At 60.8% G+C, this 49,408-nt stretch carries 42 protein-coding genes; 19 read left to right on the top strand and 23 right to left on the bottom strand.

What is annotated here, in order from left to right:
* A partial coding sequence (locus ACM6IT_RS16565) for an RHS repeat domain-containing protein (protein ID WP_414918363.1) occupies positions 1–3,616 on the top strand: 3,616 nt, incomplete at its 5' end.
* A gap of 125 nt (positions 3,617–3,741) precedes the next feature.
* Here the strand turns inward: ACM6IT_RS16565 and ACM6IT_RS16570 are convergent.
* From ACM6IT_RS16570 to ACM6IT_RS16600, 7 genes are all read right to left on the bottom strand, one after another.
* Positions 3,742–4,488, bottom strand: a complete 747-nt coding sequence (locus tag ACM6IT_RS16570) for a response regulator (protein ID WP_414918364.1) — start codon at positions 4,486–4,488, stop codon at positions 3,742–3,744.
* Between the two features lie 52 nt (positions 4,489–4,540).
* Entirely contained in the window at positions 4,541–4,825 is a 285-nt protein-coding gene (locus ACM6IT_RS16575; RefSeq protein WP_414918365.1) for a helix-turn-helix transcriptional regulator, read from the bottom strand.
* Positions 4,826–5,449: 624 nt separating this feature from the next.
* A complete protein-coding gene (locus ACM6IT_RS16580) occupies positions 5,450–6,064 on the bottom strand; it encodes a LysE family translocator (protein WP_414918366.1) in 615 nt (204 codons plus the stop codon).
* Between the two features lie 52 nt (positions 6,065–6,116).
* Complete coding sequence (locus ACM6IT_RS16585) at positions 6,117–6,956, bottom strand: AraC family ligand binding domain-containing protein (RefSeq protein ID WP_414914389.1); 840 nt, start codon at positions 6,954–6,956, stop codon at positions 6,117–6,119.
* Between the two features lie 76 nt (positions 6,957–7,032).
* Positions 7,033–7,674 carry a DUF1345 domain-containing protein gene (locus ACM6IT_RS16590; protein ID WP_223540921.1) on the bottom strand — a complete coding sequence of 214 codons (642 nt, stop codon included), beginning with the start codon at positions 7,672–7,674 and terminating at the stop codon, positions 7,033–7,035.
* A 183-nt stretch (positions 7,675–7,857) separates the two neighbouring features.
* Positions 7,858–10,956 carry a multidrug efflux RND transporter permease subunit gene (locus ACM6IT_RS16595; RefSeq protein WP_414918367.1) on the bottom strand — a complete coding sequence of 1,033 codons (3,099 nt, stop codon included), beginning with the start codon at positions 10,954–10,956 and terminating at the stop codon, positions 7,858–7,860.
* Positions 10,957–10,971: 15 nt separating this feature from the next.
* Positions 10,972–12,129, bottom strand: coding sequence for an efflux RND transporter periplasmic adaptor subunit (locus tag ACM6IT_RS16600; protein ID WP_414918368.1), 1,158 nt, complete (start codon positions 12,127–12,129; stop codon positions 10,972–10,974).
* Positions 12,130–12,422: 293 nt separating this feature from the next.
* Between ACM6IT_RS16600 and ACM6IT_RS16605 the strand changes: the two genes are divergently transcribed.
* Together ACM6IT_RS16605 and ACM6IT_RS16610 are read left to right on the top strand one after the other, a co-directional pair.
* Positions 12,423–13,124: a response regulator transcription factor gene (locus ACM6IT_RS16605; protein WP_007985461.1), complete on the top strand. Its 702-nt coding sequence runs from the start codon at positions 12,423–12,425 to the stop codon at positions 13,122–13,124.
* A gap of 4 nt (positions 13,125–13,128) precedes the next feature.
* Positions 13,129–14,430 (top strand): ATP-binding protein, encoded by a 1,302-nt coding sequence (locus ACM6IT_RS16610; protein WP_414914391.1) that lies wholly within the window; start codon positions 13,129–13,131, stop codon positions 14,428–14,430.
* 47 nt (positions 14,431–14,477) lie between these two features.
* Here the strand turns inward: ACM6IT_RS16610 and ACM6IT_RS16615 are convergent, their stop codons facing one another.
* The 6 genes from ACM6IT_RS16615 to ACM6IT_RS16640 all read right to left on the bottom strand — a co-directional run bounded on the left by ACM6IT_RS16615 (position 14,478) and on the right by ACM6IT_RS16640 (position 18,444).
* On the bottom strand, positions 14,478–15,239 hold the full coding sequence (locus ACM6IT_RS16615) for an anti-sigma factor family protein (protein WP_223540923.1): 762 nt from the start codon (positions 15,237–15,239) through the stop codon (positions 14,478–14,480).
* The gene (locus ACM6IT_RS16620; protein WP_409079063.1) at positions 15,239–15,721 is read right to left on the bottom strand and encodes an RNA polymerase sigma factor; all 483 of its coding nucleotides are present in this window, start codon (positions 15,719–15,721) and stop codon (positions 15,239–15,241) included. The genes ACM6IT_RS16615 and ACM6IT_RS16620 overlap by 1 nt, the downstream gene beginning before the upstream one ends.
* Before the next feature lie 66 nt (positions 15,722–15,787).
* Entirely contained in the window at positions 15,788–16,330 is a 543-nt protein-coding gene (locus tag ACM6IT_RS16625; RefSeq protein ID WP_414918369.1) for a tetratricopeptide repeat protein, read from the bottom strand.
* Between the two features lie 122 nt (positions 16,331–16,452).
* Positions 16,453–17,478, bottom strand: a complete 1,026-nt coding sequence (locus ACM6IT_RS16630; RefSeq protein WP_414914394.1) for an alpha/beta fold hydrolase — start codon at positions 17,476–17,478, stop codon at positions 16,453–16,455.
* Between the two features lie 85 nt (positions 17,479–17,563).
* Complete coding sequence (locus tag ACM6IT_RS16635) at positions 17,564–17,998, bottom strand: YqaA family protein (protein ID WP_056724556.1); 435 nt, start codon at positions 17,996–17,998, stop codon at positions 17,564–17,566.
* The gene (locus tag ACM6IT_RS16640) at positions 17,998–18,444 is read right to left on the bottom strand and encodes a DUF411 domain-containing protein (protein WP_056724558.1); all 447 of its coding nucleotides are present in this window, start codon (positions 18,442–18,444) and stop codon (positions 17,998–18,000) included. The genes ACM6IT_RS16635 and ACM6IT_RS16640 overlap by 1 nt, the downstream gene beginning before the upstream one ends.
* A gap of 383 nt (positions 18,445–18,827) precedes the next feature.
* On the opposite strand from ACM6IT_RS16640, the gene ACM6IT_RS16645 reads away from it, so the two are divergent.
* Entirely contained in the window at positions 18,828–19,358 is a 531-nt protein-coding gene (locus ACM6IT_RS16645) for a hypothetical protein (protein WP_223540927.1), read from the top strand.
* A gap of 47 nt (positions 19,359–19,405) precedes the next feature.
* On the opposite strand, the gene ACM6IT_RS16650 is transcribed toward ACM6IT_RS16645, so the two are convergent.
* Positions 19,406–20,401, bottom strand: a complete 996-nt coding sequence (locus ACM6IT_RS16650) for an aldo/keto reductase (protein ID WP_223540928.1) — start codon at positions 20,399–20,401, stop codon at positions 19,406–19,408.
* A 117-nt stretch (positions 20,402–20,518) separates the two neighbouring features.
* Here ACM6IT_RS16650 and ACM6IT_RS16655 point away from each other — a divergent pair, with 117 nt between their 5' ends.
* Complete coding sequence (locus tag ACM6IT_RS16655) at positions 20,519–21,445, top strand: LysR family transcriptional regulator (protein WP_056724560.1); 927 nt, start codon at positions 20,519–20,521, stop codon at positions 21,443–21,445.
* Positions 21,446–21,699: 254 nt separating this feature from the next.
* Positions 21,700–21,888 (top strand): hypothetical protein, encoded by a 189-nt coding sequence (locus ACM6IT_RS16660; protein ID WP_056724563.1) that lies wholly within the window; start codon positions 21,700–21,702, stop codon positions 21,886–21,888.
* Positions 21,889–21,896: 8 nt separating this feature from the next.
* Here ACM6IT_RS16660 and ACM6IT_RS16665 read toward each other — a convergent pair whose 3' ends face one another.
* Positions 21,897–22,268: a hypothetical protein gene (locus ACM6IT_RS16665; protein WP_056724565.1), complete on the bottom strand. Its 372-nt coding sequence runs from the start codon at positions 22,266–22,268 to the stop codon at positions 21,897–21,899.
* Between the two features lie 249 nt (positions 22,269–22,517).
* Here ACM6IT_RS16665 and ACM6IT_RS16670 point away from each other — a divergent pair, with 249 nt between their 5' ends.
* Entirely contained in the window at positions 22,518–24,848 is a 2,331-nt protein-coding gene (locus ACM6IT_RS16670; RefSeq protein WP_414918370.1) for an acylase, read from the top strand.
* A 58-nt stretch (positions 24,849–24,906) separates the two neighbouring features.
* Here ACM6IT_RS16670 and ACM6IT_RS16675 read toward each other — a convergent pair whose 3' ends face one another.
* Positions 24,907–25,908, bottom strand: coding sequence for a FecR family protein (locus ACM6IT_RS16675; protein ID WP_056724569.1), 1,002 nt, complete (start codon positions 25,906–25,908; stop codon positions 24,907–24,909).
* Positions 25,909–26,124: 216 nt separating this feature from the next.
* Entirely contained in the window at positions 26,125–30,957 is a 4,833-nt protein-coding gene (locus tag ACM6IT_RS16680) for a dermonecrotic toxin domain-containing protein (protein ID WP_414918371.1), read from the bottom strand.
* 234 nt (positions 30,958–31,191) lie between these two features.
* Between ACM6IT_RS16680 and ACM6IT_RS16685 the strand changes: the two genes are divergently transcribed.
* On the top strand, positions 31,192–32,232 hold the full coding sequence (locus tag ACM6IT_RS16685) for an Ldh family oxidoreductase (protein WP_414918372.1): 1,041 nt from the start codon (positions 31,192–31,194) through the stop codon (positions 32,230–32,232).
* 69 nt (positions 32,233–32,301) lie between these two features.
* Here ACM6IT_RS16685 and ACM6IT_RS16690 read toward each other — a convergent pair whose 3' ends face one another.
* Positions 32,302–32,619, bottom strand: coding sequence for a DUF883 family protein (locus ACM6IT_RS16690; protein WP_056724576.1), 318 nt, complete (start codon positions 32,617–32,619; stop codon positions 32,302–32,304).
* A gap of 164 nt (positions 32,620–32,783) precedes the next feature.
* On the opposite strand from ACM6IT_RS16690, the gene ACM6IT_RS16695 reads away from it, so the two are divergent.
* Positions 32,784–33,038 carry a hypothetical protein gene (locus ACM6IT_RS16695; protein WP_007970091.1) on the top strand — a complete coding sequence of 85 codons (255 nt, stop codon included), beginning with the start codon at positions 32,784–32,786 and terminating at the stop codon, positions 33,036–33,038.
* A 9-nt stretch (positions 33,039–33,047) separates the two neighbouring features.
* On the opposite strand, the gene ACM6IT_RS16700 is transcribed toward ACM6IT_RS16695, so the two are convergent.
* Positions 33,048–33,956, bottom strand: coding sequence for a LysR substrate-binding domain-containing protein (locus ACM6IT_RS16700; protein ID WP_414918373.1), 909 nt, complete (start codon positions 33,954–33,956; stop codon positions 33,048–33,050).
* 84 nt (positions 33,957–34,040) lie between these two features.
* Between ACM6IT_RS16700 and ACM6IT_RS16705 the strand changes: the two genes are divergently transcribed.
* From ACM6IT_RS16705 to ACM6IT_RS16730, 6 genes are all read left to right on the top strand, one after another.
* Positions 34,041–34,964, top strand: a complete 924-nt coding sequence (locus tag ACM6IT_RS16705) for a carbon-nitrogen hydrolase family protein (protein WP_414918374.1) — start codon at positions 34,041–34,043, stop codon at positions 34,962–34,964.
* A 137-nt stretch (positions 34,965–35,101) separates the two neighbouring features.
* Entirely contained in the window at positions 35,102–36,766 is a 1,665-nt protein-coding gene (locus tag ACM6IT_RS16710) for an AMP-binding protein (RefSeq protein ID WP_414918375.1), read from the top strand.
* A gap of 16 nt (positions 36,767–36,782) precedes the next feature.
* On the top strand, positions 36,783–37,544 hold the full coding sequence (locus ACM6IT_RS16715; protein ID WP_056724582.1) for an SDR family NAD(P)-dependent oxidoreductase: 762 nt from the start codon (positions 36,783–36,785) through the stop codon (positions 37,542–37,544).
* 12 nt (positions 37,545–37,556) lie between these two features.
* Complete coding sequence (locus ACM6IT_RS16720) at positions 37,557–38,750, top strand: acetyl-CoA C-acyltransferase (RefSeq protein WP_056724584.1); 1,194 nt, start codon at positions 37,557–37,559, stop codon at positions 38,748–38,750.
* 131 nt (positions 38,751–38,881) lie between these two features.
* Positions 38,882–40,009: an acyl-CoA dehydrogenase gene (locus ACM6IT_RS16725; protein WP_414918376.1), complete on the top strand. Its 1,128-nt coding sequence runs from the start codon at positions 38,882–38,884 to the stop codon at positions 40,007–40,009.
* Between the two features lie 14 nt (positions 40,010–40,023).
* A complete protein-coding gene (locus ACM6IT_RS16730; RefSeq protein ID WP_056724587.1) occupies positions 40,024–40,797 on the top strand; it encodes an enoyl-CoA hydratase in 774 nt (257 codons plus the stop codon).
* A 92-nt stretch (positions 40,798–40,889) separates the two neighbouring features.
* On the opposite strand, the gene ACM6IT_RS16735 is transcribed toward ACM6IT_RS16730, so the two are convergent.
* From ACM6IT_RS16735 to ACM6IT_RS16745, 3 genes are all read right to left on the bottom strand, one after another.
* Entirely contained in the window at positions 40,890–42,041 is a 1,152-nt protein-coding gene (locus ACM6IT_RS16735) for an acyl-CoA dehydrogenase family protein (protein WP_414914408.1), read from the bottom strand.
* A gap of 3 nt (positions 42,042–42,044) precedes the next feature.
* The gene (locus ACM6IT_RS16740) at positions 42,045–43,151 is read right to left on the bottom strand and encodes an enoyl-CoA hydratase/isomerase family protein (RefSeq protein WP_414914409.1); all 1,107 of its coding nucleotides are present in this window, start codon (positions 43,149–43,151) and stop codon (positions 42,045–42,047) included.
* A gap of 164 nt (positions 43,152–43,315) precedes the next feature.
* A complete protein-coding gene (locus tag ACM6IT_RS16745) occupies positions 43,316–44,209 on the bottom strand; it encodes a LysR family transcriptional regulator (protein ID WP_414914410.1) in 894 nt (297 codons plus the stop codon).
* Positions 44,210–44,310: 101 nt separating this feature from the next.
* On the opposite strand from ACM6IT_RS16745, the gene ACM6IT_RS16750 reads away from it, so the two are divergent.
* Together ACM6IT_RS16750 and speB are read left to right on the top strand one after the other, a co-directional pair.
* A complete protein-coding gene (locus tag ACM6IT_RS16750) occupies positions 44,311–45,402 on the top strand; it encodes a polyamine ABC transporter substrate-binding protein (protein WP_414918377.1) in 1,092 nt (363 codons plus the stop codon).
* Between the two features lie 20 nt (positions 45,403–45,422).
* Positions 45,423–46,382: an agmatinase gene (gene speB / locus ACM6IT_RS16755; protein WP_414918378.1), complete on the top strand. Its 960-nt coding sequence runs from the start codon at positions 45,423–45,425 to the stop codon at positions 46,380–46,382.
* 68 nt (positions 46,383–46,450) lie between these two features.
* Here speB and ACM6IT_RS16760 read toward each other — a convergent pair whose 3' ends face one another.
* A complete protein-coding gene (locus ACM6IT_RS16760; RefSeq protein ID WP_223540938.1) occupies positions 46,451–47,503 on the bottom strand; it encodes an aldo/keto reductase in 1,053 nt (350 codons plus the stop codon).
* A gap of 160 nt (positions 47,504–47,663) precedes the next feature.
* On the opposite strand from ACM6IT_RS16760, the gene zapE reads away from it, so the two are divergent.
* Both zapE and ACM6IT_RS16770 read left to right on the top strand, forming a co-directional pair.
* Entirely contained in the window at positions 47,664–48,782 is a 1,119-nt protein-coding gene (gene zapE, locus ACM6IT_RS16765) for a cell division protein ZapE (protein WP_056724604.1), read from the top strand.
* Positions 48,783–48,808: 26 nt separating this feature from the next.
* On the top strand, positions 48,809–49,390 hold the full coding sequence (locus ACM6IT_RS16770) for a DinB family protein (RefSeq protein ID WP_056724606.1): 582 nt from the start codon (positions 48,809–48,811) through the stop codon (positions 49,388–49,390).
* Positions 49,391–49,408 lie beyond the last annotated feature (18 nt).

Raw genomic sequence — 49,408 nt, forward strand, 5'->3', positions numbered from 1 at the left:
AAAACGGATCAAGACCGAGTACTACGCTCAGGACATCCCGTTCGAGCAACAGGTCGCGCAATTCCAATTACCCAAGAAAGTCACCACCAGTTGGGAAATGGACAACGACGCTACAAAGTACCGCGCCGAAGTCGCCCTGAGCGCCTACGACGTGCATGGCAACCAGACCGAGCAGGTCGAGCCCAACGGCATCAAGACCACCTACACCTACTACCCCAGGGAGGGCGAGGGCGAGGACGGGGACGATTGCCCGCCAGACCGTTTTGTGCGCAACCTCAAAGACACCGTGGTGACGCCTTCGCCCAGCGGCGCGGCGGGTGCCCCGACACTGCGCACGCGCTTGCGCTACGGCGGACACAAGCCGTTGGCCAGCAGCGGCCTGCAAGACTGGCTGGCGATCAAGAGCGAGACCCTGGCGCACATCGACGGCAGCAACGAAACGCTCCTGCAAGAGACCCGGCGCAGCTATTACGACCTGCCCGGCGATGAGTTCCTGCACGGCCGCCCGCACACCCAGCAAACCACTCTCAATGGCAAGACCAGCACGACTTCCTACGAGTACGAAAGGCTGACAAGCGCGCTGGCTGGGGAAACCGTGCTGCAAACCACTGAAACCTTCAGAGGCTTTGATGATGTACCCGGCAGAATGGAAGTCCGAAAAACCAACATCAGTGAAGACTCATTGCTACACGGTCAGCCATTGCTGAGCCGAGATGACAATGAAGTGCGAATTCGCTACACCTACGACTCACTGATTCGGGTAGTCAGTGAAACCGTCGCCCCGGGTGAACCGGAATTCGAAGCCACGCGCCACTACGAGTACTTCCTGACATCCCTGGATGGACAGCAGGCCAGTCAGGTGGTTACCGATGTCAAAGGCGTCAAGACTCGCAGCCTTGTCGACGGGCTCAACCGTCCAGTGTACGAAGAACGCCAGGATGCGGATAATCCGCTGCGCGCCGAGGAGTATCGGCAGACATGGGCGGCACGTTATGACTTGTTCGAGAACATGATCGAGGAAACTCAATACGACTGGAGGGGTGCAGAACAGATCGCCCTGACCAGCAAGCTTGAATATGACGCGTGGGGCATGCAGTGCAGTGTCACGGGGCCGGACGGCGTGACGGACCATGAACACACCAACCCGTTGGGTAGCACTCAGTGGAGAGGGCCGATCCAGAGCAGTTGGCGCGAGGGAGCAGACAAGGTAAGCGGCAAGACGCTGACGTACCTGAATCTGTTCGAAAAGCCGGATCGTGTCGAGCGGTTCGAGACTGACGAAACGCTGGTCGGCAAACACCAATATGGCTATGACGGACTGGGACGCACCGTCGAGGAGACCGATGCCCGCGATACCACCACGCAATACGAGTACGATGCGTTTGACCGCTTGATCACCAATTTATTGCCCGGCGGCGCTGTTGTACGCCGCCACTACGCCGAACACAGTTCCGAAGATTTGCCGACGCAAATCAGCGTTGACGGTGTTGTACTTGGCGAGCAAGCGTTCGATGGCCTGGATCGCATGAGCGAGTCGGTCACAGGGGGGCGTCGGCAACTCTTTACCTATAAACCGGGGCAAACCCGTCCGGCGACGATCATCACCGCCAGTGACCAGGTAATTACGTATGACTATCAACCGCAACTGGGCGAGGAGCCCAGCGTACGCCGCCTGCCTGATAAAGAGCCGGCTGAATACAAGCGCGACGGTAAAAATGCCCAGCTGGTCAGTTGCAAGGAAGAAGGGCTGGAGTTGAAGCGCCAATACTTCACCACCGGTGAGGTAAAAAGCGAGTCAAGGGTTCAGAACGACAATGTCGACACCATGCACTATGACTACAGTCGCCAGGGCCTGCTGCTGAACTACACCGACGTACTTGAGCAGACCCAGTCCTATACCTATGACGTGGCAGGGCGCCTGGAAGAGACCCGACTGGGCACCACCTCTTCAACCTTTACGTATGACAGCCTGGGGCAACCGAGCACGATCTCTACTCAGGACAGCGCCAGTGGGCAACACGTGGCCATCAGCCTGGAGCACGATGGATTGGGGCGCGAGACAAAACGGACCTTTGATCTCAACGGCATCGAGCAACAACTGACGCAGGTCTATAACGTTGTCGACCTGTTGGTGCGCAGAACTCTGTGCGAAGGCTCGACACCGCTGCGGGATGAAACCTATGAATATGATCCGCGCGGCCGTCTGGTGCTTTATCAGTGCGGGGGCAGCCAGCGGCCAGTGGATCCATACGGAAAAACCATTATCAGCCAGCTGTTCAGGTTCGACGCCATGGATAACCTGACTCGTGTAACCACAACGTATCAGGGCCCCGATGACACCAGTAGTACCAACATCGCCGTTTATAGCTACACAGGCGTCGACCCGACCCAACTGTCAAAAGTGACCAATACGGCCTCGGATGACGGGTATCCCGCTGTCATCGAACTTGAATATGACGAGATGGGCAATTTGATTCGTGATGAACAAGGTCGAGTGCTGGAATACGATGCGCTGAGCCGCTTGATCAGTGTCAGTGCCTTGCCGGGCGAAACGTCGAGCGGCTATCGCTACGATCCGTTGGACACCTTGTCCGGGGTCGACAATGGCAACGGGGAGCAGCAGCGTTTTTATCAGGGCGGCGAACTGACCAGTCTTAAACAGGGTGGCAATAGCACGAGCTTCATGCGCGGCGATGGCGTTGTGCTCGCCGAGCACCAGGCAGGTGCGGGCCCAAAGTCGTTGATGCTGGTTGGTGATCAGAAAAACACGTTACTGAGTGAGGTCGCCAGCGGCAGCGCCAATCACGTTGCGTTTACGCCTTATGGTCACCCCAGTGCGCAACAGCCGGTGAGCGCGGGTTTGGGTTACAGCGGTGAATTCAGCGAGCCGCAAACGGGTTGGCAGCTACTCGGTAATGGGTACCGCGCCTACAACCCGCGGCTAATGAAGTTTCATAGCCCGGACAGTCTCAGTCCGTTTGGGGAGGGTGGGGTCAATGCGTATGCGTATTGTGAGGGGGAGCCGGTTTTGAGTGCGGATCCGGATGGGCATTCAGTATTTGGCAGTTTTCTTCGGATGTTTAGACCTACTACTACGCAGGCTTTGAACAAAGGTGTGCCAACAGCTTTGTTGAAAAACTCTAAAGATCGTGCAGCATCGGTTCGCCCGCTCAGCAGCAAAGATGTGGAACGGTTGGGTAAGGTGGTCAAGCTTCGTGAACAGCAGAGAGATAAAGTTGCAAGTAAGATCCACAAGTGGTTGGGAGAGTCAGATGATGTAAAACTCTATAACGAAAAATATGGTCCGAATAGCTTTCAAACTCTTAGTAATAAAGTGCTTGCGCACGCGGACATTGAGGTGAAAGATACTAAGGCGTTGTATAATTATACTCGAGACCATGTCGGAAAACTTGGCATTACCAAAGAGTCGTCAATTAATTTAAAAAATACAGCGTTCGGGTACGACAAACAAGTTGCCGCGATCCGGAATCAAGGCAATCAAGGGTATCGTCAGCTGCAACAAGACTGGCTGTATCGAGATAATCAGCGAGCGCCTGCCGGAGTTAAACCAAGCTCTAAAAAGCGAGTTCATCAAGCGCCTAGCTATAAGGGATAAGCGCCAGCGCGTATTTATCTGTCCGACCAAACTGGATGGCGTCGAAAATGCTAACAGCCATCCAGTTTTTACCAGCTATTACATATTAACCATGGCGAGTTTTCAGGCTGGTTGATAACAAGCCATCACCCCAACCCACTCACCCGCGCAAACTCAACCAACCCACCGTCATGCTCAAGTCCCAACTTGTCCATGGCGGTTCTTTTTTGGCGGCTGATGGTTTTTTCGCTGCGGTTCAACTGCGCGGCAATCTGCCGGCCGGAGAGTCCCTGGACAAACAACCGCACCACCTCCAGTTCGCGCTCGGAAAGGCTGGCCAGTGGCTGGCGTGTGCCACTGGCGGGCAAGGCGTGGGATTCCAGTAGGGCGGCAAAGGCTGGACACACGTACAGACGCCCTTTAACCACCGTTTGCACCGCCCGCTTCAGTTCGCTCAAGGGGCTGCGCTTGTCGAACAAACCACCAACGCCAGTGTTGAGCAGCGCTTGCAACAATGAAGGGTTACGCAGCGTGGTCATCACGATCATCGGGATATGGCCGAAGTGGCGTTTGAGGTAACCCATCAAGGCCAGTCCATCGGGCAAGCCTGCGTAGGGCATCGAGTAGTCGCTGATCAGCAGGTCGCAGGGGGTGTGCTGCAAAAGCCCGATCAGTTCTTTGGCGTTATGGGCTTTGGCCACGATCGAGAGCGTTGGTGGCGTTGGTGTGGACAGGGCGAGTTCGGCTCCCGCCAGCACCACCGGATGATCGTCCGCGAGGATGATGCGTAGCGGGCTGCCGGGGCGGTGCCCGTACGATACGGGCGTATCGTCACAGGCACTGTCGCTGGGGGTTGAAGGCGTTGAGCAATGAGGCGTTTGATGCGGGTTCATGAAATGTCTCAACAGAGGGCGACGGCACGCGGCCCCCTGTGGAGACACCGGTTCAAGGCATATGAATCAAGCCCTGTTCCAGCGCCATGGCCATGGCGATCCAGCGTGACCTTACACCGAATTTTCGGCGAATATTGCAAAAGTGATAATTCACACCGGCCTCGGTACAACTGACGATCTGGCCGATCTCCCAGGACGACTTGCCGGCGGCGCTCCACTGCAGGATTTCCTTTTCCCGGGTGGTGAGTTTGATCGCTTGCGCTGGCTTGCTCTCCCGGGGCACGAAGTTGACAGCAGTTGGCGATGATCGAACTGACACGGAATTGGTGCGATACATAATTGAATCTCCCATTCATCATCATTGACGGCGTGGGCGCGGCGGAATCCTCCTACTGCATGAAGGTGTGGTTCGCGCGGCCGTCCTACAGACACCGATAAGGACTGTAGGCACGACACCCTTATAGCGCGATAAAACCCTCATGGAACCTGTCAGAAATTACAGGTGGCCGACTTTAGTTAAGAATTGGCGAAAAGACTGTCGGCTAATGCATCCTGATTTGTAGGAGACGTCGCCGTCCTGACGAAGCCTACGTACCTTGTGGTAACTTTTTGATTGGGCCGGCCTTTTTGTCGTGGACACCAGCGGGTGTGCCGAAAAAAACACGGGCAAAAAAAGCGGATGGGCAAAGTCCGATCCCGCGTGCGGTGTAATGCCCGTCCGTCGAATTGAACGCCTGGCAGGTTGCTGCCGGTGATCTGCAACGGCTTCGGGTTGCCAGTAGCAGAAAGCGTGCTGTTGATATCAACCGACGTTACCCAACCAGAACACACCTTGTTCAACCTGATCCCCGGATTTCCACTCAACATCGCCGTGTGCAGTCGTTTTGCAGCAGACGTTGTGTCGGATTGGGTGTATGTCCAGGTCTTGCCGAAACCCTAGTGCGAGGCCTGGCTTCCCAGATCACGCCAAGGCGCTCAACCAGGCCGAACCCAGCAGCAACAAGCCCATGCCGCGATTGAACCGTTGCATCGCGCGGGGTGAGCGCAACCAACGGCTGGAGCCCGCGCCGAGCAATGCCCAAACCCCGAGACAGGGCAGCGAGACCAGGAAAAACGCCAGGGACAGGTACAGCACATGCACAAACCGGTCTTCGCCCACCCCGGCGAACACACTGACCACCGCCAGCGCCATCATCCAGGTTTTCGGGTTGATCCATTGCAGGCTGGCCGCGCCCAGTAAACCAAGGCGCTGCTCGGCCTGCGCAGTGGCAGTGGCAATGGCAATGGCAGGGGCGCGATAGATTTGCCAGGCCAGATAACTCAGCCATGCCACGCCAGCCCACTGCATGAGCGTTTGCAGCAGGGGCCATTGAGTCAGTGAAGAACCGGCACCCGTACCCACCAAAAGCACAAGCATCGCAGCACTGGCACAAGCGCCAAGGATGATCGGAACCGCAGCGGCCAGACCGAATCGGGCGCTGTTGCTCAGCACCAGAATGTTGGTCGGGCCCGGTGTAATCGAGGCGACAAAGGCAAACAGCAAGAAGGGCAACAAGGTCGGGAAAGAGGAAAGCATCGCAGGCAGACTCCGGTGAAGATCAGTACGTTGATCTTCACCATCGCCGGTATTACCTGTCTGGAAGATTTGAGCAGCGCTTGCGGTACAACGCCGGCGTCAGGCCGTAGGCGCGCATGAACCAGCGGCCCAGATGGCTCTGATCGGAAAAGCCCAGCGCCATCGCCACCGCAGCCGGTTGTTCGCCACGGGCCAGCATCCGCCGCGCCGTGGCCAGGCGCAATTGCACCAGATAGGCGTGGGGCGCCATGCCATAGGCCGCCTTGAACGCGCGGGTCAGGCGGAAGCGGTCGACGCCGGTGACGGCGGCCAGTTGATCGAGGCCGATGTCGTATTGCGCGTTGGCATGCAGGTATTCCCGGGCCTTCTGCGCCACCTGTGGCAAACGCGGGTCCTGGCCATCGCGGGCGCGCCATTGCAAGTGGCTGGTCAGGCGTTCGAGCAAACCGTCGAGGGCGGTCTGGCGGACGATCTTCAGTTCACCGCGATGCAGGGTCTCAAACGCCAGGCTGGTGGCCTGGGCCAGGCGCGCATCGCTGGCCAGGGTGGCGGCGAAGCTCAGCTGGCTGTTGTCGGGGGCATGATCAAACACGGCGCTGAGTTCGCGCTGCAACCACTGCGGGTCGAGGTACAGCATGCGGTAGGTGAAGCCGTCGGCGGTTGGCGCGTCGCCATCATGGATGTCACCGGGCTCCAGCAGAAACACCTTGCCCGGCGTGCTCTGGTGCCTGGCCCGTCGGCAATTGAATTGCTGCACCCCTTGCTCGGTGACGCCCACCAGATAGCTGTCATGCCAGTGCGGGTCATAGGCATGGCCTTCGAAATGCGCGCGCAGGGTCTCGATGCCGGTGTCGGCATCCTGGGCCAGGTCGATCCAGTTGTGAGCGCTCATGGGGCACCTGCGAAACGGTTTGCCGGGCTATTTAACGCCTTGACCGAGGGCCATGCCTAGAACGTTTGTGCAGTCATCAACCGAACAGGCCGGCGGCGATGTTGATCGAGAACCCGAGAATGGCGGTATTGAACAGAAAACCGATCAACGACTGCGCCAGCACGATCTTGCGCATGCCCCGCGTGGCCACGCCGACATCCGAGGTTTGCACCGCCACGCCGATGGTGAACGAGAAGTACAGGAAGTCCCAGTAGTTGGGGGTCGTCAGACCTTCGGCAAAACGCAGCGCCGGCTCCTTGCCGTCCCAGATGTAATACAGCCGGGCGTAATGCAGGCTGAAGATGACCCCGATCAGCAGCCATGAGCCGATGACGGTCAGGGCGGTGAAGCCGTAATGCAAAAGCTTGCGCGTGGTTTCCAGGTCTTTGCTGCCGGCCAGTTCGAAGGTGATGGTCGCCAGGCTGGCCAGCGCCGCAATGCATACGAGCGCCAGCACCAGCCCGGCGTTTTCGTCTTCGATTTCGGCGATGCGTTTCACGTCAGGCGCTTTCGAACGCACGGTGAGCCAAAGCATCAGCGACAGATAGATCCAGACGCCGGCATTCCAGCCGATGAGGATCTTGCTGATCGGCGAATCGGCCGGAGCCAGAAAGCCCGCCGCGATGCCCAGCAGGATGGCGGCGGACAGGCGAGGGTGGGTGCGTGCGAGGAAAATCATGGAGGCTCGAGGGGTTGGGGCTGTGCAATCACCTTAGCCCAGTTGACCCCGATCTTGAAGTCACCGAGATCCCCTTGTGGGAGCGGGCTTGCTCGCGAAGGCGCACGGTCAATCAACACGGATGTTGAATGTGACGGCCTCTTCGCGAGCAAGCCCGCTCCCACATTGGGACAGTGGTGTTGATCAGGTGTTTTTATGGCGCTTGCGCACCAGCTTCATTACCACCACAAAAAACACCGGCACGAACACCACGGCCAGAGTCGCCGTGATCATCCCGCCAATCACCCCGGTGCCGATGGCCTGCTGGCTCGCCGAGCTGGCGCCGGTCGCGATCGCCAGCGGCACCACGCCTAGGATGAACGCCAGGGAGGTCATGACAATCGGCCGCAACCGCAGGCGTGCCGCTTGCAGGGTGGCGTCGATCAGGTCATGGCCTTCGTCGTACAGGCTCTTGGCGAATTCGATGATCAGGATCGCGTTCTTCGCCGACAGGCCGATGATGGTGATCAACCCGACCTTGAAGAACACGTCGTTGGGCATCCCGCGCAAGGTCACCGCCAGCACCGCACCGAGCACGCCCAGCGGCACCACCAGCAGCACCGAGGTCGGGATCGACCAGCTCTCGTACAACGCCGCCAGGCACAGGAACACGATCAACAGCGACAGCCCCAGCAGGATCGGCGCCTGGCTGCCGGACAACCGTTCCTGCAACGACAACCCGGTCCATTCCTGGCCCAGGCCCGCCGGGCCCTGTGCCACCAGCCGCTCGATCTCGGCCATGGCCTCGCCGGTGCTGTGGCCCGGGGTCGGTTCACCGGAAATACTGATCGCCGGATAGCCGTTGTAGCGGGTCAACTGCGCCGGGCCCTGGGTCCACTTGGCCTGGACGAAGGCCGACAGGGGCACCATTTTTTCGTGGGTGTTGCGCACGTGGATCTTCAGCAGGTCTTCCACCTGGCTGCGCTGGTCGCCCTCGGCCTGCACCACCACGCGCTGCATCCGCCCCTGATTGGGGAAGTCGTTGATGTAGGCCGAGCCCACGGCCGTGGACAGCACGTTGCCGACGTCGGCGAAGGACACCCCCAGCGCGTTGGCCTGCTTGCGGTCGACCACCAGTTGCACCTGCGGTGCCTCGGCCAGGGCGCTTTCGCGCACGTTCATCAGGATCGGGCTTTTTTGCGCCGCCGCGAGTAACTCGGTGCGGGCTTCCATCAACTTCTCATGGCCGAGACCACCACGATCCTGCAGGCGGAACTCGAATCCGCTGGACGTACCCAGGCCATCCACGGGCGGCGGCAGTACGGCAAAGGTCACCGCGTCCTTGATCTGGCTGAGGGCAACGTTGGCCCGGTCGGCAATCGACGCCGCCGAGTCTTCACTGCCGCGCTCGGACCAGTCCTTGAGCGTGCTGAACGCCAGCGCCGCATTCTGCCCGCTGCCGGAGAAGCTGAAGCCGAGAATCACCACGCTGTCGCGAATGCCTGGCTCGCCAGCGTTGTGCGCTTCAACCTGCTCGGCCACCTGCACCGTGCGGTTCTTGCTCGCACCCGGCGGCAACTGGATGTCGGTGATGGTGTAACCCTGGTCTTCCACCGGCAGGAACGAGGAGGGCAGGCGACTGAAGGCCAGGCCCAGACCGATCAACAGCACGCCGTAGATCAGCAAGTAGCGCCCGGTACGTTTCAACGCGTAGGCCACCCAGCCCTGGTAACGATCGGTCAGTTGCTCGAAGCGACGGTTGAACCAGCCGAAGAACCCGGTCTTTTCATGGTGCTCGCCTTTGGCAATCGGCTTGAGCAACGTCGCGCACAGGGCCGGGGTCAAGGTCAGGGCGAGGAAGGCCGAGAACAGGATCGAGGTGGCCATCGACAGTGAGAACTGCTGGTAGATCACCCCGACCGAGCCCTGCATGAACGCCATCGGAATGAATACCGCGACCAGCACCAGGGTGATGCCGATGATGGCCCCGGTGATCTGTTGCATGGCCTTGCGCGTGGCTTCCTTGGGCGAAAGGCCTTCGGTGGCCATGATCCGCTCGACGTTCTCCACCACCACGATGGCGTCGTCCACCAGAATGCCGATGGCCAGCACCATGCCGAACATGGTCAGCACGTTGATCGAAAACCCGAGCGCCAGCATCGTCGCAAAGGTGCCCATCAACGCCACTGGCACCACCAGGGTCGGAATCAGCGTGTAGCGGATGTTCTGCAGGAACAGGAACATCACCGCGAACACCAGCAACATCGCCTCAAGGAGGGTGTAGACCACCTTGGTGATCGAGACCTTGACGAAAGGCGAGGTGTCGTACGGGATCGAATACTCGACGTTCGCCGGGAAGTAGCGCTTGAGTTCATCCATCTTCGCCCGCACCAGGGTCGCGGTGTTCAGTGCGTTGGCGCCGGGCGACAGCTGCACGGCAACGGCAGTGGACGGCTTGCCGTTCAGGCGCGTGGAAAACTGGTATTCCTGGCTGCCGATCTCGACCCGCGCCACATCGCTGATGCGCACGGTCGAGCCGTCCGGGTTGGCCTTGAGGACGATGTCGGCAAACTCTTCGGGGGTCGACAACTGCCCCTTGACCAGAATGGTCGCGGTGATTTCCTGGGTGGTGCGGGTCGGCAGGTCCCCGATGCTGCCCGCCGACACCTGGGCGTTTTGCGCGACGATGGCGGTGTTGACGTCTGCCGGCGTCAGGTTGAAGGCGAGCAGTTTCCGCGGGTCGATCCAGATCCGCATCGCTCGCTCGGCGCCGTACAGCTGAGCCTTGCCGACGCCATCCAGACGCTTGACCTCGTTCATCACGTTGCGCGCCAGGTAATCGCTGAGCGCCACGTCGTCGAGCTTGCCGTCGCTGGACGTCAGGGTGATCAACAGCAGGAAGCCGGAGGAGACTTTCTCCACCTGCAAACCCTGCTGGATCACCGCTTGCGGCAGCCGTGACTCCACGGCTTTGAGGCGATTCTGCACATCCACCTGGGCCAGTTCCGGGTTGGTGCCCGGCTGGAAGGTGGCCTTGATGGTGGCGCTGCCCAGGCTGCTCTGGGATTCGAAATACAACAGGTGATCGGCGCCGTTGAGCTCTTCCTCGATCAGGCTGACCACGCTCTCGTCCACGGTTTGCGCCGAAGCGCCCGGGTACACGGCGTAGATTTCGATTTGTGGCGGCGCAACATCCGGGTATTGCGCCACCGGCAGTTGCGGAATGGCCAGCGCACCGGCCAGCAGGATGAACAGGGCAACCACCCAGGCGAACACCGGGCGGTCGATAAAGAACTGCGGCATAAAGAAGCGTCCTGCTTACTGACCAGTCGCCTGGGCAAGGGGAAGAGGGGTGTCGTCGATCTGCACTTTCTCGCCGGGGCGGGCGTGCTGCAGGCCCTCGATGACGATGCGGTCGCCTGCCTTCAGGCCGCCGGTGACGATCCAGCGATCGTTCTGCACGGTGCCCAGTTCGACCGGTTGCTGCCCGACCCGCTGTTCGGCGTCGAGCAGCAGCACCTGGGCGATGCCGGCGCTGTCGCGCTGGATGGCCCGTTGCGGCACGCTGATGCCTTGCTGGTTGACCGCTTGTTCCAGGCGTACGCGCACGAAACTGCCGGGCAGCAAGTCGAGGTCGGGGTTGGGGAACTCGCTGCGCAGGATGATCTGGCCGGTGCCCGGGTCGACGGTGATGTCGCTGAACAGCAGTTTGCCTGGCAGCGGATAGAGGCTGCCGTCATCCTGAATCAACGTGACCTTGGCCTGGTCCTGGCCGACCTGCTGCAACTGGCCGGAACGGAAGGCGCGGCGCAGTTCGTTGAGTTCGCGGGTGGACTGGGTCAGGTCGGCATGAATCGGGTTCAGTTGCTGGATCAGCGCCAGCGGCGTGGTTTCGTTCTGCCCGACCAGCGCGCCTTCGGTGACCAATGCACGGCCGATACGCCCGGAGATAGGCGCGGTGACGGTGGCGTAGCCGAGGTTCAGTTTCGCCCGCTCCACAGCGGCTTTACTGGCGGCGACTTCGGCGGCGGTCTGCCGTGCGTTGGCGCGTGCGTTGTCATACTCCTGACCGCTGATGGCCTTGTCATCGATCAACTGGGCGTAGCGTTGTTCCTGCAACCGGGCCTGGAACGCATTGGCCTCGGCCTTGCGCAGTACGGCTTCGGCGCTGTCCAGGTCGGCCTTGAACGGCGCCGGGTCGATGCGGAACAACACATCGCCCTGTTTCACGTCGCTGCCTTCATGGAAGGTGCGCTGCAAGACCACGCCAGCCACGCGGGCACGCACTTCGGCCATGCGCGGCGCGGCAATCCGTCCGCTCAGTTCACTGCTGATGGTCAGTGGCCGCGCCTCGATGGTTTCGACGCGAACCGTGGCCAGCGGCGCCTGTTCCTCGGCATTCGAGGACTTGTCACACGCGGCCAGTGTCAACGCCAGTGCAATCAGGCTGAGCCTGGCAAGCAGATTTTTCGACATGTAATACCCCAATAAAGACACCCAGCATCCTACTGGGCGAAGGCGAGGGTAGCGGTGAAGCTTTGTTGGTGCTGTGTGAAATTGTGTAAGGGTTTTACTCAGGGACGAGTGAGGGCGTATATCCTTCAGTCCTTGATTTCTATTGCGCCTGATAGATTGCTATCGCGAGCAAGCTCGCTCCCACAGGGATTTGATGTGAACACAAATGTTGTGAACACCACCGGCCACTGTGGGAGCGAGCTTGCTCGCGATGGCGGCGTATCTGGCGCCACAGCACTTTCTGGAAACACCCCATGCCCAACATCCTCCTGGTCGAAGACGACACCGCCCTCGCCGAACTGATTGCCAGCTACCTGGAACGCAACGGTTATTCCGTCAGCGTGATCGGTCGCGGTGACCATGTGCGCGAACGTGCGCGGCTCAATCCGCCGGACCTGGTGATCCTCGACCTGATGCTGCCCGGCCTCGACGGCTTGCAAGTCTGTCGCCTGCTGCGCGCCGATTCGGCGACCTTGCCGATCCTGATGCTCACCGCCCGCGACGATAGTCACGACCAGGTCCTGGGCCTGGAAATGGGGGCCGACGACTACGTCACCAAACCTTGCGAGCCGCGGGTGCTGCTGGCCCGGGTGCGGACCTTGCTGCGCCGCAGCAGCCTCAGCGAACCGCAGACCGCCAACGACCGCATTCTGATGGGCAACCTGTGCATCGACTTGTCCGAGCGCACCGTGACCTGGCGCGAGCAGTTGGTGGAACTGTCCAGCGGCGAGTACAACCTGCTGGTGGTGCTGGCCCGGCACGCCGGCGAAGTGTTGAGCCGCGACCAGATCCTGCAACGCCTGCGCGGTATCGAATTCAACGGCACCGACCGTTCGGTGGACGTGGCGATTTCCAAGCTGCGACGCAAGTTCGACGACCACGCCGGCGAGGCGCGCAAGATCAAGACCGTGTGGGGCAAGGGCTACCTGTTCAGCCGTTCCGAGTGGGAATGCTGAGTCGATGTTCAGAATCCTCTTTCGTTTGTACCTGGTGACTATCGTCTCGTTCAGCGCGGCGATCTATCTGGTGCCGGACCTGGTGGTCAAGGTGTTCCAGGAGCGCTTTGTCACCTACAACCTCGATTATTCCCGTGGGCTGCAAACGCTGATCGTCAAACAGTTCCACGGGGTCCCGGCCGAACAGTGGCCGGCCCTGGCCGCTGAAATGGACAAGGACTTCTCTCCTCTGCACATCGTGCTCAGCGGCAATGACGACGGCAGCCTGACCCCTGATGAACAGCAGCGCTTGCGCCGCGGCGAGAACATCGTGCGCGTGGGCGACTGGGGCTGGCGCACGCTGGCGGTCGCGCCGCTCAATGAGCGCACCGTGGTGCAAATGGTCGTGCCACCGGACCCGCTGGACGTCAACCTGTTGTACTGGAGCATCAACGTCCTGATCGGCGCGACCATGCTCGCGTGCCTGTTACTGTGGCTGCGCCCGCACTGGCGTGACCTGGAACGCCTCAAAGGCGCCGCCGAACGCTTTGGCAAGGGCCACTTGGGCGAGCGCACGCAAATCTCCCCGAGTTCCAACATCGGCAGCCTGGCCAGTGTGTTCGACACCATGGCCGGCGACATCGAGAACTTGCTCAACCAACAGCGGGACTTGCTCAATGCGGTGTCTCACGAATTGCGCACGCCGCTGACGCGCCTGGATTTCGGCCTGGCGCTGGCGCTGTCCGACGACTTGCCGGCGGCCAGTCGCGAGCGCCTGCAAAGCCTGGTGGCGCATATTCGAGAACTCGATGAATTGGTGCTGGAGCTGCTGTCCTACAGCCGCCTGCAAAACCCGGCGCGGCTACCGGAGCAGGTCGAAGTCTCGCTGGATGAATTCATCGACAGCATTCTCGGCAGCGTCGACGAAGAACAGCAATCCCCGGAAATCGTCATCGACGTGCTGCTCCACGGCCAGTTCGAACGCTTCAGCCTGGACCCGCGCCTGACTGCCCGTGCCTTGCAAAACCTGCTGCGCAATGCCATGCGCTATTGCGAGAAGCGTATTCAGATCGGTGTGCAGGCCTATGCCGGCGGTTGTGAAATCTGGGTCGACGATGACGGCATCGGCATTCCGGATGACGAGCGCGAGCGGATCTTCGAACCCTTCTACCGTCTCGACCGCAGCCGCGACCGCGCCACGGGGGGGTTCGGCCTTGGACTGGCGATCAGCCGCCGCGCACTGGAAGCCCAGGGCGGGACGCTGACGGTGGAAGCCTCGCCCCTGGGCGGAGCGCGGTTTCGCTTGTGGTTGCCGGCGTCGGCCTGACGCGCTTGGCAGGCGCTGGCGCAGCGCCTGCGTTGAACCGGGGTTTCTCAGGTACTCAGGCGCTCGCGCAACGTCTTCGCCATCTCCTCCAGGTCCGCCATCGGCTGATGCCCGATCAGCATCCAGGCGTGTTCCATATCGGCCCAATACACGATGTTCAGTTCGCGTCGCTGTTCCCGGGCGAAATGGCGGCTGCCGCTGTTGGAGCGGGTGACGCACAGGGCCATGGGGCCGTGCGCCGGATCGAGGTAGGTGATCTGGGCGATGGGCGCACCGTCGTACTCGAGGATCTGTGCGCGCTTGAACTCGGCACGGGGCAGGCTCAGTTTTGCCGGCGCGAGGTTGAGGCCCAGGCGCGCATCGATGGTGCGCAGTTGTGCCCGTTGCGCGGCTTCATCGCCGGGCAAGTGATCCAGGGTTTCCGGTACGTAGAGCGCCATGTAATCGGCCACCAGGCCGCGCCAGTTATGTGTCTGCCGGCTCGCTTGCCAGCCGAGGAACAAACGGTCCGCCAATACACCGCCGGCCAACAGCCCGGCCGCGGCGGCCAGGAACCAGCGTCGACTGAGCCCGGGGCGGGCGGGTGAGGGCAGCGTGGCGAGCATGGCTTGCAGGCGATCCACCGGCGCCTGTCGGGCCAGTTCATCATAGGCGTCCTTGAACGGCAGGCTGCTGCGATCCAGCCATTGCAGGCGCAGGCCGAGCATCGGGTCGGCATTGATGGCCGCGTCGATGCGCGCGCGCTGCTCGGTATCGAGTTGGTTATCGAGGTAAGCCACCAGTTGTTCGTCCGAGGGTATCGTGTTCATCAATGTTCTCCTCGGTTAGGGGTGGGCACCGTGTGCAACGGTGGGTATTCGGCCAGTTTCGCCCGAGCGGTGGCCAGGCGGCTCATGACCGTGCCAATGGGCACTTGCAGCACCTCGGCGACTTCGCGGTAGGACAAGCCTTCGACATAGGCGAGAAACACCGTTTCGCGCTGGGCCTCGGGCAACGCATCGACGCGGCGGATGACCTGTGCCGCCAACACATGGGTCTGGGCCACGGATTCACCATCGAACGACAAAGCCTGATCGGCGTCTACCTGGCCCTGACCCTGGCGCACCCGCCGGGCACGGACTTCGTTGAGCCAGATCGAATGCAGAATGCTCAGCAGCCACCGGTCCATGCGCGTTCCCGGCACGTATTGACCGGCCCGTTCCAGCGCCCGCACGCAGGTGGCTTGCACCAGGTCATCGGCCACATGCCGTTGCCGGGACAACAGCAGGCCGTAACGCCATAAACGCGCCAGATGCCGGTTCAGTTCCGTTCGTATTGCCTGATCGCTGGCGATGGCGACCTCCGTCCGCTCGGGTTGTCAGGTTTTCGATGAGCCGTTGATGGCTTCGGCCAGGTCCTGATACTCCTCGCATTGAGTGCTGCCACAGATGGATTCGATCTGTCGCAGTTGCTCCTGGGCAAGATCCAGCCGGCCTTTGATCACATAGGCCTCACCGAGATACTCGCGGACTTGCGCGTACTGCGGGTCGAGTTTTACCGATTGCAGGTAATAGCCGATGCCTTCGTCGGTACGTCCCAGTTTACGCGTGGCGTAGCCGCGATAGTTCAACGCTTTTGCGGTATTTGGCTGTTTCAGTGTGTCGAGCAGGGCCAGGGCTTCTTCATAACGCCCGTCCTTGGCCAGTCGATAGGCATAGTTGGTGCGGTCTTCGTCCGGTACCAGGCTGCTGGTCTGCCGCACGCAACGCTTGGATTTGCTATCGAACACCTGGCCTTTGGGGCAGTTGGGCCTGATGGGTGCGTCGTCGTCGCCGCCACCGCCGTTGGCCAGGGCGAGGGAGCCGGACAACCCAATGGCCAGCAACAGAGGGGGCATCAGAACAGCAAAGCGAATATTCATGGGCATTGCTCCACAGGTTTACGGGGTTCGGATCAGATCGCGCCTGGCCAGGCGCAGTGCAAGGTTGATGTGATGAGAACACCGCAGCATGAACAATTATTCGTTGTGGGAGCCTTTCCTCTTCAACGCACGGGGTTGGTCTTGTTCAGCCAGGCGAGCAGGGCCTGGTGGAATTGTGCCGGTTCTTCCATCTGTGGCGCGTGGCCCATGCCAGGGAACTCGACCAGCGTGGACCGGGGAATCATCTTGGCCACTTGTTTGCCGAGGACGTCGTAGTGCCCGATCTTCGCCTTGACTTCGGGCGGGGCGATGTCACTGCCGATGGCGGTGGTGTCGGACGTACCGATCAACAGCAGGGTCGGCATCTTCAGATTGTGGAATTCGTAGTACACCGGTTGGGTGAAGATCATGTCGTAGATCAGCGCCGAGTTCCACGCGACTTGGGTATGCCCCGGGCCTTTGTTCAGGCCGGCGAGCATGTCGACCCAGCGATCGAATTCCGGCTTCCAGCGGCCGCCGTAATAGGTGGTGCGTTCGTAGTTGCGGATACCCTCGGCGCTGAGCTTGAGTTCGCGCTCGTACCATTGATCCACCGTGCGATAGGGCACGCCGAGGGCTTTCCAGTCTTCCAGGCCGATGGGGTTGACCAGCGCCAGTTGCTCGACCTGTTCGGGGTATTGCAAGGCATAGCGAGTGGCGAGCATGCCGCCGGTGGAATGCCCCAGCAGGGTGGCTTGCTGGATGCCCAGGGCCTTGAGCAATTGCTGGGTGTTCGTCGCCAGTTGCTGGAAGCTGTACTGATAGTGCGCCGGTTTGCTGGAGGTGCAGAAGCCGATCTGGTCCGGGGCGATGACCCGGTAGCCAGCGTCGCTGAGGGCTTTGATCGAACTGCCCCAGGTGGCGCCGCAGAAATTCTTGCCGTGCATCAGCACCACGCTGCGACCATTGGCCTTGCCGTGGGCGGAGACATCCATGTAACCCATTTGCAGGGATTGGCCCTGGGATTCAAAGGCGAAGTGCTTGAGCGTGTAGGGATAGTCGAAACCTTGCAGCTCGGGACCGTATCCCGGTCCTTCGGCGTGGGCGATGACGGGCAGGGCGGCGGTCAGTAAAAGGCTGGGCAACCAGCAGGAGAAGGGGCGTGACATGAAAGGGCTCCATGGTAAATCCGCCGATGCTGGATCGATTCGATTAGGGCGGCATTAAACACAGGCAACCGCCGCCCTTGATGGTTCAACCCATCCAGCCCAAAGTCGCCATGGCCAGCACGCCGTAGCGGGCACCCTTGGCCAGGGTGACGATCAACAGGAAACGCCCCAGCGGCTCGCGCATGACCCCGGCGACCAGCGTCAGCGGATCTCCGATCACCGGCAGCCAACTGAGCAGCAATGACCAATGGCCGTAGCGTTGGTAATGAAGCCGGGCTTTCTCCAGGTGCCGGGGGCTCACCGGAAACCAGCGTCGGTCACGGAACCGCTCGATCCCGCGCCCCAGCCACCAGTTAAGCAGCGAGCCCAGAACGTTGCCGAACGTTGCCACCGCCAGCAGTGCCCAGGGCCAGTACCGATCGCTGAGCAGCAGGCCGACCAGCACCGCTTCGGATTGCAACGGCAGCAGCGTGGCGGCACCGAATGCCGCGAAAAACAGCCCGAGGTACGCGCCCGACATCAATGGGCGGGGTAGTCCGCAACCACCACGTCAGTGCCGTCTTTTTTCAGGCCAATGACCTGATAGGCATCGCTCATGCCATCCATTTCCATGCCGGGCGAGCCCATGGGCATGCCGGGGGCCGCGACGCCCAGCAGATCGTCGCGCTTGCTCAAGGCCAGGACCTGGTCGGCCGGGACATGACCTTCAACGAATTTGCCGTTGATCAACGCGGTGTGGCACGACGCCAGGCGCGGCGGCACGCCGTGCTGTTGCTTGAACTCGCTCATATTGGTTTCGACGTGGTCTTCGACCTTGAAGCCATTGGCCTCCAGGTGGGTGATCCATTTTTTGCAGCAACCACAATTGGCGTCGCGGTGAACCTCGATTGGAATGAGGTCGGCGGCCTGGGCCAGTGAAGACATCAACAGGGCGCTCAGGGCGATCAGGCGCAGAGGGTTTCGCATGGGATTCGTCTCGGGTAACGGGCAAAAAAACGCATTCTGACCATTTTATCCGGTCAGGCATTCAAGGAGTGTTTCCAATTACTACAAAGATCTGCCGTTCGATGATGGTAGGTCAATGCTGTCAGGCAGATGAGGGGCACATTACAAAATTGTCAGATTGAGATTCGAGGGTAAGTATCGGTGCTGATGAAATCCAACTAGCCGATATGTAAGAAAAGTCTGAAAGAACATTCGTCAGGGCGATAAGTTCAAATAAACAAGAAGTTTTACAGTATGTATCTTAATTGTATGAGAATTGTTAAGGCTCTGAATTAAAGTTTGGTTGCCTCAGTGCTTCGGCCGATACTTCTGGCCACCTAACTTGGTCAAACAAGGAGTTTTCAATGACGATCGGATATACCGGCAACTGGACCGCGAAAGCGGGTCTATTGGTTCGAGATGCCGCCAGCAGATCAAAGCCTGTTCCCCAGAGCGTCAAGGTCAGGCAGATGCTTGACCTGGTGGGCAACAATCCGGTTGAGCTGGATACAGTCAAGATGGACAAGATGAAATTGCGCAAACAGATGAAGGGTTTTGACCCCACTGATATTTCTGTCAAGTCCATGGGTGCTCTCAGTGTCATGCTGAAAGAGCGTGGCCTGATCAGCGATGTAACAGCGGTCACACTGAGCAATGCCGGTGACAAGTTCGACCGGTTTGGCATCAAGGACCCTGACGCCAAGTTCAATGCGCTGGAATATTTCGCCACGCAACTGGAGAACATTCAGAACAATAATTTGAAGGGTAACAAGTACGCCAACTACCTGGTTCCCGAGTTCAAAAAAGCGATCTATGTGCTGCAAAACCTGGAAACCTACGGCAAGAACAACGGCCCCATGGTGAGGCCAGGCAGAGTTCTCTCGGACGAGGCCTGACGCCATGTTGCACGGCCCGCCCGGTTCATCGAACGGGCCGGCAACCCTTAGCGGTCGAGCAGTTTCATGACTTCTTCCGGATAACGCAGGCCTGCGGTGGCATTGGCCGCAAAGATCGCTTCCAGCGCGTGCAGTTCTTCGCCACTCAGCGTCACCTCCAGTGCGGCCACGTTTTCTTCCAGGTATTTACGTTGCTTGGTACCCGGAATCGGAATCAGGTAGTCACCCTGGGCCAGCACCCACGCCAGCGCCAGTTGGCCCGCCGTCACGCCTTTTTCTGCCGCCAGCGCTTGTACCTGTTGCACCAGCAGCAGGTTTTTCGCGAAGTTTTCGCCCTGGAAGCGCGGGCTGAAACGACGATAATCGTCGGCCGCGAAATCATCCGGGCTTTTTAATGCGCCGGTCAGAAACCCTCGGCCCAACGGGCTATAAGGCACAAAGGCGACGCCCAGGCGCTGGCAGGTTGCCAGGCAAGCGTTTTCTTCCTGATCACGGCTCCACAACGAATACTCACTTTGCAACGCACTGATCGGGTGAACCTTGTGCGCTCGTTCCAGGGTCGCCGCCGAGGCCTCGCTCAATCCCAGGTAACGCACCTTGCCGGCACTGACCAGTTCGGCCATGGCACCGACGGTTTCTTCGATGGCCACCTGCGGGTCGATTCGGTGTTGGTAATACAGATCGAGGGTGTCCACGCCCAGGCGCTTCAAGCTGCCATCGATGGACTGGCGAATGTATTCCGGCCGGCCGTTGACGCCCCGGGCAGTGGGGTTGGCCGGGTCGCGGACGATCCCGAACTTGCTGGCCAGGAACACCTGGTCACGCTTGCCGGCGATGGCCTTGCCGATCAGTTCTTCATTGGTGTGCGGACCGTACATGTCGGCGGTATCGAGCAGGTTGACCCCCAGTTCCAGCGCGCGATGCAAGGTGGCCGTTGCTTCGCGGGTGTCCGTGCCGGTGGTGTAGAAGTCGGTCATGCCCATGCAGCCCAGGCCGATGGCCGATACCTGCGGACCGTTTTTTCCCAATTGACGTGTGTGCATGAAATCAGCTCCCTGTGAAGTGAATCGCCATTGTTCGCCTCGACAGAAACAAGATAAACCGGCTAAAACGGCTATCACTATTCGTAAAATCTAAATAATCAGCCGGTGGAGCCAGCAATGGACCGTTTCAACGCCATGCGCGTTTTTACCCGGATCGTCGAGTTGGGTGGCTTTGCCAAGGCCGCCGACAGCCTGCAATTGCCCCGGGCCTCGGTCACCATCCTGATCAAACAACTGGAGGCGCATCTTGGGGTGCAACTGCTGCAACGCACCACGCGGCAGATCAGCCTGACGCTCGATGGCGCGGCTTATTACCCGCGTTGCGTGCGCTTGCTGGCAGACCTGGAAGAGACCGAAGCGGTGTTCAGTGCCGCACGCCACAATCCCAAGGGCTTGTTACGGGTGGATATGCCGGCGGGCGTGGGGCGCCTGATTGTGATTCCGGCACTGCCGCAGTTCACCGCCCGCTATCCGTTGATCGAGCTGGAAATCGGCCTGAATGACCGCCCTGTGGACCTGATACGCGAAGGTGTCGATTGTGTGCTGCGCGGTGGTTCGCCGCTGGACGACTCGCTGGTGGCGCGGCCCCTGGTGGTCTTGGATCAGGTAACCTGTGCCAGCCCCGACTATCTGCAGCGGCACGCAGCGCCCCATACGCTGGATGACCTGCGCGGGCACCGGATGGTCGAGTACGTCTCCAGTAACAGTGGCAAACGCTATGGACTGGAGTTTGTCGTGGATGGCCAGGTGCGGTCGGTCGACCTGCCCAAGCAGGTGGCGGTCAACAGTGCCGATGGCTATCTGGCTGCGTGCGAGGCCGGATATGGCCTGGTGCAGACGCCGTACTATCACGTGGCGCGGCAACTGCAGGAGGGGCGTTTGTGTGAAGTACTGAGGGAAGTGCCGCCACCGGGCATGCCGATGACGGCGCTTTATCCGCCGCACCGCCAGTTGTCCCGGCGGGTGCGTGTGTTTGTCGATTGGCTGGTGGAACTGTGTGCCCAGCCGGGCAATGACTTTTACCGCAAGGATTCAGGGCATTGAGTAGTGGTTAACGATGCTGGTAGTAACCTGGTCCGCCATGGTTGTCATAGGGTCAGGATGGCAAGCAGGGGAATCAGCAGTGTGATTCGACGCAACATTTGAAAGCCCTCATGGTTATCGCCGCAATGAAGCTAAAACTCTTCATCGGCTGTAACATGGGACCCCGCTTGTAGCGGCTTATCCCCGAAACCGGGTAAGCGCTTGGCATGCATGTCGATACAAACCGGATACAATTTCAGATTCAGGAACCCGCAATGACTCAGTCGCAACGTTTGAAATACTCGATTCTGATCTCCCTGGTGGTACTGGGGATCATGTTTGGCCTTTCCTGGTTGCAGAATACCGGCGTCATCAGCGAAAAACTGTTCCAGTACATCGCCATTGGCGTGGCGGTGGTCGTGGTGGTCATCAATGGCGTGATGCGCCGCAAGGTCAAGCCCTGATCAGTCGATCATCGGTTGCGCAAAATGGCGGCAGCCTGGGGATGCAGGCTGTAGCTTTTGTCGGGGTTGAGGACAATCACGCCTTCGCTGCACAAGCGCTTTAGCACTTCACGCACGCTGAGAAAGGACAGGGGAATATCCAGGTCCAGCAATTGGCTGTGCACGCCGCGCACGCCAAGGCTGCGGTCGTTTTCGGCGGCCGTCAGCAGGGCGTCGATGACTTTCAGGCGGATCAGGCTGGTTCGAAGGCCAAAGCTTTTGAGCAGGATCCGGATCCGCTCGTTGCCGTGACGATCGGTACGCGGCTCGAATACGCCGACTCCCATGGAAGTACCCTTTGGCGCGTTGCTACCGTCCGTTGGCAGTTGCGAGTTGTACATTGCAAAACTCCTTTCAGAGCCTGATCAAGAAAAAAATGGGCGCTCTTACAGGACTAGACGTATGAGCAGCCCGAATCATGAAGGTTCGAATGTAGAAATTTTGTCGCCATCGCGTGATCAACCTGTCAGACCATGGGTCGTTGCACAGTAAATCCCTAAATTTTTGTGGTGAGCTTCGTCCCTACAGGGAGGCACGGCGTGCGTGGATATGCGCAACCGTGGCCATCGTTTTTTCGATCAGGAGCGAGCGTGATTATTTCCAGCCAGTTAACCAGGTTGAGCCTGGCGGGTGTGGCTCTGGGGTTGAGCCTGGGGTTGAGCCTTGCGGCAAGCGCGAGCGCTACGCCCGCGCAAACGAGCGCGGATATCCGCCGAACCGGTTTCGGCGTGCCGCACATCCGCGCCGACAACGAGCGCGGGCTCGGCTACGGCATCGGCTATGCCTACGCCCAGGACAACCTGTGCCTGCTGGCCAACGAAATCACGACCGTCAACGGCGAACGTTCGCGGTACTTCGGGCCGGATCAGGAGAACCTGGTCAGCGATGTGTTTTTCACCTGGCTGAACACTCCGCAAGCTGTCGCCGGTTTCTGGCAGGCCCAAACCCCCGAAGTGCGTGAACTGGTCGAAGGCTATGTGGCGGGGTACAACCGCTCCTTGAGCGAGCGTCGGGCCCAGGGTTTACCGCTGCAGTGTCAGGGCGATTGGGTGCGCGAGATCACCCCCTCGGATCTGGTCAAGCTGACCCGGCGCCTGTTGGTCGAAGGTGGCGTCGGCCAGTTTGCCGAAGCCCTGGCCGGTGCCACGCCACCCAACGCAGTGGCCCAGGCGTCGAGTGCACAGGCAGCGTTCCAGGTGGCCGCCACGCGGATGCAGCGCTTCGCTCTGGAGCGGGGCAGCAATGCCGTCGCGGTCGGCAGCGAGCGCTCCTTCAACGGACGCGGCATGTTGCTGGCCAATCCGCACTTTCCGTGGGTGGGCGGCATGCGCTTTTACCAGATGCACCTGACCATACCCGGCAAACTGGACGTGATGGGCGCGGCGTTACCCGGTCTGCCGGTGATCAACATCGGTTTCAATCAACATCTGGCCTGGACCCACACCGTGGATTCTTCCCGGCATTTCACGCTGTATCGCCTGCAACTGGACCCCAAGGATTCGACCCGTTACCTGCTCGACGGCCAGTCCTTGCCGATGGACAAGCAGACCGTGACCGTCAACATCAGGCAGGCGGATGGGCAGGTCCGGGCGATTCCCCACGAGGTCTACAGCTCGAAATTCGGTCCGGTGGTGCAATGGCCGGGAAAACTGGATTGGGACCACCAGTACGCCTACAGCCTGCGTGACGCCAATCTGGACAACGACCGCGTTCTGCAGCAGTGGTACGCAATGAATCGCGCTGAAAGCCTCAAGGATTTCCAGGCCTCGGTGCACAAGATCCAGGGCATTCCGTGGGTCAACACCCTGGCGGCGGACGATCAGGGGCAGACGCTGTACATGAACCTCTCGGTGGTGCCCAACGTCAGCGTCGACAAGCTGGCGCAGTGCAGCGATCCGCGCGTTGGCTTGCAAATGATCACTCTCGACGGCTCCAACGGCGCCTGTGCCTGGGACATCGACCCGCAGGCGCCACAGCAGGGCATCTATGCAGCGGACAAGTTACCGCAATTGCTGCGCAAGGATTTTGTCCAGCACTCCAACGACTCGGCATGGTTGGCCAACCCGGCGCAACCGCTGACCGGCTATTCGCCGTTGATCAGCCAGGACAGCCAGCCATTGGGGCTGCGTTCACGCTTTGCCCTCGATCGTTTGAGCGCGCTGGCCAAGGCCGGCAAGGTCGGGGCAGCGGACTTGCAACGCATGGTCATGGACGATCAGGTTTATCAGGCGGATCAGGTGATGGCGGACCTGCTGCAATTCTGCGTGGCGGATCTCGGTGCCGATGCCAAAACCCTCGCGCCACTGTGCGCCAGCCTCAAGGCCTGGGACCGCAAGGCCAACCTGGGCAGCGGCCTGGGCTTTGTGCACTTCCAGAATGTCATGGCGGCATTGGAGCCAGTGCCGGACCTATGGCGCGTGGCATTCGATCCGCAGGATCCACAACATACCCCGCGCGGCTTGGCGGTTGAACGGCCACCAGTTGCACAGGCACTGCGCGACGCGATGCGGGCATCTGTCGATCAGGTCAAGGCGGCAGGCCTGAAACCCGACAGCCGTTGGGGCGATATCCAGGTGGTCAGCAGCGGCGGGCAACAGACGCCAATCCACGGCGGACCGGGTGCACTGGGGGTCTACAACGCCATCCAGAGCGTGCCGCGCAGCGATGGCAAGCGTGAGGTGGTCAGCGGTACGAGTTACCTGCAGGTGGTGACCTTCGACGAAAACGGACCGCAGGCCAAAGGGCTGCTGGCGTTCTCGTTGTCCAGCGACCCGGCGTCGAAATATTCACGGGACCAGACGCAGGCCTTTTCGAGAAAGCAATGGAGCGTGCTGCCTTTCACCGAGCAACAGATCCTGTCCGATCCGGACTATCAGGTGCAGACGATCCGTCGGCAGGATGCGAAGGTGGCCGCGCAGTAAGGAACAGAAGTTCTGCATGAACACTGAAGGCCGCACCCCGCAAGGGGTGGCGGCCTTTTCAGCTTTTCGGAGAGGTTTGCGGAATCGCGTTGACCACCAGATTGCCGTTCTGATTGCGGGTCAGGTAGACCGGCAGGACCCGCGGCAAGGATTTCACCAGGCCGTTGATCTCGTTGATGTTGTAGATGCCGCCGATATGGATCGAGCCGGTGCTGTTGTCGGCCACCATCAGCGGTTTGTCGAGGTAGCGATTGATCAAGGGCAGCGCATCGCTCAGGGACAGATCGTCGAGCACCAGTTTGCCCTGGCGCCAGGCCAGCGAACTGTCATTGTCATAGGTCTGGCTGATGCGGGGGGTGAAGTCGCCGTGGCGATAACTGGCCTGCATCGCCGGGCTGAGGTGCAAACCGTCGCCATTCAGGTTGGCGTTGCTGCTGACCAGTACCGAACCCTCGATCAGGTTGACCTTGACCTGGTCTTCATACATCCAGACGTTGAATTGGGTGCCGGTCACGCGAATCCGGCCTTCGGCGGCCTTGACCACGAAGGGGTGACGGGTGTCATGGCTGACCCTGAAGAAGGCTTCGCCTTTTTCCAGCGTGACTTGCCGCTGATCCTTGTAGTTGCTGTACGTCAGCTCGCTGCCCAGGTTCAGTTCCACCTGGCTGCCGTCTTTCAAGGTGACCGTTCGAACATTGTCGGTCGCTTCGAAATGCTGGTACGCGTTTGGCACCCAGCCCAGATGCCAGCCGCCATAACCGGCCACCGGCAACGCCAGGGCGCAGACCGCCGCTGCGATCGCCAGGCGGCGCCACGGATTTTCCGCTTTGGGGCGAACCAGCGGCACGACGGGCTCGGGACGGGGCAGGTCGCCAGCGACATCCCAGATCTCCAGCATCGCTTCGTACTCGATGGCATGGAGCGGATGCGCGTTGCGCCATTGCTCGAACGCCTGGCGCTCTTGCTCGGTGCAGTCATTGGCGTGCAGACGCATGCACCAATGCGCAGCGGCATCGGTGATGGCGTCGTATTCGGCTTCCGAGATCGTGTGGTCGGTCATTGGCCCTTCCTGATTTCCTGCATTCTAACCTTGGGGGGGAGTCTGCGAGAACATCAGTCATGGCATTTAACTATCAATGTGTGGTTTTTTTTCAACGCTTCGCCTCTGGAACATCTGCTCTCGGGTAGCAGTATCCATGGGATGCGTAAAAAAAAGATCAAATCAAACACCGCGATAGCGCACAGATCCGGGGATCTGCGCGTTATTTCGCCAGGATCAGGGTGTAGGGGGCGTAGCGACCGGTACCGGGTCCAGTTGCCGGCCCATTTCGCAGATCAAAAACGCGACCGAGTCGGCATTGTGCAAAATGACATCGGTTCGGAACTTCGAGTCCCGCACGTTAAAAAAAGCTTCCCGTGCCTTAGCCATGGTCTCGCTGCCCGTCAGTTGCAGAATTTTCTTGCCGATGTGGGAAGTGCTCGGTATGGAGTCCAGGTTGACCCATAATTGCCGCCCACTGTTCCAGCGTGCGAACAGTTCGTCCTTTGGCGTTTTCATCGACAAGGCTTCTCGCTGGAAGTCCACTTGAGACTGTTTCTTTGCTGCGCCATAGCCGGTGACCGACGCGACCAGATCGCTGAACGGTAGCCTGGCCTCAAGGTAGGCGATGTCCACGGCCCCTGAAAACAAATGAGCGAACTCGTGTATCAGGGTCGCGGCCTGACTGTGGCCGTCGACATCGAAGGGCTGAGTCAGGCTGGATTTGTACCAGTCCAGTTGTTGATCGAAGAAGTTTTCCGTGAAATGCACATTGCGCTGTTGATCCTTGTCCACGACAAACGCGACAAGGTTGTCCTCCGGGTCCCGGCTTGAACCCACGATAAAACGTTGCGAGTTCATCCAGTCTTCATCGGGATCGACCAGCGCGTTGCAAATGGGAACGACGGCCTGCCTGATTTTGTCGAGCAGTGCTTTGTCGATCAGGTCAACATCAAAGAACTGTTTGAGGAAGGTATCGAGCCGTGTGCCCGGGACGAGTTCCCTGAGTTGCACCAGGTTGTGCAGGCTGTTGAACGCGTAATAGCGAGCCATGTCGATGGCCTGCACGATCATGCGGGCTTTTTCGGGATGTCTTGCGCGGATTTCCTCCATTCCCCGGGCCTCGATGTTCAGCACCTGCCTGGCAACATAGGCGTTGACATACTGATTGCGCATTTTCGAGACGGCTTTGCCGAAGTGAACGGTGTGGGCATCCGGGTCGATGACCAGTTGCTTGCCGGGTGTAGCCAGCAACACCGGGCCTTCTTGCTCGCCTTTGACCATTCGCCAGACCGCTCCGGTCTTGTTCACGCCGTACACTTTGCCGGCAATGGCGGCGAAGGTTTTCTTGCTGCCCGCTTCCAGATAGGTGCCGTCGGTGCTGCTTTTCGTCAGGTCCTTGAGTTCGGTGGTGGTTTCGAACCGTCGCAGCCGGGTACGCAGTTGCGCTGTCGACCGGACTTGCGACCAGGGTTGCGCGATCACGGCGGGGACGGCCGGTTGAGCAGCGGCTTCGCTGGTTGCCTGGGCGCTTTCGGCCCACCCTTCAAGCGACAAACGGCCCAATGACACGATTTGTGCCGCGCCGGCAATAAACTCGCGCAAGGCGGTCGTCCAGTGATGGTCCTGTAGGGCTTCGGCTGAGTTTTTGGCGTCCTTGTAGGCCCTCCAAAGAAACTGCACATACGCGAGTTTGCCCGGCAGCAGGCCTGAAATGCGCTCTATGCCGGAGCTGAACAGATGTTTGACAGCCTCCCAGTCAGACTGAGCGGTTGCGTTTGCCTGGCTGCCGAGCATCTTCTCCAGCAGCCTGGTGTTGTCATGGAACAAGTGGGTCAGCAGGTTGCCATTGATGGGGCTGGACGCCAGGGTGATTTCGCTAGACTGGCCAATGGTGGATTTGAGCAGGTTGCGAAACACTGTTTGCTGACTGGTCGGCAGGCGACGAAGCAGCATCTCCTGCAATGGCCCCGGTGTGTTGAGCGCCGCGACAACGCTGGCCTCATTGTCGAACTCAACGAACGGTGAGCCACTGGGGTGGTAAGGGGCATAGAGGATTTGCGGGCCTGCCTTGCCTTCGCCGGGACCGATCAGGTACAGGCCCATTGCCTTGACGGCGGCGGCACCGGTTGTCTTGATCAGTTCCAGTGGTCGGGCAATGGCGTGCGCACCTGCTACGGTAGCCCGGGCGATGGCGTCCGGCATGTCGAATACTTGTCGAAGCAAATCGAAAGCGCTGTCGGACAGCCGTTGCTGCAGTTTCAGTTCGTGTGCGTGTTGCAGCAATTGCCAGGGCAGTTGCTTGACGAAGCGCAGGATCCGTTGTTCCACGTCCGCCGAATTGTTCGACAAGTTGTCGGTGATATGTTTGGTGTAGTTCTGCGCAATTTTCAGTAATAGCAGCAACTGGCGAACAGCCGCCTGGTCCAGCCCCGCGGGCAGGGTTTGCGTGGTTGCCGACCCGACCTTGAACCCGGTGCCTTGCGTAATGTTGACGTGGTGCAAGGCGAACTCGGTGAGGCTCCGGGCAGGGCCGACCAACGCCAGGTCCGGGGTGATTTGAATATTGTCGGGGTCCAGTGTTGTTGCCGGGAAGCGGTCGGCGAGCAACGATTTCAGTGTTTCATGCACATACGACTTGAGGGGTTTGATCCCGTGCAAATAGTCTTTGTCCTCAAAGACGCTGTTGCGGTATTGCTCCAGCAGTTCAAGGTGCAGTCGCAGGTCTTGCAGCGGAGCCATTCCCAGCCAGGCGGGCAGGGATTGCTGCTGGCCGATCGCCAGGGCAATCGACCTGGCTCGTTGCAGGTTGGTGTCAAGCACCGTTGTGGTCAGGTCTTTAAGGGCTTTTTTGCGCTTTGTGTCGCTCAGCTTGAAAATGCGTACGTGTTCGCAGCGAGCCAGAAAGTGCTCGATGGATGATTGCGCGACCCGTTCCAATACAGACCCTTCGATCAGCCGCAACGGTCCCAGTGAGTAGCGTTGGTGAAGGAAGCGTTGGGCCGGGGTCAGGTTTTCCAGCAGCGCCAGGCGTTGTTGCGGTTCGAGCAGGCGTCTGTTCAGCTCCAGCCTTGCGCGACTGATATTGTCAAAGACTTCCAGGCCCTCGGCGGGTGTCCAAAGGATTGTCCGGCCGGAATGCGAGGGGTCGAGTCCGCCACGCTCGGTCAAAAGCAGACAATAGGCCAGGGGCAGGACATCGCGCTGACCGGAGCACTCCAGTGTCAATGAGTAGGCGTCGGGTCGGAAGCCGTTGAGGGCCGGACGGTTCTGCCGATCGGCCCGGTCCGGATTGAATACCGTTTCGACAATGGCCCGATCCGCATCCCGCAGTGTCGCGCCGAGCACTCGCATATTGGCCTCGCCACGCAGGCCAACGGATAGTGCATGGGCCAGGCGGGGTTTCATGTTTTCCAGATAGACCCGTTGCAGGGCCAGAGCAGCGACCGGTTGTGCTGCGAAATCCGTCTTGAACGGTGTCTCGATGTCGTTGAAGGACTTGGCGAAAGTGGCCGCCGTGTGGGCCAGCACCGTGGAGGGATGCTGATCACCGGATAGCACGGGCCGCGTGCTCCAGCGCCCGTCGGTAGCCAGCGTCAGCAGGCGCTCGTTGATCATCGAGCGGATATCCAGCGCTTTGTCGAACAGGGCGTGGATGTCCACGGTGCCGTCACTGTGACGGAACACCTGCAGGGCATATTGCATGTTCTGCCGTTGCTTGCCGATGATCCCGTCGAAGAGCTTGGGGAAGATCTCGCCGGAAATTGCTTCCCCGGTCACATTCGGCTGGTCAAAGCCAATGAAACGCTGACGCTCGTCCAGGCTCAGCAGGCCATAGAGTTCATCCTCGCGACCGGCAGCGCTGAACTTGCTGCGCACCGTATCGCACAAGTCCTTATAGTCCTTGAGTACCTGCAGGCCTGCGGTGGGCGTGTAGAGAAACGCATTGCCGGTGCTGACCATCAGTGAGCCGGCCAGCTCCACATAATTGGCCTTGTACTCCCACAGGCGCACGGTTTCGACCGTCATTGCCTGGTTCGTCCGGCTGGCCGTAGAGATCAACGCGTGCAAATCCTGGCTTTGCTCCGGGGTGATGATCTCGGCTTCTCGCTTGAGCAGCAGTTGCACTCGCGCCTGATCGGCGATGGCCTGGCCGAAGAACTCTCGACGGGATGCGCCGTCGGCGCTCGGTGCAGCCCAGAAGCCTTCGAGCTGCCCGACCAGCAGGCTGATCAGTTGGCGCGAGATTGTCGTGACTGCGGCTTCCCACAGTGGCTGGTCGGCGTTTGCCGGGGACTTTTCCGGATGCAAAAATTCGTGGGACTGTCCGGCCGGCCAAAGCTGATGGCGATAATGCAGGAGGACGGCCTCACTCAAGGAAAGGGAGTTGACCCAGCGTCGCGCCGGATGGCTTTCGTCAGCATTCTCTGGCGTTGTTGCCTGGTAGAAGTTCACTTGGGTCTGGCTCTGATCCAGACCGGGAAAGGATGCCGCCAGCTTCTGATTCAGCAATGTGTCGAGCAGCGAGGTCAGGGACGGCAGCACTTTCAATTCGTCGAGCAGGGCCTGGTCGTTGAGTTGCTGATGGGTGGAGAGGGTCATGCGCTGGTCTTCGAACACGTCGCCGTCGATGGGTTGAAAGTCCAACACGATTTCGTCGGCGTCCACCATGGCCTTGCGTTGAGACATCGCCATGAAGGCCAGCAGGTCGTCGTCTTCACTGGCGGCCTTGAGTTGCGTCACCAGATGGTCGGTCAGGGCCGTACGGTTGGCGAACTTTTTTATCCCGGCGTACGGGGTGTAGAGAATCAGGCCATTGTCATCGGGTGTCGCGGTCAACACAAAGCTGCCGGCCAGCACCACGGGCTCCAGCCCCGGGATTTTCAGCAGCACGTTCTTCACCAGCATGGGCGGCGTCTGCTTATCGCGCAGTGCCTGGGTGGCCAGTTCGATATGGCTGAACCATTCGAAGTCCTTTTGCCTCAGTCCATGGGTTTTGCCAAGTTCTTTCCAGCGGCCGCGCAATGTCAGCGCCTCGGGGAAAAACAGCGGAGTTACGGGTGTAGACATCGTCGAGTCTCGTTCAAGGTGCCACTCACAGGCGCCTGTGGATTGAGTTTCGACACTAAAAGCCGGTGCGCTGGCACGGGTGGTAAATAGATAACGCACGGGGCCTGGGCATTCGTGAGAGGGATATCTCTGATCGACCCAGAGCGAAAGGTTGACAGGTCGCTCGCCGCGCGTTGTTAATCGGCGGGTCTTTGTACGCTGTTGTTCCCTCCAATAATCAGTCTGGAGCTTCAGATGTCTGCGCCACACGATCACGCCTCTACTGCTGTCCCGTCCCACCTTTCATTCGATGCGCTGAGCGCTTTGCTGGAGAAGATTTTTTTGCGTCACGGCACCTCGGCCGACGTTGCCCGGGTGCTGGCGCAAAACTGCGCCGGGGCCGAACGCGACGGCGCGCACAGTCACGGGGTATTCCGGATTCCAGGTTATGTTTCGACGCTGCAAAGCGGCTGGGTCAATGGCCAGGCGGTTCCGGTGGTCGAAGATGTGGCTTCAGGTTTTGTGCGGGTCGACGCCAATAACGGTTTTGCGCAACCGGCCCTGGCGGCGGCACGCGAACTACTGGTGCAAAAGGCCCGAAGTGCCGGCATCGCGGCACTGGCGATCCGTAACTCACATCATTTCGCGGCCTTGTGGCCGGATGTCGAACCCTTCGCGGATGAAGGCCTGGTGGCATTGAGCGTGGTCAACAGCATGACCTGCGTGGTGCCCCACGGTGCCGACCGGCCGTTGTTCGGCACCAACCCGATTGCCTTCGCTGCGCCACGGGCCGGTGGCTCGCCGATTGTCTTCGACCTGGCCACCAGTGCCATTGCCCATGGCGATGTGCAAATTGCCGCTCGCGAGGGTGAACGCTTGCCGGAAGGGATGGGCGTGGACAGCCTCGGCCAGCCGACCACGGACCCGAAGGCGATTCTCGACGGCGGTGCGTTGCTGCCTTTCGGCGGGCACAAGGGCTCGGCGTTGTCGATGATGGTCGAGTTGCTCGCGGCGGCACTGACCGGCGGCAATTTTTCCTTCGAGTTCGACTGGAAGAACCACCCTGGCGCCAAGACACCCTGGACTGGCCAATTGCTTATCGTGATCGATCCGGGCAAAGCGGCGGGGCAGAGTTTTGCCGAGCGCAGCCAGGAACTGGTGCGGCAAATGCACGGGGTCGGCCTGAAGCGTTTGCCGGGGGATCGGCGTCATCATCAACGCGCCAGGTCGCAGGTCGATGGCATTGAACTGGATGCCCGGACGCTGGCGAATCTTCGGGAATTGGCGGGGGAGTGATCCTTTAGATACGCCGCAACCCCCTGTGGGAGCAAGCCCGCTCCCACAGGGTTCAGTGTTTGCCAGTGTTTATCGACGCCCCAACAACAATCCCACCACCAAACCAAACCCGGCGGAAATCGCCACGGTTTGCCATGGATGCCCGCCGATATAGGTTTCAGTGGCCTCGACCGCGGGCAGGGTGCGCTCGCGCACGCTGCTCACCGAATCCCTGGCCTGCTGGAGTTTCAGGGCGATCTGTCCACGAAGGGTCTCCGCTTCTTCCCCGACCAGCGAGGCGCTGCTTTTCAGCAGTTTTTCCGATTCTTCGATCAGCGTTTGAAGTTCGCTGAAGGCTTGATCCTTGATTTGATCTTCGGCGGCTTGCGCGGCGGTTTTGCGGGCCATTGAAGTACTCCTTGCAGGTAAGTGGACAGTGAACAATGGAGTCTGCCGTCGTCGGAAAAGTTGCAGCTATTTTGCCCGGGGAGGTCATCTTGCTGAAAAACCGGCGCAGGACCTTTCGTCCTACAGTGTAAGATGTCGCCTATTTTACGCAGCAGGAAATTCCCATGAGCTTCAATCTGGCCGACAAACCCCTCGCCGAGCGCGCTGCGCTTGAAGACGAGAAATCCCGTCTGTTCGAACTCTGGCAAAACAACCTGGGCAAGGCCAAGGGTGAGGCCGCGCGGTTGTTCGGCGAACGGGCCAAGCGCAAAGGCAAGTGGGCCGAATGGGTGCGCGCCGAGTTGGATGGCATGTCGCCACCGGAATACGCCAACATGGTGCGCAGTGAAGTCAATCGCCTGATGGCGGCCAACAAATAACATCGGTCGTCAGGCGAAGCTCGTGACGATCGCCTCGCGCACTTTCAATAGCACCGGGTCGAGCTGGGTGCTGGTCCGCCAGCCCAGTTCGATCGGGTAGCGCGGCAAGGCCAGGGGGCAGGGCAGCAGCGCCAGCCCGCAGAGCGTAGCGATGCTTTGGGCGGCATGGGCCGGAATGGTCGCCACCGCCCGGCTGCCTTTGAGCAAATGGGGCAACGCGGCAAAATGCGTGGTCGAGGCGCACACCCGTCGACTGAGCCCCAGCGCCGCCAAACCCTCGTCGGTAATCCCGATAAAACCGCCGGACGACACCAGAATGTGTTCGCGTGCCACAAACTCCTCAAGACCGATGCTCTGCTGACCCTCGACCAGGCTCGACGGGTCCGCCAGGCACAGATAACCACCTTCCCCCAGCACCTGACGGCTGAGCAGCCGCTCGGCAAACCCGCCCGCGCTAATCGCCAGGTCAATGCTGCGCTCCATCAACGCCTGGGCGACGATCTGGCTGTGGGTCTGGCGGAAAATCAGCCGCAGTTTCGGTGCACTACGGGCGATCTCTTCGATCAGCCGCCGGCCGTAGGCAATCTCGAAATCATCCGACATTCCCACGGTGACCGAACGACCTTCGTACTGTTGCGCAGCCGGGTCGACCATCGCCAGGCTCTGCCGGCATTTGTTCAGGGCATCGCTGACCACCGGTTTGAGCTGATTGGCCTTGAGCGAGGGGGCCAGGCCGCGTCCGGTGCGTACGAACAGCTGATCGCCATACAGCTCGCGCAAGCGACGCAAGGCCGCGCTGACGGCCGATTGAGTCACGCCCAGGCGCAAGGCGGCACGGCTGGCGCTGGACTCTTCGTGCAGCGCCTCGAAGACTTTGAGCAGGTTGAGGTCGACGTCGGTGATATTCATTTGGTTCATATCATTCAGCATTGAATCGGTCTTTATTGATGATTGCCTAGCGCCGGAGAATGAGCAACACCTGATGCGAATGGAGTTTCCAAGATGCCCAAATCAATCGTTGCGGCGCTGCAGATCGGCGCCTTGCCCGGCGGCAAGGCTGAAACCCTGGAACAGATCCTGTCCTATGAAAACGCAATCATCGAATCCGGCGCCGGGTTGGTGGTGATGCCGGAAGCGCTGCTGGGCGGTTATCCCAAGGGCGAGGGCTTTGGTACGCAATTGGGCTATCGCCTGCCGCAAGGGCGCGAAGCCTTTGCCCGCTATTTTGCCAATGCCATTGATGTACCCGGCGTGGAAACCGAGGCGCTGGCGGCGCTGTCCGCACGCACCGCAGCCAATCTGGTGATCGGCGTGATCGAGCGCGCCGGCAGCACCTTGTACTGCACCGCGCTGTACTTCGATCCGCAGGCCGGGCTGGTGGCCAAACACCGCAAGCTGATGCCCACCGGCACCGAGCGGCTGATCTGGGGCAAGGGCGATGGCTCGACCTTGCCGGTGATCGACAGCCAGGTCGGGCGCGTGGGGGCGCTGGTGTGTTGGGAAAACATGATGCCGCTGCTGCGCACGGCGATGTACGCCAAGGGTGTGGAGGTGTGGTGCGCGCCCACCGTGGACGAGCGGGAGATGTGGCAGGTCAGCATGCGCCACATTGCCCATGAAGGGCGCTGCTTCGTGGTCAGCGCCTGCCAGATCCAGGCATCGCCCCAGGCCTTGGGCCTGGATATCGCCAACTGGCCGGCGGATCGGCCGTTGATTGCCGGTGGCAGTGTAATCGTAGGCCCCATGGGCGACATTCTTGCCGGACCGTTACGCGACAGTGCCGGGCTACTCACCGTACAGATCGACACCGACGACCTGGTACGCGCCCGCTACGACTACGACGTGGTCGGCCACTACGCCCGGCCGGATGTGTTCGAGCTGACCGTGGACGAGCGGGCCAAACCCGGGGTGCGCCTCACTTCCTGATGACCCGCGGGCTTTGGCCAAAGCAGTCAGACAACTTGATAACTTTGACCATTGCCCGGTAACCCGCGCAGAGCGAGTATTTCCCTGTTGATTACGGTTCCCCCCAACCTAATAAAAAACACAGTGGGATTCTGGCAATGCGCGATTACTTGTCTGCTACTTCTCAGTTCAATTATCAGCACACCGTCGATGCCGCGCTCGCGGGCGATCTGGCGGCCCTCAACGCCTGTGTCGAATGCTGTGACCGGCATGCCTTGCCGGGTCGCATCGCGCTGTTCTGGGAAGGACGCGACGGCACCGGTGCGACGTACACCTTCACCGACTTGCAGGACAAGGCCGCGCGTTTCGCCAACTACCTGCTGGCCCAGGGCGTGAAGAAAGGCGACAAGGTCGCTGGCCTGTTGCCGCGCAATATCGAACTGTTGATCACCGTGTTCGCCACCTGGCGCATCGGCGCGGTGTATCAACCGCTGTTTACCGCATTCGGCCCCAAGGCCATCGAGCACCGCCTGGGCTGCTCTGGCGCCAAAGTGGTGGTGACCGATGCAGTGAACCGGCCGAAACTCGCCGAAGTCGCCGATTGCCCGACCATCGTGACCGTCACCGGTGCCAAAGGGCAGGGCCTGGTGCATGGCGATTTCAGTTTCTGGGCCGAACTGGCCAACTACTCCGCCGACTGTGAACCGGTGCTGCTGACCGGCGAAGATCCGTTCCTGCTGATGTTCACCTCGGGCACCACCGGCCCGTCGAAAGCGTTGTCGGTGCCGCTCAAGGCCATCGTTGCATTCCAGAGCTACACCCGCGACGCGGTGGATCTGCGCCCGGAAGACGCCTTCTGGAACGTCGCCGACCCGGGTTGGGCCTACGGCATTTATTTCGGTGTCACGGGGCCGATGTCCATGGGCCATCCGATCACGTTTTACGATGGCCCGTTCACCCTCGAAAGCACCTGCCGGGTCATCAACAAGTACGGGATCAGCAACCTCACGGGCTCGCCGACGGCCTACCGCTTGCTGATTGCCGGCGGCGATGAATTCGCCAAGTCGATCAAGGGCAAGCTGCGTATCGTCAGCAGCGCCGGCGAGCCGCTGAACCCGGAAGTGATCCGCTGGTTCGCCGACAACCTCGACGTGGTCATCCACGATCACTACGGCCAGACCGAACTGGGCATGGTGCTGTGCAACCACCACGGCCTTGAGCACCCGATTCACATGGGCGCCGCCGGTTTTGCCTCGCCGGGCCACCGCATCGTGGTACTGGACGACCAGTACAAGGAGCTGGGTATCGGGCAGCCGGGCATCCTGGCGATCGACCGCAGCCAATCGCCGATGTGCTGGTTCGCCGGCTACGAAGGCGGGCCGACCAAGGCCTTTGTCGGCAACTATTACCTGAGTGGCGACACCGTCGAGTGGAACCCGGACGGCAGCATCAGCTTCGTCGGTCGCAGTGATGACGTGATCACCACTTCCGGCTATCGGGTTGGCCCGTTCGACGTGGAAAGTGCGCTGATCGAACACCCGGCCGTGGTCGAGGCCGCCGTGGTCGGCAAGCCCGATCCGGAGCGCACCGAACTGGTCAAGGCGTTCGTCGTGCTCAGCGCGCAATACCGCGCCGCCCCCGAGCTGGCCGAAGAGCTGCGCCAGCACGTGCGCAAGCGTCTGGCGGCGCACTCGTACCCCCGTGAAATCGAATTTGTCAGCGAATTGCCGAAAACCCCAAGCGGCAAATTGCAGCGCTTTATCTTGCGCAACCAGGAAATCGCCAAGGCTCAAGAGGCTGCGGCGAAGAACCTTCCAGCTTGAATCCAGGGAAACAATGATGCAGATCGAGAACAAGATTTTTATCGTCACCGGTGGCGCTTCCGGCCTCGGTGCAGCGACGGCCGAGGTGCTGGTCGCCGCTGGCGCGAAAGTGATGCTGGTGGACATGAACGCCGAAGCCGTTGCGGCCCAGGCCCAGCGCCTTGGTGCGCAGAGTGTTGTCGCCGACATCAGCAACGAAGCGGCGGCCGAAGCAGCGGTACAAGCCACGGTCAAAGCCTTCGGTGGCCTCAACGGCCTGGTCAACTGCGCCGGTATCGTGCGCGGGGAGAAGATCCTCGGCAAAAACGGCCCGCATGCGCTGTCCAGTTTCAGCCAGGTGATCAACGTCAACCTGATCGGCAGCTTCAACATGCTGCGCCTTGCGGCAGCGGCGATTGCCGAGACCGAAGCGGATGCCGACGGCGAGCGCGGCGTGATCATCAACACCGCGTCTGCGGCTGCTTACGACGGCCAGATCGGCCAGGCGGCCTACTCGGCGTCCAAGGGTGCGATTGTCAGCCTGACCTTGCCGGCGGCCCGTGAACTGGCGCGTTTCGGCATCCGTGTCATGACGATCGCCCCCGGCATTTTCGAGACGCCGATGATGGCCGGCATGACCCAGGAAGTCCGTGATTCCCTAGCCGCTGGCGTGCCATTCCCGCCGCGCTTGGGCAAACCGGGCGAGTATGCCGGGCTGGTCAAGCATATTATTGAAAACAGCATGCTCAATGGCGAGGTGATCCGTCTCGACGGAGCCTTGCGCATGGCCGCCAAGTAAGGAGGATTTGTCATGACAATGTCCAACGATCCAATTGTTATCGTCAGCGCCGTCCGCACCCCGATGGGCGGTTTCCAGGGCGAGCTGAAAAGCCTGACCGCGCCGCAACTCGGTGCGGCCGCCATCAAGGCCGCCGTCGAACGTGCCGGTGTTGCCAGTGATGCCGTCGACGAGGTGTTGTTCGGTTGCGTACTGCCGGCCGGCCTTGGCCAGGCCCCTGCGCGTCAGGCGGCGCTGGGTGCGGGGCTGGATAAATCGACTCGCTGCACCACCCTGAACAAGATGTGCGGTTCCGGCATGGAAGCGGCGATCCTGGCCCATGACATGCTGGTGGCGGGCAGTGCCGATGTGGTGGTCGCCGGTGGCATGGAAAGCATGTCCAACGCGCCTTACCTGCTGGACCGCGCCCGTGCCGGCTACCGCATGGGCCATGGCCGGGTGCAGGACTCGATGTTCCTCGACGGCCTCGAAGACGCCTACGACAAAGGCCGCCTGATGGGCACTTTCGCCGAAGAGTGCGCCGAAACCAACAGCTTCAGCCGTGAAGCCCAGGACGCCTTCGCCATTGCCTCGACCACCCGCGCGCAGCAGGCGATCAAGGACGGCAGCTTCAAGGATGAAATCGTCCCGCTGACGGTGATGGTCGGCAAAGAGCAGGTGGTGATCAGCAATGACGAGCAGCCGCCAAAAGCCCGGCTGGACAAGATCGCTTCGTTGAAACCGGCGTTCCGCGAAGGCGGTACAGTGACGGCGGCCAACTCCAGTTCGATCTCCGACGGTGCGGCGGCATTGGTGCTGATGCGCCAGTCCCAGGCACAGAAGCAAGGCCTGAAGCCTCTGGCGGTGATTCATGGCCACGCTGCGTTCGCCGACACCCCGGGCCTGTTCCCGGTGGCGCCAATCGGTGCAATCAAGAAATTGATGAAGAAAACCGGCTGGTCGCTCAATGACGTCGATCTGGTGGAAGTCAACGAAGCCTTCGCCGTGGTCGGCATGGCCGCGATGACTCATCTGGAGATCCCCCACGAGAAGCTCAACGTGCACGGCGGCGCTTGCGCCCTCGGTCACCCGATCGGGGCTTCCGGTGCGCGGATTCTGGTGACCCTGCTTTCGGCCCTGCGCCAGAAAGGCCTGAAACGCGGCGTTGCGGCGATTTGTATCGGCGGCGGTGAAGCGACGGCCATGGCCGTGGAATGCCTGTATTAAGACCTGTAGGAGCTGCCGCAGGCTGCGATCTTTTGACCTTGATTTTTTAGCGATTTCAAGACTGCCAAAAATCAAAAGATCGCAGGCTTCGCCAGCTCCTACAGGGGGCAATTTATTTTTAAGGACTTGGCATGATCCCCAATGACGACCAACAACAAATCCGCGACATGGCCCGGGACTTTGCCCAGGAACGGCTCAAACCGTTCGCCGCCGAGTGGGACCGTGAGCATCGCTTTCCCAAGGAAGCCATCGGCGAGATGGCCGGGCTGGGCTTCTTCGGCATGCTGGTGCCGGAGCAGTGGGACGGATGCGATACCGGTTACCTGGCCTACGCCATGGCGCTGGAAGAAATCGCCGCCGGCGATGGTGCCTGCTCGACCATCATGAGCGTGCACAACTCCGTGGGCTGTGTGCCGATCCTCAACTACGGCACCGATGAGCAGAAAGAGCGCTTCCTCAAACCGCTGGCCAGCGGTGCGATGCTCGGCGCTTTCGCCCTGACCGAACCCCAGGCCGGTTCCGACGCCAGCGGCCTGAAAACCCGTGCGCGCCTGGAAGGCGATCACTATGTGCTCAACGGCTGCAAGCAGTTCATCACCTCCGGGCAGAATGCCGGGGTGGTGATCGTGTTTGCGGTGACCGATCCGAGCGCGGGCAAACGCGGCATCAGCGCTTTTATCGTGCCGACCGATTCGCCGGGCTACACCGTTGCGCGGGTCGAAGACAAGCTCGGCCAGCATGCGTCCGACACCTGCCAGATCCTCTTCGAAGACGTGAAGGTGCCGGTGGCCAACCGTTTGGGCGAGGAGGGCGAAGGCTACAGGATTGCCCTGGCCAACCTTGAAGGCGGTCGCGTCGGCATCGCTTCGCAATCGGTGGGCATGGCCCGTGCCGCCTTCGAAGCGGCGCGCGACTACGCCCGTGAGCGCCAGAGCTTCGGCAAGCCGATCATCGAGCACCAGGCCGTGGCCTTTCGCCTGGCGGACATGGCGACCCAGATCGCCGTGGCGCGGCAAATGGTTCACTACGCCGCCGCCCTGCGCGACAGCGGCAAACCGGCCCTGGTCGAAGCGTCGATGGCCAAACTGTTCGCCTCGGAAATGGCCGAGAAGGTATGCTCCTCGGCGCTGCAAACCCTGGGCGGTTACGGTTACCTCAACGATTTCCCGCTGGAGCGGATCTACCGCGACGTGCGGGTCTGCCAGATCTACGAAGGCACCAGCGATATTCAGCGCATGGTCATTTCGCGCAATTTATAAGAAGGAGAGAATCTGTGAACTACGAAACGATTTTGCTGGAAACCCACGGCCGCGTTGGCCTGATCACCCTCAACCGTCCACAGGCGCTGAACGCGTTGAACGCGCAGATCGTCAGCGAACTGAACCAGGCCCTCGATGGCTTCGAGGCGGACTCGAACATCGGCTGCATCGTCCTGACCGGTTCGAAAAAAGCCTTCGCCGCCGGTGCCGACATCAAGGAAATGGCCGAGCTGACCTATCCGCAGATCTACATCGACGACCTGTTCAGCGACAGCGATCGCGTGGCCAACCGCCGCAAGCCGATCATCGCGGCGGTCAACGGTTTTGCTTTGGGCGGCGGCTGTGAGCTGGCGTTGATGTGCGACTTCATTCTGGCCGGCGACAACGCCCGGTTCGGTCAGCCGGAAATCAACCTCGGCGTGTTGCCGGGCATGGGCGGCACCCAGCGCCTGACCCGTGCGGTGGGCAAGGCCAAGGCCATGGAAATGTGCCTGAGCGGTCGTCTGATCGATGCCGTGGAAGCGGAGCGTTGCGGGATTGTGGCGCGGATCGTGCCGAGTGATGAGCTGCTGGACGAAGCGCTGAAAGTCGCGGCGCTGATCGCCAAAAAGTCGTTGCCGATTGCGATGATGGTCAAGGAAAGCGTCAACCGTGCCTTTGAAGTGAGCCTGGCCGAAGGCGTGCGCTTTGAGCGCCGGGTGTTCCATGCGGCGTTTGCGACGCAGGATCAGAAGGAAGGGATGGCGGCGTTTATTGCCAAGCGTGAGGCTGAGTTCCAAGGCAAGTAATAGGGTTGCATCAAAAGATCGCAGCCTTCGGCAGCTCCTACAGGTGTATGCAAAACTCTGTAGGAGCTGCCGAAGGCTGCGATCTTTTGCTTTTACACCAGGTAGTTTTTCAGTTCCCGGGCAATCACCATCCGCTGAATCTCGCTCGACCCTTCGTAGATCTGCGTAATCCGCGCATCCCGGTAGTACTTCTCCACCGGATAGTCTTCCAGATAGCCATAGCCGCCATGAATCTGAATGGCGGACGAGCAGACCTTTTCCGCCATTTCCGAGGCAAACAGCTTGGCTTGTGACGCCTCCGACAGGCAGGGTTTGCCGGCCGTGCGCAGGCGTGCGGCATGCAGGATCAGCAGTCGAGCGGCGTTCAACTGCATGTGCATGTCGGCCAGCAAATTGGCGATGCTCTGGTGCTCGTTGATCGTCTTGCCAAACTGCACACGATCACGGGAATAAGCCAGTGCCGCTTCGAACGCCGCGCGGGCGATGCCCAGCGCCTGGGCGGCGATGCCGATGCGGCCGCCTTCGAGGTTGGACAAGGCAATGGCCAGGCCCTTGCCGCGTTCGCCCAGCAGATTGGCTTCGGCGATGGTGCAGTTGTTCAGGGTCACCGCGCAGGTGTCGGACGCCCGGATGCCCATCTTGTGTTCAGTGCGATCAACGATAAAACCGGCAGTGTCGGTCGGTACCAGGAACGCCGAGATGCCACGTTTGCCCAGGTCCGGATCGGTCACGGCAAACACAATCGCCAGCTTGGCGCGTTTGCCGTTGCTGACGAACTGCTTGGCGCCGTTGATCACCCACTGGCCGTCGCGCAGTTCGGCGCGGGTGCGCAGGTTGTGCGCCTCGGAACCGGCCTGGGGTTCGGTCAGGCAAAAGCAGCCGATGACCTTCCCGCTGGCAAGGTCCGCCAGCCAGGTCTGTTTCTGTTCTTCGCTGCCGTAGTTCATCACCGGCCCGCAGCCCACGGAGTTGTGGATGCTCATGAAGGCGCCGGTAGCACCGTCGCCGGCGGAAATCTCTTCCACCGCCAGTGCGTAGGCCACGTAGTCGACATAGGTGCCGCCCCATTCTTCGGGGACCACCATGCCCAGCAGGCCCAGTTCGCCCATCTTCGCCACCAGACCGTCATCGATCCAGCCGGCCTTTTCCCAGGCCTGGGCATGGGGCGCGATTTCGCCGCGGGCAAAATCCCGGGCCATGTCGCGGATCATGACTTGCTCTTCGCTCAATTCGATATCGTGCATGGTTCAGCTCTCGCTCTGGTCAAACTCGCTGAAGAAGCTCGCCACGTGTTCGGCGTCCAGCGCCTGGAGGGTGGGCGGGTTCCAGCGCGGTGTCTTGTCTTTGTCGATCAGCAAGGCGCGCACGCCTTCGATCAGGTCGCCGCGCTCGAACCACTGGCGGTCCAGGTGCAGCTCCAGGGCAAAACATTGCTCCAGCGGCAGCTCGCGTCCGCGACGGAGCATTTCCAGGGTCACGGCCATGGCCAGCGGCGAGCGGGTTTCCAGCAGGTTGGCGGTGGTGACGGCCCACTCATGGCTGTCGGCGACCGTTACCTGACGCAGTTGCTCCACAATACTCGGCACGTCGGCTTGGGCGAAGAAGTGGTCGATGGCCGGGCGCAAAGCCGCCAATGGTGCATCGGGCAGTTGCTGCACGGCGTATTTCGCCAGCAGGCCTTGCAGGTCCTTGAGCGGCGTGTCGTGCCATTCGAGCTGATCGAGTTTTTCGTCCAGCGTGCCCAGCTTGTCGCTTTCGAGGTACCAGTCGGCCAGCCCGCAATACAGCGCATCGGCGGCGCGAATCTGTACGCCGCTGACGCCGAGGTAAATCCCCAGTTCACCGGGGATGCGTGGCAGGAAGTAACTGCCGCCGACGTCCGGGAAGTAGCCGATGCCGACTTCCGGCATGGCCAGGCGGCTTTTCTCGGTGACCACGCGCAGGTCTGCGCCTTGCACCAGGCCCATGCCGCCGCCGAGGACAAAACCGTCCATCAGGGCCAGCACCGGTTTGCGGTAGTGGTGGATCGCGAGGTCGAGGGCGTATTCCTCGACGAAGAAATCTTCGTGCAGGGTGTCACCACTTTTGAAACTGTCATGCAGCGAGCGAATGTCGCCGCCAGCGCAGAAGGCTTTTTCCCCGGCACCGCGCAAGACCACGGCATGGACGTGCGGATCCTGGGCCCAGGCGTCGAGCTGGCGGTGCAGATTGCGCACCATGTCCAGGGTGAGGGCATTGAGGCCGGCGGGGCGGTTGAGGGTCAGGTGACCAATGTGGTTGCGAACCTCGGCCAGCACTTCGTTTTGCATGGCATCCATGGACTGGGTCCCGGGAGAAAAAACCTGAGCAGTCATCACTAACTCCCTGCTTTTATTGTTCTTTATCGAGATGCTCGCGCGCGAGCGATGGCGGATCGTATCAGCGCAAATTTGCCTTGTACAACCCGGATAAGTGCAGGTTGTCTGTGCATTTTTGCATGTTTGTGTCCGGTATTGTTACAGCGTAGACCAAGGCGATTTCAGGCAAACGCTGCGAGCAGATCCTCTTCGAACGCCTTCTGCGCCTCGCCGGCCACCTGCGCGCGGTGCCGGGCCAGATGAAACGCGACATCGAAACTCATGTCGCTTCGGCGCACGGCCCTGAGCAAACCCTTGTCCTCCCAGCCACGGGCGAAGTGGCTGGGCAAGTAACCGACATGCTTGCCGGAAAGGATGAAGGCGAGGGTGCCTTCGACTTGCTCCGAGCGCGCCGAACACAACTTGCCCTGGAAGGGTTCGTCGCTGCGCAGGAAACGGTAGGGGTGATCGACCCGGTCGCAGGCCTGCAGATCCTGATCCTTTGGGGCCGGGTTGGTGAACAGCGGATGGCCGGGGGCGCAATACAGATGCTGGGTTTCAATGAACAACTGGCGGTAGTCAAACGCGCTTTGCACTTGCGAGAAATAGCCGATGGCCAGGTCCAGCCGCTGTTGCAGCAGCAAACGCTCCATTTCACCAGGCATGGCGCTGATCAGTTCGATGCGCACGGACTCGTCCCGCTCACGGAAGCGCCGGATCGCCTCGGCCACCCGTTGCAGCACCGATTGATCCAGGGCTTCGGACAGGCCCAGGCGCACTTCGCCGATCAAGCGCCCGGCCACGCCGTTGGATTGATGACGGAAGGTTTCGATGGACTGGAACAATCCACGGGTGGCGTTGAGCAGCTGTTCACCCTTGGGCGTGACCCTGAACCCGCCCTTGCCGCGACTGCATAGCCGATAGCCCAGGCGGGTTTCCAGTTTGGCCATTTGCTGGCTGATGCTCGACTGGCTCAACCCCAACTCGCCCTGTGCGGCGCTGAAGCCGCCGCACTCCACCACGCTGACAAACAGACGCAACAATTGCAGATCCAGATCGTGGAGTTGGCCGAGCATCAAACATTACTCCGTCATAAAGTCAGGTTAATTAACTTGATATTTTACCAATGTATCCGACGACGCATCCTGCCACCACTTCCCCTGGTCAGGTGTTCGTCATGGCTCCCATGCTCAAGCTGTGTTTACCCGCGCTGTTCCTTGCCATGGCCGCATTGGCCCAGGCCGAAGACAAGGTGGTCAATCTGTACAGTTGGGCCGATTACGTGGCCCCCGAAACCCTGCAACGGTTCGAGCAGGAGACGGGTATCCATGTGCGCTATGACACCTTCGACTCTTCGGAAGTACTGGAGACCAAGTTGCTCACCGGCGGCAGCGGTTATGACGTGGTGGTGCCGTCCTCCAGCGTACTGGCCCGGGGGCTTGCGGCCGGGGCGTTGAAACCGATTCCCCACGAAGGACTCAAGGGTTACGCCAACCTCGATCCTGACTTGCTGGAAAAACTCGCCGCTGTCGATCCGGGCAACCGTTACGGCGTGCCTTACACCTGGGGCACCCTGGGTTTGGGCATGAACGTCGAGGCGCTCAGGCAGCGCTTGCCGGATGCGCCGCTCAACAGCCTGGATCTGCTGTTCAAACCCGAGTACGCGAGCAAGTTGAAAGACTGCGGCATCGCCATTCTCGACTCGCCCCAGGAGGTAATCGGACTGGCGTTGCATTACCTGGGTAAAGATCCCTACAGCACGGACAAGAACGATCTGTCAGCCGCCGAGGCGTTGCTGCATCAGTTACAGCCGAATGTGCTGTACGTTGCCACCGGGCGGCAGATCAGCGACCTGGCCAATGGCAGCGTGTGCCTGGCGCTGACCTACAACGGCGACGCGAGCATGGCCGCCGACCAGGCACGCAAGGCCAACAAACCCTATGAAGTCGCCTACCGGATTCCCCGGGAAGGCACCCTCGTGTGGCAGGACAACCTGGCGATTCCCAAGGACGCGCCGCACCCCGAAGCCGCCCGCGCCTTTATCGAGTTCATGTTGCGCCCCGAGTCCGTCGCGGCACTGACCAACACCTTGTTCTTCGCCACCGCCAACCAGGCCGCCACGCCGCTGGTGGATGAAGCGGTGCGCACCGATCCGGACATCTACCCGCTGGCCGACGTGCGGGAGCGGCTGTACGCCGACCGCAGCATGAACCTCAAGGACATGCGCCAGCGCACCCGCTTGTGGACCACATTCCGTAGCCGCCAATAAGAAAAGAGAAGGAGCCTTCAATGGACGTCCCGATGCAGAACGATCAAGCCCTTACCCGTGACAGCCTTTACGGCACGGCCGCCGAAAGTACCTACGCCGGTATCACCAGTTTCATGCGCCGGCGCTACAGTCGCGACCTGCGCGGCGTAGATGTGGCGGTCAGTGGCGTGCCGTTCGACACCGCGACCAGCAACCGCCCCGGCGCCCGCTTCGGACCACGGGGCATTCGTGCAGCCTCTGCCGGCATCGCCTGGGAACGCCACTGGCCGTGGACGTTTGATCCGTTCGATCACCTGGCAGTCGTCGACTACGGCGATTGCGATTTCGATTACGGCTCGCCGCAGTCGACGCCGGAAATGATCGAGGCCCACGCCGAGCACATCCTCAATGCTGGCACGGCAATGCTGACCTTTGGCGGCGACCATTTCATCACCTATCCGCTGCTCAAGGCCCATGCCCGCAAGCACGGGGCGCTGTCGCTGATCCACTTCGACGCCCACAGTGACACCTGGCCGGACGAAGAGGGCAAGCGCATCGACCACGGCACCATGTTCTGGCACGCAGCCAAAGAAGGACTGGTGGATCCGTCGCGCTCGGTGCAAATCGGCTTGCGCACCACCAACGACAATCACCAGGGTTTTCAAGTGCTCGACGCGCGGCAGGTGCATCGACGTGGCTGCGAAGCGATTGTCGAGGCGATTCGGGCGCGGGTCGGCGACAACCCGGTGTACCTGACCTTCGACATCGACTGCCTCGATCCGGCATTCGCTCCGGGCACCGGAACACCGGTGTGCGGCGGCTTGAGCACGGTTCAGGCGCTGGAGATTCTCGGTGGTCTGCGCGGGATCAACCTGGTGGGCATGGACGTGGTGGAAGTGGCCCCGGCCTATGACAGCGCGGAGATCACGTCATTGGCGGCAGCGACGCTGGCGATGGAGATGCTGTGTCTGTATGCGGCCAGACATAAGGTTGATATGTAATACAAAACCCAATGTGGGAGCGAGCAAGTCGGATCGCCGCACCGCCGCTCCCACAATTATGATTTGTGTCAGGCCACTGGAACGATTGGCAGGTCGAGGACCTGGCCACCGCTGAACCGCGCGGACGAACCGGCAATGGATTCGTGCGGCACGCCCTTGGCCACGTCACTGACGCCGTCCAGTCGCGCCAGTTGCTCGGTGCTCAACTGCACATTCAGCGCGCCCAACGTCGCATCCAACTGTTCACGGGTCCGGGAGCCGAGGATCGGAATCAGCGCCGTGGTCGAGCGCCGGGACTTTTCCCGCAACCAGGCGATGGCCACGTGGGTCGGGCTGGCGCCCAGTTCTGCGGCGACATCGATCAAGGTGTCGAGCAGGGCGGTTTCCCGGGCGCTTTTTTCGGCGTGAATCAGCACGCCGAGCTTGTTCGCGCGATTGTCGCCCTCACTGTTGCGATATTTGCCAGTCAGGAAGCCGCCACCCAGCGGCGACCACAGGGTCGCGGCCAGACCCAGGGCTTCGGCCATCGGCAGTTGTTCACGCTCGGCGCTGCGTTCGGCGAGGCTGTACTCGACCTGGATCGCAGCAATCGGCGCAAAGCCACGCACCTCGGCCAGCAGGTCGGCGCGGGCGATGCGCCACGCGGGGAAGTTCGACAGCCCGGCATAATGAATCTTGCCGGCACTGACCAGATCGTCGAAGCCGCGCAGGATCTCTTCCATCGGCGTGACACCGTCACTCATGTGCGCCCAGAACAGGTCGATATGCTCGGTCTTCAGCCGTTTCAGGCTTTCTTCGACGGCACGCACCATATTCTTGCGGCTGTTGCCAGTGTGGGAAATGCCGGCCGCCGGCGTAGTCCCCAGGGTGTATTTGGTGGCGATGACCAGGCGATCCCGTTCTGCGGCGATGAATTCGCTGAGCATGGCCTCGGACTGCCCGCCCTGATAGCCATTGGCGGTATCGATGAAGTTGCCGCCGGCTTCCAGGTAGCCATCAAAAATCCGTATGGCTTCGTCACGCTCGGCGCCATGCCCCCAACCGGTACCGAAGTTACCGGCGCCCAGCGCCAGTTCGGAAACACGCAAGCCGGTTTTACGACCGAAAACTTTGTAATGCATGGGATGACTCCAGAGTGGGTGACGACAAGGCTTAATAGATTACATGAAACATGTATTAAATATGATGCTGGTAATCTAATTGGTCAAGGCGCTTTTCCTCCCGGCATAAAATCGCCGATCACTGGTCGCGTTATCCGTGCGCAATGGCATACTGCCGCCCATGACTATCGATTCCCCCTTAAGCGCCTGGCAGCATGCCATCGAGCAAAAGGGCTTCGTCCAGGACGAGGCCCAGGAACATGCCGTGTGGGCCCTGCAAAAATGCCACGAGGCTCTGCACGAAGGCCGCGCGCCCATTTCCGGCGTGTACCTGTGGGGGCCGGTGGGGCGGGGCAAGACCTGGTTGATGGACCAGTTCTACCAAAGCCTGCGGGTACCGGCGCGGCGCCAGCACTTTCACCACTTCATGGGCTGGGTGCACCAGCGCTCGTTTCAACTGACCGGCACCGCCGACCCGCTCAAGGCGCTGGCCCGTGAGCTGGCCGAAGAAGTGCGGGTGCTGTGTTTCGACGAACTGTTCGTCAACGACATCGGTGATGCGATCATTCTCGGGCGCCTGTTCCAGGTGATGTTCGAACAGGGCGTGGTAGTGGTCTGCACGTCCAATCTGCCGCCGGACCAGTTGTACGCCGACGGCTTCAATCGCGACCGTTTCATGCCCGCCATCGCGGCGATCAAGCAGCACATGCAGGTGATTGCGGTGGATGGCGGGGAAGACCATCGCCTGCATCCGGGGGCCGGTTCGCAACGCTACTGGGTGGCCGAGCCCGGCAGGCCTGGCGCGCTGGTTGAAGTGTTCCAGGTGTTGAGCGTCGGCCAGTCAGTATCGAGCGAGTCGATCCAGGTCGGTTACCGCACCCTTGAGGTGGTCAAGGCCAGCCCGAGCGTGCTCTGGACCCGTTACGCCGCGCTGTGCGAGCAACCCTTCGCCGCCATGGATTTCATCGCCCTGTGCGATACCTACGGCGCTATTCTGTTGAGTGACGTGCCCAACCTCAGCGCACAGAAACGCGCCGGGCGCATTGCCCGGGGCACCGAGGACGGTGTCGAGCGGGTGGACGCGGGGGATCGCGAGTTGCCGCAGTTGTCGGTGCATGACGACGGTGTGCGACGGTTCATTGCCCTGGTGGACGAATGCTACGACCGCAAGGTGCCGCTGTACCTTGAAGCGCAAGTGCCCATGGCGTCGCTTTACACCGAGGGTTATCTGGAATTCCCGTTCCGCCGCACCCTCAGTCGATTGCAGGAAATGCAACTGCAGCGGTTTGCCGAAGTTTGATCGGGATTTGATCGGGAGCAGCGAAGATGAATCAGCCCCTGGCGCACCATTTGCTGACCATGGCCTATCAGAACGCCTGGGCCAATCACCGGCTGGCCAAGGCCTGGCGTCAGTTGAGCCCGCAGGAACTGAGCGCACCCCGGGTCAGCTTCTTCCCGACGATCCGCGCCACCCTCAACCACATCCTCACCTGTGACTGGTTTTACGTGGACGCCCTGGAGCGCGAACTGCGCGGCGACGATCCGCATCCCGATTGCCGGGTGTTTTTCAAGGAAGACGAGCCCTGCCTCATGGCAACGGACCTGGTTGGCGAACAGGCCCACGTCGACCGCCGGCTGATCGCCTATTGCGAGCAGATGCGTGACGCCGACCTCGGCAAAATCGTGACCATCGCCCGTGACACCCCGCAACACGACAGTCGCTTGCGCCTGCTGTCTCACTTGTTTGAACACCAGATCCATCACCGCGGCCAGGTTCACGCCATGCTCAGCGGCACCTCGGTCCAGCCACCGCAACTCGACGAGTTTTTCTGCGCCGGTGAGTCGCACTTGCGGGCCGAGGATTTCGCCGAGTTGGGGTGGACGGAGGCGTTGATCTGGGGCGCTTGAACGCCAAAGATTTGGTTC

Origin of the sequence: Pseudomonas sp. IT-P4, assembly GCF_949767755.1 — a bacterium.
GTDB classification, from domain to species: Bacteria; Pseudomonadota; Gammaproteobacteria; order Pseudomonadales; family Pseudomonadaceae; genus Aquipseudomonas; species Aquipseudomonas monachiensis.

Bases quoted from the DNA above. Each gene is read 5' to 3' on its own strand.
- ACM6IT_RS16570 (WP_414918364.1), bottom strand. From the start codon at position 4,488: ATGAACCCGCATCAAACGCCTCATTGCTCAACGCCTTCAACCCCCAGC.
- ACM6IT_RS16575 (WP_414918365.1), bottom strand. From the start codon at position 4,825: ATGTATCGCACCAATTCCGTGTCAGTTCGATCATCGCCAACTGCTGTC.
- ACM6IT_RS16580 (WP_414918366.1), bottom strand. From the start codon at position 6,064: ATGCTTTCCTCTTTCCCGACCTTGTTGCCCTTCTTGCTGTTTGCCTTT.
- ACM6IT_RS16585 (WP_414914389.1), bottom strand. From the start codon at position 6,956: ATGAGCGCTCACAACTGGATCGACCTGGCCCAGGATGCCGACACCGGC.
- ACM6IT_RS16590 (WP_223540921.1), bottom strand. From the start codon at position 7,674: ATGATTTTCCTCGCACGCACCCACCCTCGCCTGTCCGCCGCCATCCTG.
- ACM6IT_RS16595 (WP_414918367.1), bottom strand. From the start codon at position 10,956: ATGCCGCAGTTCTTTATCGACCGCCCGGTGTTCGCCTGGGTGGTTGCC.
- ACM6IT_RS16600 (WP_414918368.1), bottom strand. From the start codon at position 12,129: ATGTCGAAAAATCTGCTTGCCAGGCTCAGCCTGATTGCACTGGCGTTG.
- ACM6IT_RS16605 (WP_007985461.1), top strand. From the start codon at position 12,423: ATGCCCAACATCCTCCTGGTCGAAGACGACACCGCCCTCGCCGAACTG.
- ACM6IT_RS16610 (WP_414914391.1), top strand. From the start codon at position 13,129: ATGTTCAGAATCCTCTTTCGTTTGTACCTGGTGACTATCGTCTCGTTC.
- ACM6IT_RS16615 (WP_223540923.1), bottom strand. From the start codon at position 15,239: ATGAACACGATACCCTCGGACGAACAACTGGTGGCTTACCTCGATAAC.
- ACM6IT_RS16625 (WP_414918369.1), bottom strand. From the start codon at position 16,330: ATGAATATTCGCTTTGCTGTTCTGATGCCCCCTCTGTTGCTGGCCATT.
- ACM6IT_RS16630 (WP_414914394.1), bottom strand. From the start codon at position 17,478: ATGTCACGCCCCTTCTCCTGCTGGTTGCCCAGCCTTTTACTGACCGCC.
- ACM6IT_RS16635 (WP_056724556.1), bottom strand. From the start codon at position 17,998: ATGTCGGGCGCGTACCTCGGGCTGTTTTTCGCGGCATTCGGTGCCGCC.
- ACM6IT_RS16640 (WP_056724558.1), bottom strand. From the start codon at position 18,444: ATGCGAAACCCTCTGCGCCTGATCGCCCTGAGCGCCCTGTTGATGTCT.
- ACM6IT_RS16645 (WP_223540927.1), top strand. From the start codon at position 18,828: ATGACGATCGGATATACCGGCAACTGGACCGCGAAAGCGGGTCTATTG.
- ACM6IT_RS16650 (WP_223540928.1), bottom strand. From the start codon at position 20,401: ATGCACACACGTCAATTGGGAAAAAACGGTCCGCAGGTATCGGCCATC.
- ACM6IT_RS16655 (WP_056724560.1), top strand. From the start codon at position 20,519: ATGGACCGTTTCAACGCCATGCGCGTTTTTACCCGGATCGTCGAGTTG.
- ACM6IT_RS16660 (WP_056724563.1), top strand. From the start codon at position 21,700: ATGACTCAGTCGCAACGTTTGAAATACTCGATTCTGATCTCCCTGGTG.
- ACM6IT_RS16665 (WP_056724565.1), bottom strand. From the start codon at position 22,268: ATGTACAACTCGCAACTGCCAACGGACGGTAGCAACGCGCCAAAGGGT.
- ACM6IT_RS16675 (WP_056724569.1), bottom strand. From the start codon at position 25,908: ATGACCGACCACACGATCTCGGAAGCCGAATACGACGCCATCACCGAT.
- ACM6IT_RS16680 (WP_414918371.1), bottom strand. From the start codon at position 30,957: ATGTCTACACCCGTAACTCCGCTGTTTTTCCCCGAGGCGCTGACATTG.
- ACM6IT_RS16685 (WP_414918372.1), top strand. From the start codon at position 31,192: ATGTCTGCGCCACACGATCACGCCTCTACTGCTGTCCCGTCCCACCTT.
- ACM6IT_RS16690 (WP_056724576.1), bottom strand. From the start codon at position 32,619: ATGGCCCGCAAAACCGCCGCGCAAGCCGCCGAAGATCAAATCAAGGAT.
- ACM6IT_RS16695 (WP_007970091.1), top strand. From the start codon at position 32,784: ATGAGCTTCAATCTGGCCGACAAACCCCTCGCCGAGCGCGCTGCGCTT.
- ACM6IT_RS16700 (WP_414918373.1), bottom strand. From the start codon at position 33,956: ATGAACCAAATGAATATCACCGACGTCGACCTCAACCTGCTCAAAGTC.
- ACM6IT_RS16705 (WP_414918374.1), top strand. From the start codon at position 34,041: ATGCCCAAATCAATCGTTGCGGCGCTGCAGATCGGCGCCTTGCCCGGC.
- ACM6IT_RS16710 (WP_414918375.1), top strand. From the start codon at position 35,102: ATGCGCGATTACTTGTCTGCTACTTCTCAGTTCAATTATCAGCACACC.
- ACM6IT_RS16715 (WP_056724582.1), top strand. From the start codon at position 36,783: ATGCAGATCGAGAACAAGATTTTTATCGTCACCGGTGGCGCTTCCGGC.
- ACM6IT_RS16720 (WP_056724584.1), top strand. From the start codon at position 37,557: ATGACAATGTCCAACGATCCAATTGTTATCGTCAGCGCCGTCCGCACC.
- ACM6IT_RS16725 (WP_414918376.1), top strand. From the start codon at position 38,882: ATGATCCCCAATGACGACCAACAACAAATCCGCGACATGGCCCGGGAC.
- ACM6IT_RS16735 (WP_414914408.1), bottom strand. From the start codon at position 42,041: ATGCACGATATCGAATTGAGCGAAGAGCAAGTCATGATCCGCGACATG.
- ACM6IT_RS16740 (WP_414914409.1), bottom strand. From the start codon at position 43,151: ATGACTGCTCAGGTTTTTTCTCCCGGGACCCAGTCCATGGATGCCATG.
- ACM6IT_RS16745 (WP_414914410.1), bottom strand. From the start codon at position 44,209: ATGCTCGGCCAACTCCACGATCTGGATCTGCAATTGTTGCGTCTGTTT.
- ACM6IT_RS16750 (WP_414918377.1), top strand. From the start codon at position 44,311: ATGGCTCCCATGCTCAAGCTGTGTTTACCCGCGCTGTTCCTTGCCATG.
- speB (WP_414918378.1), top strand. From the start codon at position 45,423: ATGGACGTCCCGATGCAGAACGATCAAGCCCTTACCCGTGACAGCCTT.
- ACM6IT_RS16760 (WP_223540938.1), bottom strand. From the start codon at position 47,503: ATGCATTACAAAGTTTTCGGTCGTAAAACCGGCTTGCGTGTTTCCGAA.
- zapE (WP_056724604.1), top strand. From the start codon at position 47,664: ATGACTATCGATTCCCCCTTAAGCGCCTGGCAGCATGCCATCGAGCAA.
- ACM6IT_RS16770 (WP_056724606.1), top strand. From the start codon at position 48,809: ATGAATCAGCCCCTGGCGCACCATTTGCTGACCATGGCCTATCAGAAC.